We start from the raw sequence: 44,952 nt of genomic DNA, 5'->3' as shown, positions 1-44,952 counted from the left end.
GCGCAGGGCGCAATGCAAACGGCTCAGCAGGTGAAAGGCGCAGTGCAGGGCGGAGTAGCCGGACTGCCGAAACTGGCGAGCGCGGCGATGCCGAGTGCGTCGAGCATCCTCGGCGCCGCGAGCAAGGGCGGCCGATTGCCGACGCTTCCCGCACCAACGCTGCCAAAACCTTCCTTGAAAACCCCGGGCCTGTTGGCGGGTGAGATGCTGTCATGACCACTGAAATCGTAAAGCGTGAAGCTCAGGTTGCCATCGTTCCACTGAACGCCATCGACATCAAGGACGTTGCCAGGAGCGCGGCGACCTTCGATGCATGGCTGCAATCGGCCAGTGGTGGTGTGGTCACCCTCGACCGGATCAAGAACGTCGCCGGCGCCTTGCCGGTGGTCGGCAACATCATGGCGTTGGTCGATGCGCTGGGTGACATCGTTACCCTGTCCAACGCGCAGAAACGCGACCTACTGGCGTGGGCCAGTCTGGGCATCAACCTGATCGGTGTGTTGCCACTGCCACCGGCCATGGCGGCGGCACGCATGACTTTGCGTCCGACCTTGTTTCTGGTGCGACAAGAGATGAAGGCCACCAGCAAGATGCTGCTAAGTGCATCCGTGATCGAGGTTCTGGTTGGTCACCTGAACGCTTCTATCATCGGCACGCTGGACGACTTTGTTCAACAAGCCAAAGGCAAGCTGCCCGGCATTCTGGCGGACGCCGGCAAGCTGGGTGAGGACGCGATCAAAGAGATAGCCAAAGGCCTTGAAGCGGTCGCCAATGGCAAGCTTGATGCCAAGGGCAATCTGAGTGCGGCCAGCGCACAAACGAGTGCGGCGGTCGATCAATTCAAGAATGATCCGCTTGCGTCAATCGGCAATATTTTCTCGGCTGCCAACAACACCTTGAAGGCCGCCGGCAAAGGTTTGGCCAATAGCGCGGCCGACAATTTACTGCCCGATGACGTGAAAAAAAGGGTGTCCGCCGAGACTGCCAAGCTGCGCGCGATGGGCCCGGAACTGCGCACCCAGTTGAGTAAGCTTGACGATGAGTCAGTGCAGAACTCCATCGGTTGGTTGCTGCTGATCCTGTCGAGCGCCGTCACCCTCTGGCGCAAACGCAACGCCCATGGCCAAAGTGCTGGTGTCAAACCTAACAAGACCAGTCAGGCCAAGCACACGGCCTCTGAGGGTGGCCTGGGTGCAAACAGTCAACAGGCCCCGGCAACTCACGCCCCCCAGCCGAAGAAAAACTGCGCCTGCTCCAGCACCCGACACAGCATCAATTTTGCTCTGGGTTCAGAAAGCCTCAGCCATACCGATTTCAGCTTGCCCGGCCCATTCCCGGTCGAGTGGACGCGCACCTATAACTCGCGCCTCGACGCCTACGATCAGAGCGAACTCGGTGCCCGCTGGATCAGCGAGTTCACCACGCGTTTCGACTGCGTGGACGAGGGCCTGACGTTCTACGGCGCCGATGGCCGAGACCACGGCTATCCGCTGCCCAAACTCGGTCTGTTCCATTATGACGCCATCGAAAACATCACCCTTGTTCGCAGTGGCGAAGATCAACTGCTGCTGTGCCGTGGTTTCGAACGCAAGGAAACCTACGTCCGCCGTGGCCAGCGCTATGTGCTGAGCAATATCTCGCTGCGCAATGGCACGGGGATCATGCTGCATTACGAGCATCGTCACGGCGAACACTCGGTGCTCTCCGACCTGATCACCTACCAGGAAAACGACACCAGCAAGGTGCACTCGCACCTCGGCACGATGATCGACGATCACGGCCGGTTTATCGGCCTCTGGCAGATCGTCGACGGCGAGCCGCTGCGACAGCTTTGTGCGTACCAGTACGACGCCTATGGCGACCTGATTCAGGCGCAGGACGAGAACGGCGCCGTCTGGTCGTATCAGTTCCAGCATCACCTGATCACTCGCTACACCGACCGCACCGGGCGCGGCATGAATTTGCAGTGGGACGGTTCAAGTGCCAAGGCCAAAGCCATCCGCGAATGGGCGGACGACGGCAGCTTCGACACACGTCTGGAGTGGGACGAAAACATCCGTCTGACCTACGTCACCGATGCTCTCGGCAACGAGACCTGGCACTACTACGACATCCTTGGCTACACCTATCGCATTCGCTACGCCGATGAGCGTTCGGAATGGTTCTTCCGCGACGAGGCGAAGAACATCGTGCGCCGTGTGAATGCCGACGGCAGCACCGATCGCTACAGCTACGATGAACGCAGCAACCTGCTCGAACACATCCGCGCCGATCACACGGTGATGCATTACGCCTACGATGATCAGGATCTGCTGATCAAGATCAGCGATGCTGAGGGCGGTCAGTGGCAGCGCGCCTATGACGACCAAGGCAATCTGGTCGAAGCGCTCGATCCGCTGGGTAACAAAACCGAATACGCCTACAACAAATCCGGCCAGCCCACCGCGATCAAGGACGCCAACGGCAACGAAAAGACGTTGGACTACAACGACGCCGGGCAACTGGTCGAATACGTCGATTGCTCGGGCAAAACCAGCGCGTGGGAGTACAACGAACTGGGGCAAATGATCTGCTTCACCGACGCCGCCGGCAACGCCATCGAATACGAATACAAGGCTGGCCAACTGGTGCTGATCAAGCACCCGGACAAGACCGAGGAACGCTTTGAGCGCGACGCCGAAGGTCGATTGTTGGCGCATGTAGATGGTCTGGATCGCTGCACCACCTGGAGTTATACCGCTGCCGGCTTGATCGCCGAACGCATCGACGCTGCCGAGCAAACCCTGCGCTATCGCTGGGACCGTCTCGGGCGGTTAACGGCGCTGGAAAACGAAAACGAACAGCGTGCGCAGTTCCACTACGACCCGGTCGGTCGTTTGCTCGAAGAACGCGGTTTCGATGGACGCAGCACGCGCTATCAGTACGACCCACTCACCGGGCGCCTCGCGCAATCGATAAATGGCCAACGCGTCATCTCGTTGAGCTTCGACCCGATGGGCCGCTTGACCGAGCGTCGCGCCACCTTGGGCGACCAGTCGCAAAGCGAAACTTTCGCCTACGATGGCAACGGCAACCTGGTGCTGGCCGACAACGCCGACAGCCGCCTGCAATGGTTCCACGACCCGGCCGGCAATCTGCTGCGCGAGCACCAACATTACCTAGGACTGGAAAAGCCCACCGTCGCAATCTGGCAGCACGAGTACGACGTGCTGAATCAGCGTGTTGCTACCGTGCGCCCGGACGGCCACCGCGTCAGTTGGTTGACCTACGGCAGCGGCCACCTGCTCGGTCTGCGCCTGGACGACCACGAACTGATCGGTTACGAGCGCGACGACCTGCACCGCGAAGTCGCCCGCCATCAAGGCAACCACCTGCTGCAAACTCAAAGCTGGGACCCTGCCGGTCGCCTCCAAGAGCAACTGCTGGGCTGCAGCGACGACAAATCCACACTGCTCAAACGCGAATACACCTACGACGCTGCCGGCCAACTGACCGACATCAACGACAGTCGTCGTGGCCCGCTCGCCTATCGTTACGATCCCGTCGGCCGACTGCTCAGCGCTACCACACGTCAAGGCGTGGAAACCTTCGCCTTCGACCCGGCCGGCAACTTGCTGGACGACAAGGCAACGGAAATTCGCCGCCCACTGGACCTGACCCCACCGCGCAGCAAACTGGTCGACAACTTGCTGCGCGAATACGCCGGCACCCACTACGATTACGACGAGCGCGGTAATCAGATCCAGCGCTGGCACAACGGTCAACGCAGTGATCTGCAGTGGGATTTGTTTGATCGACTGGTGCATTTCGAAGACTCGCGCCTGAGCGTGGATTTCGCCTACGACGCGTTGGGACGCCGCCTGCACAAAAATTCCCGTGCCCACTACAAACAGCGCCCGGAAGCAGGTTCCCTCTGGAACAGAAACGAACACGCCCGCAAACAACGCGAACTCGGCTGCGGCTTCACCTTGTACGGCTGGGATGGCGACAACCTCGCTTGGGAAAGCAGCCCAGCGCAAAGCGATGGCGAACCGGGTCGCACGGTGCACTACGTCTTCGAACCGGGCACCTTCGTCCCGATCGCTCAGGCTGTACGGCATGCGCCAATCGATCTGATCGGACTGCCGGATTACAGTGGTGAATACAGTCTGGATGAGGACCCGTTGTGGAATCACAAGGCCACGGCATTAGTGTTTGACGCGTTGGCCTGGTATCAATGCGATCACCTCGGTACGCCGCAGGAACTGACGGACTCGCAAGGCAACATGGCGTGGACCGCGCAGTACAAGGCGTGGGGGCAGGTGACGGAGCAGCGTTCGGAGTGGGCGCGGCAGCATGGCGTTATGAACCCGATACGGTTCCAGGGGCAGTATCACGATCATGAGACGGGGCTGCATTACAACCGGTATCGGTACTATGATCCGGGGGTAGGGCGGTTTATTAGTAAGGACCCAATAAGTTATGAGGGTGGCATAAATATTTATCAGTATGCCCCGAATCCTATGGGGTGGGTCGATCCTTTAGGATTGGCAGCCCATAGAGGACGTATTCAAGCTCAAGGTGCCAAGCTTGAAGAGTCTGTCGCATGGAACCAAGATACGCCTCTGACCGCTAGCGATGCTAAGAAAAAGCTTGAGGAGTTGAAAGGAAAACTCAATAAAAAAGACCTAGCAGCCCGACAGGATGCTTTCAAGAAGGCGGACAAATATATCGATAATTCGGCTAAGTGCGGCGGAGCGGATGCGTATATCAGTAAGACGTTCAAGGTAAACGATACCAAAGGTGAGCGCGTTGATATCGAAGTAATTACTGGCAAAGCATTTGTGGAGTAGAAAAAATGTTTGATGACTACCTGAGCAACAAAGACAGCTATTTCCAGCTAGAGCAGGATCTTTATAAATTCTTTTATCTAGAGGTTCAGAAAAACGAAGTCGCTAGTGAAGTATTCAAGGCGCCTTTTTACAATACATTCTTTTCAAACGGCACGCCGTTCATGGACGGAAATCCAATTTTTTCTGCAAGAAATGAGGTAAATGGTCAAATTCTTAGAATAGTATTAGACGAGGAGGTCGATGAGGTTTCCTCGTACAACGACAAGGAAGCGGGATGTGAGCTTGTTATATTCGGAAAACTATCCTTGATGGATGAAATAAAGAAAATGATTTCCGCGTGGGTCAAGGCGCAATAACACTTCTAGAATCCTTCAGGGTGCACCGTTTTTTGATGTTTATAAAACGTGAACCCTGGGGTTCAAATTATGAAGAGTCTAAGATGCTTCACCCTTCATGGCACTGCAGTCGATTGTGATCAGAATATCAAGCTTGACGAAATATCAGTTCTCGCGGATCCAGGAACGATAAGAGTCTTAGGAGTTTTCTTGATGGGCCCGGCGCGTGTGCTGTTCGGCAAAGACCCGGCGCACACCTGGAGCGATGGCAGCTACATCGGTAAACCGGAATGGCCGTTGAACCCGCCGGGGCCTGAAGAGGTGCCGAGTCAGGTGCAGGCGATGGTCGCCAAAGTATTGCCGAGCAAGAGTTGGGACATGTTGGAGAAGGGCAAGGATATGGCGCAAACAGGTAACCGCGAAAATTCGACCTGAAGATTTGGGAACTGGGACAGATACCAACACCAGTTCACGGGGGTTTGCGCGTAACTTAGGCTGTAATACGGACGACGCTGGCCATGCCATCGGAAATCGACTGGGTGGAAGCGGTGGTAAGGGGAACATTTTTCCTCAAGCCCCTAGTGTTAACCGTGGTGAGTTCCGTGACTTTGAGGGAGATATTGCCGAAGCTGTTAAAGGCGGTAGTAACGTAATAGTACGTGTCACCCCTCAGTACGATGAAGGTGCCACTCGACCTCATTCTGTTTTGTACCAGGCGAGAGTTGACGGGAATACTGAAAGTCGGCTATTCCACAACCCTTGTTCGTGCGATTGTTGATAGGAGCGTTTTATGTCACCTAGTGAGCGATTACAAAATTTTCTTTCGCAGATGCATGAGTGGGAGGTGGGATTTCATGCCGAGAAGCGATGCGACGCATACAAGACTGATTCGGGGTATCGGACTAAGGCGAATGAAGCAGCAAAATCAAGGTTGGAAGCGATATTCTCTGAAAATCTGAGTGTGAAAGCTTCAATTGCTCTTGGATCAGCAAGGCTCGATACATTAGGTACTGGACAGCCTCCGGAGTATGAACAGACCATTTTAGCTGATACCGAAGAACAGCTAGATAAGGAAACGAATATTCAGGCAGTCAGAAAAAAAGGGCTGAAACAACGTTATCGATACACCATGATCGTAGAGCGTGATGAACCAAAAATTGATGGGGTTAGCGTTTGGCGCGCTAGCAGTGAGAAATGGGAGCGTCGTCATGCGATTTAGCCCTAAACCGGTCTCTGAAGAAAATCACCTGTGCACGAGTTGATGTAAGTTAGTGCTTGGTGAAAATATCTATCCAGATCAAGGCAATTACTGAACACGACGACCCGGTCGAGTTATTTGAATCAGAAGCTTTGGAACTTGCAGAAGTACATCGAAAATTTGCCGCTCTTCTCTCGGACTAACTAGTTGTCTGCAGCACCTGTGTTCCGTCGTCTTTGCAGTTGATCACGACGAGAGGGTTGAATGGAGTTGCCGTGCTCGATAAACGCGGACTGAGCCCGAATGAGTGTGAGCTAGCGACCAATAGTCAAAGGAGGGACGAAATGAAAGACGCAATTCGCTTGGGCGACTCCACCACCCACGGTGGAAAAGTCCTCGAAGCCTTCCACCAGACCGACCTCAACGGCAAGCCGATCGCCGGGGTCGGTCACAAGGTCAGTTGCCCGTTGTGCAAAGGGATATTCCCGATTGCCGAAGGCAGCAGCACCTACACCGTCGATGGCACCCCCATCGCGCTCGACGGTATGAAAACCGCCTGCGGGGCCGCGTTGATTGCCAGTGGCCCGAAAGGGGCTGTCGTCAGCTAATCCGGTTTTTTTTGATGCGTGCCTCTGAGAGGTGGCTTTTTGTCGCCCTCTCGTTGAAGCCTTGACCTTGTTTCCTCCAGACCCGGGCCTTGTTGGCGGGTGAGATGCTGTGAATGACCACTGTGTTGGCGCTGGTGCGACTTTGACCCAAGCTGCTGATTTTGACTGACCCATATTCAGCAGCTGAAATCCCGCGCAAGGCCATCGTTTACTGAGTATTCGGGTGGGTCAATGAATTCCGACAGTCTGGGTTAAAGTCGCACCAGCGCCAACAGTGAACCTACATCCCGGTCGGCTCCAACGAAAAAGGCCAACGCATTGCGTTGGCCTTTTTTATTACCCGCGATTCACTCGCCCGCCGTCGTCACACTCTCCAACCGATACCCATACCCGTAAATCGTCAGCAACTGCCACCCACGATCTGCCGTCAGCCCCAGCTTGTTACGCAGCCGGTAGATGTGCGTATCGAGCGGCCGTGACGAGGCGATTTCTTCGTGGGGCCAGAAGCGTTCGTACAGATAATCCCGCGACAACGGTCGCCCGAGGTTGCTGAACAGGCAGCGCGCCAGGCGGTACTCGCGTTCGGTCATGACAATGGATTTGCCCTCGCGGGTCACCGTCAGTTCGGCGTCATCGAAGGTCAGGTCATTGAAGCTCAGCACTTCGGCGGCGGCGCTACGTTGCTGGTGATGCCGACGTAATACCGCCGCTACCCGCGCCTTTAACTCATTGGGCCGGAACGGCTTGCTGACGTAGTCGTCGGCGCCGGCGTTGAGGGCCTGGACGATATCGCTTTCGCCGTCGCGGCTGGTGAGCATGATTGCTGCGGGTGGTGCCTCCATATGTTCGCGAGTCCAGCGCAGCAGCATCAGCCCCGTGAGGTCGGGCAGTTGCCAGTCAAGGATCAACAGGTCGAAGGTTTCACGGCGCAGCTGTCGCAGCAGATCCTCGCCGCGTTCGAAGCTGTGTAGCGACCAAGGCTGTTCGCCAGCATCGGCCATTTGCTGCAGGGTCTGCTCAACCCGGCGCAGTTCGGCGGGTTCATCGTCCAGTATCGCAACGCGCATACGCGATGGTTCCTTGTTGCTGGGCATTGGCCGTCAACTTTGGTCGCTCAGCCAACGCTATGAAAGTAAGCGGCCGCCGGTGGTCGACGTCCGCTATGATTCTTCGAGTCATGTCTCAGACCTGTGGCCTATGAAACCATTCACCCGCCCTGCCCTTTTTCCTCATGAATGACCGCCGACGGCATGAAAGCCGCGAGCCGAGCCAGGTCCAGCGACTGTTTCGCCAGTTGGTGCGCGAATGGTTGTGGATAAGTCTAGTGCTGTTACCGCTGACTGCGCTGCTTTCGTATCGAGCGCAGGTCAATCTGCACGACGTAACGCCGGGGTTGAGCGCGTTGGTGTCAGTGGTGTTTGTGGCATGCGTGCTGGGGCTGTTGCTGTGGCGGCCGCGACTGGCGTTATGGGTCACGCTGGTCGGCATCGCGTGCGTATTGGCGACCAGCGCCGGTCTGGCGGAATTCAAACGCTTTTGGTCGCCCACGCCCTCCGCGCTGGGCATGCTGTTCGGTTATCTGATCTGGAACTGGCGGCGCCTGAGTGTGGTGCTCACGTATTTCGGTTGGGAACTGGCGCGCCTCGACAGCGAACCGAAAGTCTTTCCCGAGCGCCGCCGTGCACAGTTCACCAGCGCTGATCGCTTGCAGGGCCAGATCATGGCGCTCGAGCAAGCCATGAGCCGTACTCGCGATACGCGGCGGTTCATCGCTGACGGGCTGGAGTACTTGCCCGTTGCCACATTGATCAGCGACCCCAAGGGGCAGATTCTGTTGGGCAATCGCAAGGCTCGCCATCTGTTCGATCATTCTTTGGTGGGAGATGACGTTCTCGATCAATTGGCGCAGCTTGGTTACCCGGAGTTGTCCACAGCGTCGCGTCCACTGTTGTCCGCCCTGCCGCTACTGGAGTTTCGCGATCACAAGGAACGCAGCTTGCGCCTGGAGCGTGCCGCGTTGCTGCCGGTGGACGGCGACACGCCAATCGGATGGCTGCTGAGCTTGACGGATCTGAGTGCCGAGCGTGAAGCCGAGGAGCAACGCGGCGTCTTGCTGCGATTCCTCTCCCACGATCTGCGGGCGCCTCATTCGGCGATCCTTGCTCTGCTCGATGTCCACCGTCATCAGGCTGGGGTTGATGCACCGTTGTTTGAGCAGATCGAGCGTCAGGTCCGCCGCGCTTTAGATCTGACTGACGGCTTCGTGTTGCTGGCTCGGGCCGAATCCGAGACCTATCAGTTCCAGCCGAGCCTGTTCGCCATGCTGGTACTCGATGTGCTCGATCAGGCGTTGCCGATCGCCCAGCAAAAACACATCGAACTGCTGCACGAGATGGATGAGCAATCCCAGGAACGGCTGGTGTCGGCCGACCAGGGGCTGCTGACACGCGCGCTGTTCAATCTGCTGGAAAACGCCATCAAGTACAGCCCGGCCGACACCACGATTCAGTTGCGTGTCAGTTGCAATAATGAATGGTTGCGCTGCGAGCTGACGGATCAAGGCAAAGGTATCGCCGCCGAAGAGTTGCCCGATCTGTTCATTCAATACCGGCGCTTTTCCTCAGCCCAAGGGATCGATGGCGTAGGCCTGGGTCTGTCGATGGTCAAAGCCGTGGTTGATCACCATGGTGGCCGAATCGAGTGCCGCAGCGTGGTTGATCGGGGCACCACGTTTTTGCTCGAATTGCCGCTGATCCCTGAGTGATCAGGCACAAAAAAACCGGCTATATCAGCCGGTTTTTTTACTTCCGAAAAAAACTTATGCACCTTTTACGGATTTTTATGAGCTTGAGAAATATGTAAGTAAATCAATTACTTAATTTCAATATTCAAGCCTTTTCAACAAAACCGTACACAGGTTATCCACAAAATCTCAGACAGCAATCTGATCGTTTGCAGCCGAGGTTTGCGGGCCCGGTGGCAGCGAACCCATTTCCCGCTGAGTCTTCTCGTTCCAGGCTTGTACCCGGTCGTTGAGCTCGGCGATGGCGCGAGGACCCGTGCCTTCGGCGTACATCGGTTCACCGATGACCACCGTGATCACACCGGACTTCTTGCCCCAGCCGATTTTCGGCCAGAACTTGCCGGCATTGTGTGCAATCGGCAGGACCGGAAGCGCCGCATTTACCGCCAATGCGCTGCCACTGCGGGAGAACTTGCCGACAGTGCCAAAAGGAACACGTGTGCCTTCCGGGAAGATCAGCACCCAGACGTTGTCCTTGAGCAGTTCATGACCTTTAGCCGCCACTTGTTTGAGCGCAGCTTTCGGGTTGTCGCGGTCAATGGCGATCGGCCGCAGCATGGCCATGGCCCAGCCGAAGAACGGCACGTAGAGCAATTCGCGCTTGAGCACCTGACTCAACGGCGAGAAATAAGCGGAGAGAAAAAACGTCTCCCAGGTGCTCTGGTGGTTCGACTGAATCACGCAGGGCCGGTCAGGCACATTTTCCGCGCCTTTGATTTCATAGCGGATACCGAGGAACACCTTGGTCAACCACAAGGCGCAACGGCACCAGTACACGTTGATAAAACGATAGCGCGCCTTGAATGGCAAAAAGGGCGCGATGAAAAAGCTCAGGCTGCACCACAGCAAGGACGTGGTGCCCAGCAGCAGGTAAAAAAGGAAGATTCTGAAGGCCCGCAGTATCGACATGGCGACGTTTACCGTTACGGGCAATGCCCGACTGTTCAAGCGCACTCCCGATCAATCCCTGGTCAGGAATTTCAGAAGTACTCTAGTTGTGGATAAGTTCTGCGGCAATCGCCGCCAGATCGTCAAAAATCAGAGTGCCAACCGGCAGGGTTTTGCCCTGAGTCTTTTCGCCTTTCCCGGTCTTTACCAAAACTGGCTGTGAATCGACGGCTTTGGCGGCCTCCAGGTCACCAAGGCTGTCGCCAACGAACCAGACATTGGTCAGCGCTACGTTGTAATGCTGCGCGATGGTCTTCAACATCCCCGGTTTCGGCTTGCGGCAATCGCAGCCTTCATCCGGCCCATGCGGGCAATACACGATCAGCCCGACGTCACCGCCCTGCTCGGCCACCAACTCGCGCAGGCGCGCGTGCATGGCGTCTAGGGTGGCGAGGTCGTAATAGCCGCGAGCAATGCCCGACTGGTTGGTGGCGACCGCCACCGTCCAGCCGGCCTTGCTCAACTGCGCAATCGCCTCGATCGAGCCGGGCAAAGGAATCCACTCCGCCACCGACTTGATGTAAGCGTCGGAGTCGTAATTGATCACCCCGTCCCGATCGAGAATCAGCAGTTTCAACAGCAATCCCTCAACCCAGCAGCGAGATGTCAGCAACACCCAGGAACAAGCCGCGCAGACGCGCCAGCAGCGCGTAACGGTTGGCTCGAACCTTGGCGTCTTCGGCATTGACCATCACCGCGTCGAAGAACGCGTCGACCGGTTCACGCAGTGCCGCCAGGCGTGCCAGCGATTCGTTGTACTGACGCGCCGCTGCCATTGGCTGCACAGCTTGGTCAGCCTGTTGGATCGCCGAGTACAGCGAGAACTCGTTGGCGTTGTCGAAGTACTTGGCTTCGACCACGGTCGGCACCGAGCCTTCAACCTTACTCAACAGGTTGGAAACACGCTTGTTCACCGCCGCCAGTGCTGCCGCTTCCGGCAGTTTGCGGAAGGCCTGCACCGCTTGCACACGCTGGTCGAAGTCCAGCGCCGAACCCGGCTTCAGGGCACGTACCGACAGGTAAGTGGCGACATCGACGCCTTCGTCTTCGTAACGCGCACGCAGACGGTCGAAGATGAATTCCAGCACCGACTCGTTCAGGCCGGCAGCCTTGACCTTGGCACCGAACCCGTTCACGGCGAAGGCCACGGCGTCGTTCAGGTCCAGATCCAGTTGTTTCTCGATCAGGATGCGCAGCACGCCCAGTGCCGCACGGCGCAGGGCATACGGGTCTTTGCTGCCGGTTGGCAGCATGCCGATACCGAAGATGCCGACCAGGGTGTCGAGCTTGTCGGCGATAGCGACGGCTGCACCGGTCAGGGTCGCCGGCAGCTCAGCACCGGCACCGCGAGGCATGTACTGCTCGTTCAGTGCCAGCGCGACATCTTCCGGCTCGCCGTCATTGAGCGCGTAGTAGTAACCGGCGACACCTTGCATCTCCGGGAACTCGCCGACCATTTCGGTGGCCAGGTCGCACTTCGACAGCAGGCCTGCGCGGGCAGCCCACGATGCGTTGCCGCCGATGCGTGCAGCGATGTACGCCGCCAGTTTCGATACGCGCTCGGCCTTGTCGTAGACGCTGCCGAGTTTTTCCTGGAACACCACGTTCTTCAGGCGATCGTTGAACACTTCGAGTTTCTGCTTCTTGTCTTGCTTGAAGAAGAACTCGGCGTCGGTCAGACGTGGGCGAACCACTTTCTCGTTACCGGCGATGATCTGCTGCGGGTCTTTGCTTTCGATGTTGGCCACAGTGATGAAACGTGGCAGCAGCTTGCCGTCGGCATCCAGCAGGCAGAAGTACTTCTGGTTGTCCTGCATGGTGGTGATCAGCGCTTCTTGCGGCACGTCGAGGAAGCGTTCCTCGAACGAGCACACCAGCGGCACTGGCCATTCAACCAGCGCGGTCACTTCGTCGAGCAGCGCCGGTGGAACGATTGCCGTGCCTTCCTGACGGGTGGCCAGTTCTTCGGTGCGCTTGCTGATGATCTCGCGACGCTCGTTGGCGTCAGCCAGAACGTAGGCAGCACGCAGGTCGGCCAGGTAGCTCGACGGCGAACCGATGCGCACACTTTCCGGGTGATGGAAGCGGTGACCACGGGAATCACGACCAGCCTTCTGCGCGAGGATCGTGCAGTCGATGACCTGGTCACCGAGCAGCATCACCAGCCATTGGGTCGGACGCACGAACTCTTCTTTGCGCGCACCCCAACGCATGCGTTTCGGGATCGGCAGGTCATTCAGCGAGTCTTCAACGATGGTCGGCAGCAGGCTCGCGGTCGGCTTGCCGGCGATGCTCTGGCTGTAGCGCAGTTTCGGACCGCTCTGGTCGATTTCGCTCAGCTCGACGCCGCACTTCTTGGCAAAACCCAAGGCAGCCTGAGTCGGATTGCCTTCAGCGTCGAACGCCGCCTGACGTGGCGGGCCGTCGAGGTTGATGCTGCGGTCCGGTTGCTGGGTGGCCAACGCTGTGATCAGCACAGCCAGACGACGCGGCGCGGCGTAGACGGTTTTGCTCTCGTAGCTCAGGCCGGCGGCTTGCAGGCCTTTGTCGATACCGGCGAGGAAAGCGTCAGCCAAAGTGTTCAGGGCTTTGGGTGGCAGTTCTTCGGTGCCCAGTTCAACCAGAAAATCTTGCGCACTCATTGTGCAGCCTCCAGCTTGGCCAGTACTTCGTCACGCAGGTCCGGGGTCGCCATCGGGAAGCCCAGCTTGGCGCGGGCCAGCAGGTAGGCTTGGGCGACGGAACGCGCCAGGGTGCGAACGCGCAGAATGTATTGTTGACGCGCGGTCACCGAGATCGCCCGGCGCGCATCCAGCAGGTTGAAGGTGTGCGAGGCCTTCAACACCATTTCGTAGCTCGGCAACGGCAGCGGCTGGTCGAGTTCGATCAGGCGCTTGGCTTCGCCTTCATAGAAGTCGAACAGTTCGAACAGCTTGTCGACGTTGGCGTGTTCGAAGTTGTAGGTGGACTGCTCCACTTCGTTCTGGTGGAACACGTCGCCGTAGGTCACTTTGCCCATCGGGCCGTCGGCCCAGACCAGGTCGTAGACCGAATCCACGCCTTGCAGGTACATGGCCAGACGCTCGAGACCGTAGGTGATCTCGCCGGTCACCGGGTAGCACTCGATGCCGCCCGCCTGCTGGAAGTAAGTGAACTGAGTGACTTCCATACCGTTGAGCCAGACTTCCCAGCCCAGACCCCAGGCGCCGAGGGTCGGCGATTCCCAGTTGTCTTCGACGAAGCGAATGTCGTGGACCAGCGGGTCCAGACCGACATGCTTGAGGGAGCCCAGGTACAGTTCCTGGAAGTTGTCCGGGTTCGGCTTCAGAACTACCTGGAATTGATAGTAGTGCTGCAGACGGTTCGGGTTTTCGCCGTAACGGCCGTCAGTCGGACGGCGGCTTGGCTGCACGTAAGCGGCGTTCCAGGTTTCCGGGCCGATGGCGCGCAGGAAGGTCGCGGTGTGGAAAGTGCCGGCGCCTACTTCCATATCGTAGGGCTGAAGTACCACACAACCTTGCTCGGCCCAGTATTGCTGGAGCGCGAGGATCAAGTCTTGGAAGGTACGCACGGCTGGCGTAGGCTGGCTCACGAAATTCACCTGTTTCTTGGGCTGCGATTTAAAGAGCGGGAGTATACCCGATTCGTTGCTGCGCACGCCCCCTGGAGCCTTATGCCACGCTGCTTTTGGTGTACCGAAGATCCGCTGTACATGGCTTATCACGATCAGGAGTGGGGCACGCCGCTACGCGATGCGCAGGGTTTGTTCGAGTTGCTTTCGCTCGAAGGGTTCCAGGCCGGGTTGTCGTGGATCACCGTGCTGCGCAAACGCGAGCGCTATCGCGAGGTGTTGTTCGGCTTCGACGTGCAGCGCGTGGCGCAGATGAGCGACGCTGAAATCGACGAATTGATGCTTGATCCCGGCATCATCCGCAACCGCCTCAAACTCAACGCCGCCCGGCGCAATGCCCAGGCCTGGCTGGCGCTGGAGGACCCGGTGGCGTTGCTCTGGTCGTTCGTCGGCGACCGACCGATCATCAATCATTTCAAGGATCGCAGCGAAGTCCCGGCGATCACCCCCGAAGCGCTGGCGATGAGCAAAGCCTTGAAAAAGGCCGGATTCACGTTCGTCGGCCCGACCATTTGCTACGCGTTGATGCAGGCCTCGGGCATGGTCATGGATCACACGCAGGATTGCGACCGCTACGCGCAGCTCGTCAACGGCGGTTAGAATGCCCGCCTCGCGCACAGCACAAAGATCAGGAGTGACCTGTGGAAAAGTTTAAAGGCGCCTTGCTGGTAGGCGCTCTGCGGCTGTTTGCCCTGCTGCCATGGCGAGCCGTACAGGCCGTGGGTTCGGCGATTGGCTGGATCATGTGGAAAACCCCCAACCGTTCCCGCGACGTGGTGCGGATCAACCTGGCCAAATGTTTTCCACAGATGGATCCGGCCGAACGTGAGCGTCTGGTCGGCCAGAGCCTGAAAGACATCGGCAAGTCCCTGACCGAAAGCGCCTGCGCGTGGATCTGGCCGGCGCAACGTTCCATCGACCTGGTGCGCGAAGTCGAAGGCCTCGACGTCCTCAAGGATGCATTGGCTTCGGGCAAAGGCGTAGTCGGCATCACCAGCCATCTGGGCAACTGGGAAGTGCTCAACCACTTCTATTGCAGCCAGTGCAAACCGATCATTTTCTACCGTCCGCCAAAGTTGAAGGCTGTGGATGAATTGCTGCGCAAGCAACGCGTGCAACTGGGCAACAAAGTCGCCGCGTCGACCAAGGAAGGCATCCTCAGCGTCATCAAGGAAGTGCGCAAAGGTGGTGCAGTGGGCATCCCCGCTGACCCGGAACCGGCCGAATCCGCGGGGATTTTCGTACCCTTCTTCGCCACGCAGGCGCTGACCAGCAAATTCGTGCCGAACATGTTGGCCGGTGGCAAAGCCGTTGGCGTGTTTCTGCATGCGCTGCGCCTGCCCGACGGTTCCGGCTACAAGGTGATCCTTGAAGCCGCGCCGGAAGCGATGTACAGCACCGATACGGCAGAATCCTGCGCCGCGATGAGCAAAGTCGTCGAGCGCTACGTCGCCGCTTATCCAAGCCAGTACATGTGGAGCATGAAGCGCTTCAAAAAACGTCCGCCGGGCGAAGCACGCTGGTACTGAGACGTTTAGAGATGTGATTGGCATGGTCTGTGGATAACCTCATCGTCGAGGTTATCCACAACCGTTCATACAAGGGCGCAGCAGATGTCCGAACACCGCAAGTCGTTTCGTATCAAGATTACCCACGACAGCTTCGGCGAATGCCTCGGGCAGACGCGCAATCTGACGCCCACCGGGGTGTTTGTGCAGCATCCGGGTCTGGCGTCATTGCCCAAGGGCGCTGTGGTTTATGGGCAGGTGCAGGGTTTACCCACAGGCGCGCCGCGCGTGCGGATGGAAGTGGTGACCGTGGATGCCGAAGGTATCGGCCTGCGCTACCTGTAGGTTATTGCGCCTGACGATCAAGCTTCTTCAGAAATACGGTCATTTCCTTCTCGGCCTGCTTGTCGCCGTGGGCGCGGGCTGCTTCCAGACCTTGTTCCCATGCCTGCCGCGCGGCGGCGTGATCGCCCAGCGCCAGTTGCGCCTTGCCTAACAGTTTCCAGGCCGCCGAGTACTTCGGATCGAAGCCGACACAGCGCTGGAAATGCTCGGCAGCCTTGGCGTTTTCACCCAAGTCCAGGTAACCCTTGCCCAGGCCGAAGCGCAGCAATGAGTTATCCACACCCTTGGCGAGCATTTTTTCCAGGGATTCGAGCATGGGTGGATTCCTTTCGTGGGAGTGTCAGGTGTTGACGGGGTTTAGTGAGGCCGTCTTCGCGAGCAAGCCCGTTCCCACAGGAGGAATGCATTCCAAATGTGGGAGCGGGCTTGCTCGCGAAGAGGCCATCTCAAACAACGCAGATTTAGGATCAGAAGAAGCTCAACCCCACATGAAACAGCTTCTCCACGTCGCGAATATGCTTTTTATCCACAAGGAACAGAATCACATGGTCGCCCGCTTCGATCACCGTGTCGTCGTGGGCGATGATCACTTGTTCATTGCGAATCACCGCGCCGATGGTGGTGCCCGGCGGCAGGCCGATTTTCTCGATCGGCTTGCCGATGACTTTGCTCGACTTCGCATCACCGTGGGCAATCGCCTCAATGGCTTCCGCCGCACCGCGACGCAGTGAGTGCACGCTGACGATATCGCCTCGGCGCACGTGGGCCAGCAAGGTGCCGATGGTTGCCAGTTGCGGGCTGATGGCGATGTCGATGTCGCCGCCCTGAATCAGGTCGACGTAAGCCGGATTGTTGATGATGGTCATCACCTTCTTCGCCCCCAGCCGTTTGGCCAGCAGCGACGACATGATATTGGCTTCGTCATCGTTGGTGAGCGCGAGGAAGATGTCGGCGTCGGCGATGTTCTCTTCCAGGAGCAAATCGCGATCCGAGGCACTGCCCTGCAACACCACGGTGCTGTCGAGGGTGTCGGAGAGATAGCGGCAGCGCGCCGGGTTCATCTCGATGATCTTCACCTGATAACGGCTTTCGATAGCCTCGGCCAGACGTTCGCCGATCTGCCCGCCGCCAGCGATGACGATGCGTTTGTAGGTTTCGTCGAGACGGCGCATTTCGCTCATCACCGCGCGAATGTCCTCACGGGCGGCGATGAAGAAGACTTCGTCATCGGCCTCGATCACGGTGTCGCCCTGGGGCAGGATCGGCCGGTCACGGCGGAAAATCGCTGCTACGCGAGTCTCGACATTCGGCATGTGTTCACGCAACTGACGAAGTTGCTGACCCACCAATGGCCCGCCGTAGTAAGCGCGTACCGCGACCAGTTGCGCCGCACCGTCAGCGAAGTCGATCACCTGCAAGGCGCCGGGATGCTGGATCAGGCGCTTGATGTAGTTGGTCACCACCTGCTCGGGACTGATCAGCACGTCGACCGGAATCGCTTCGTTCTGGAACAGCTGCTCTTCGCGGTTGAGGTAGGACGCTTCGCGTACCCGGGCGATTTTGGTCGGAGTGTGGAACAGCGTGTGGGCGACCTGGCAGGCGACCATGTTGGTCTCGTCGCTGTTGGTCACCGCCACCAGCATGTCAGCGTCGTCGGCGCCGGCCTGGCGCAGCACCGACGGCAGCGAACCACGGCCCTGAATGGTGCGGATGTCGAGGCGGTCGCCGAGGTCGCGCAGGCGCTCGCCGTCGGTGTCGACCACCGTGATGTCGTTGGCTTCGCTCGCCAGGTGTTCGGCCAGCGAACCGCCGACCTGCCCTGCACCGAGGATGATGATTTTCATCCAGTCACTCCGTTGAATCCGTTTAGCTGCGCGCAGCAGCGATCTTGATCAGCTTGGCGTAGTAGAACCCGTCGTGCCCGCCCTGCTGGGCCAGCAATTGGCGACCATGGGGCTGTTTGATCCCGGCAGTCGTGGCCAGGTCCAGCTCGCGGGCGCCGGTTGTGCGTTCAAGGAACGCGGCGATGACTTCGGTGTTCTCGGTCGGTAAAGTCGAGCAGGTGGCGTAAAGCAGGATGCCGCCGACTTCGAGGGTTTTCCACATCGCGTCGAGCAGCTCGCCTTGGAGCAAAGCGAGGGCGGCGATGTCGTCGGGTTGACGGGTCAGCTTGATGTCCGGATGGCGACGGATTACGCCCGTGGCCGAGCACGGCGCGTCGAGCAGGATGCGCTGGAACGGCTTGCCGTCCCACCATTTGTCGATGTCGCGACCATCGGCGGCGATCAGCTCGGCGTTCAAGCCGAGGCGTTCGAGGTTTTCCTTCACGCGCACCAGACGCTTGGCTTCCAGATCCACTGCCACCACGCCGGCCAGCGCCGGTTCGGCTTCGAGGATGTGACAGGTCTTGCCACCCGGTGCGCAGCAAGCGTCGAGCACCCGTTGGCCTGGCGCCAGATCGAGCAGATCGGCAGCCAGTTGCGCGGCTTCGTCCTGCACGCTGATCCAGCCTTCGGCGAAACCCGGCAGGCTGCGCACGTCGGCGGCGGCTTCAAGAATGATGCCGTCGCGGCTATAGACACACGGGGTTGCGGCGATGCCGGCGTCGGTCAGCAGACCGAGGTAGGCGTCGCGGCTGTGATGGCGGCGGTTGACTCGCAGGATCATCGGCGGATGCGCGTTGTTGGCCGCGCAGATCGCTTCCCATTGCTCAGGCCAGAACGCCTTCAGGGATTTTTGCAGCCAGCGCGGGTGGGCGGTGCGCACCACCGGATCGCGTTCCAGCTCGGCGAAAATCGTTTCGCTTTCGCGCTGTGCGTTGCGCAGCACTGCGTTGAGCAAGCCCTTGGCCCAAGGTTTTTTCAACTTGTCGGCGCAACCGACGGTTTCGCCGATGGCGGCGTGGGCCGGCACGCGGGTGTAGAGCAGTTGATAGAGGCCAACCAGCAGCAGCGCTTCGACGTCAGCATCGGCGGCTTTGAACGGCTTTTGCAGCAGCTTTTCCGCCAGCGCCGACAGGCGTGGCTGCCAGCGCGCGGTGCCAAAGGCCAGATCCTGGGTAAAACCGCGATCGCGATCCTCGACCTTGTCCAGTTGTGTCGGCAAAGAGCTGTTCAGCGAGGCTTTGCCGCTGAGCACGGCAGCGAGTGCCTTGGCGGCGGCCAGACGCGGGTTCATTGCGCGTCCACCGCTGCGCCGAGCACCGTGCCGACAGCGAACTTCTCACGACGGCTGTTGAACAGGTCGCTGAAATTCAGTGCTTTGCCGCCGGGCAATTGCAGGCGGGTCAGGCACAGCGCTTGTTCGCCGCACGCGACGACCAGGCCGTCCTTGCTGGCGCTGAGGATTTCACCCGGGGCGCCGTTGCCGTCGGCGAGTGTCGCCGCCAGCACTTTCAATGCTTCACCGTTGAGGGTGCTGTGGGTGATCGGCCATGGGTTGAAGGCGCGCACCAGTCGCTCCAGCTCAACTGCCGGACGGCTCCAGTCGATGCGTGCTTCATCTTTGTTCAATTTGTGCGCGTAGGTGGCGAGCTCATCGTTCTGCACTTCGCCTTCCAGCGTTCCGGTCGCCAGACCGGCAATCGCTTGCACCACGGCTGGCGGGCCCATTTCGGCGAGGCGATCGTGGAGAGTGCCTCCGGTGTCTTCGGCAGTGATCGGCGTAACGACTTTGAGCAGCATCGGCCCGGTATCGAGGCCCGCTTCCATGCGCATCACGGTCACGCCGCTTTCGGCGTCGCCCGCTTCCACGGCACGCTGGATCGGCGCCGCACCGCGCCAGCGAGGCAGCAACGACGCGTGGCTGTTAATGCAGCCCAGACGCGGAATATCCAGCACCACTTGCGGCAGGATCAAGCCGTAGGCGACCACCACCATCAAATCCGGCTTCAGTGCGGCGAGTTCAGCCTGAGCGTCAGCGTTGCGCAACGTCGGCGGCTGCAACACCTGGATATTATTTTCCAGCGCCAGTTGTTTAACCGGGCTCGGCATCAGTTTTTGTCCGCGACCGGCCGGACGATCCGGTTGGGTGTAGACCGCAACGATCTCGTAAGGGCTGCTCAGCAGGGCCTTGAGGTGTTCGGCGGCGAATTCCGGGGTGCCGGCAAAAACGATGCGCAGTGGCTCAGTCATGAAGGGGTCTCATAAAAAGAAAAAGGCTTGCCGCAGCAAGCCTTTGAAGGAGGGCATCAAGCGTTCTGGCGATGCAGCTTTTCCAGTTTCTTCTTGATCCGGTCGCGTTTGAGCGTGGACAGGTAGTCGACGAACAATTTGCCGTTGAGGTGGTCGCATTCGTGCTGGATGCAGACCGCGAGCAGGCCTTCGGCGATCAGCTCATAGGGCTTGCCGTCGCGGTCCAGCGCTTTGATCCTGACCTTCTGCGGGCGGTCGACGTTTTCGTAGAAGCCCGGCACCGAGAGGCAGCCTTCCTGGTACTGATCCATTTCGTCAGTCAGCGATTCGAACTCGGGATTGATGAACACCCGAGGTTCGGTACGGTCTTCGGAAAGATCCATCACGACGATACGTTTGTGCACGTTGACCTGGGTCGCGGCAAGGCCGATGCCCGGCGCTTCATACATTGTTTCAAACATGTCATCGACCAACTGACGCACTTCGTCGTCCACTACGGCCACAGGCTTGGCGATAGTACGCAGACGCGGGTCCGGGAATTCGAGGATGTTTAAAATGGCCATAGGCTGATTGCTGCACGTATTGAGTAAAGTCGGGTCGATGGCCTGGCAGGTCCGAAGATGCAGGCTACCGTTGTGAAGCGTAGCTTCTGCATTTGGCAGAAGCGAGCCACGGGGGCTCTGACGGTTCACGCGAGCGCACATGATAAAGGGATTCACTGCATGAGGAAAACACTACTCGCCCTGCTGCTGTTGGCTTCGGCTGGCGCGGCGCAAGGGCAAGTGCAACTCAGGGATGGTTTTCCACAGCAATACACGGTGGTTTCGGGGGATACGCTCTGGGACATTTCCGGCAAATACCTGCGCGAGCCCTGGCAATGGCCACAACTGTGGCGGGCCAACCCGCAAATCGAAAACCCTGATCTGATCTATCCCGGCGACACGCTGACGCTCAGCTACGTCAACGGCCAGCCGCGTCTGACCCTCAATCGCGGCGAGTCGCGCGGCACCATCAAGCTGTCACCGCGCATTCGCACCAGCCCGGTGGCCGAGGCGATTCCGAGCATTCCGCTGAAATCGATCAACAGCTTCCTGCTGAGCAACCGCATCGTCGACAAGGTCGAGGATTTCGACAAGGCGCCGTACATCGTCGCCGGTGACGCGGAGCGCGTGCTCAGCGGCACTGGCGACCGGATCTTTGCCCGTGGCCATTTCGATCCGAATCAACCGGTTTACGGGATCTTCCGTCAGGGCAAGGTCTATACCGATCCGCAAACCAAGGAATTCCTCGGGATCAACGCCGACGACATCGGTGGCGGTGAGATTGTGGCCACCGAAGGCGACGTCGCCACCCTCGCCCTGCAACGCACCACCCAGGAAGTGCGCCTGGGTGATCGCTTGTTCAGTGGCGAAGAGCGCTCGATCAATTCGACCTTCATGCCCAGTGCTCCGACCACCGACATCAATGGCGTGATCATCGACGTGCCGCGCGGCGTCACGCAGATCGGCGTGATGGACGTCGTCACACTGAACAAAGGCAAGCGCGATGGTCTGGCCGAAGGCAACGTATTGGTCGTGATGAAAACCGGCGAAACCGTTCGCGACCGCGTCACCGGTCAACCGCTGAAAATCCCCGACGAACGGGCCGGGTTACTGATGGTGTTCCGCACTTACGACAAGCTCAGCTACGGCCTGGTGCTGAATGCATCGCGCTCGCTGGCGGTGCTCGATAAAGTGCGAAATCCATAAGCTTGCTTAACAAGTTACCAACAGAGTTATCCACAGCTTGTTCCGAATGGTTCGGGACTTATAACGATCAAGGATGATCCATGCCCCTGCCTGTCTACACGCCAGTTTCCCCTGCGGAACTGGAAGCGCGCCTGCGCCTGCACCGCTTGCCGGAAATCGGCCCGAAGCGCTTTCTCAAATTGCTCGAAGCCTTTGGTTCGGCGTCCAAAGCCATCAGCGCGCCGGCCAGTGCCTGGCGCTCGCTGGGTTTGCCGACGGCGTGTGCCGAGGCGCGACGCTGTCCCGACGTGCGCGACGGCGCCAGCCATGCAATGCGCTGGCTAGAGCGGCCGGGTCAGCATTTGCTGATGTGGGACCAGCCGGACTATCCGGCCTTGCTGGCGCAAATCCCCGATCCGCCGCCCCTGTTGTTCGTGGCGGGTGACCCACTGATTCTGGAGAGGCCGCAACTGGCGATGGTCGGTAGCCGCCGTGCGTCGCGCCCGGGAATGGACACCGCCGCAGCGTTTTCCCGCAGCCTGGCCGGGGCCGGTTTTGTCATCACCAGTGGCTTGGCGCTGGGCATTGATGCCGCTGCGCATCAGGCAGCGCTGGATGTCGGTGGGCAAACGGTCGGGGTGTTGGGTACGGGGTTGGAAAATTTTTATCCACAGCGCAATCGGAGACTGGCTGACGCGATGATTGCCTCGGGCAGCGCGGTGCTTTCGGAGTTTCCGCTGGATGCTGGCCCCACCGCGAGCAACTTCCCGCGACGCAACCGGATCATCAGTGGTTTATCCCTTGGCGTGCTTGTGGTCGAGGCGAGTGTCGCCAGTGGTTCGCTGATCACCGCGCGGCTGGCGGCGGAACAGGGGCGCGAAGTCTATGCGATCCCGGGCTCGATCCATCACCCCGGTGCGCGCGGCTGTCACCAGTTGATCCGCGATGGCGCGGTGTTGGTGGAAACCATCGAACACATCCTCGAAGCTTTGCGGGGCTGGCAGCATTTGCCGTTATCCACAGACCCGGCCGATACGGATCACCCCTTGCTGAGCCTGCTACACGCCGCACCGCATACCAGCGAAGCGTTGGCGCAAAGCTGCGGCTGGGCGTTACCCAAAGTGCTGGCGGCGCTGACCGAACTGGAAATGGATGGCCGCGCCGTGTGTGAAAACGGTCGCTGGCTGGCGAGGACGAGCTAGGTTTTACAAGGAAGATCGGTAAACTGCGCGAAACCTGTTTGCGGAGATTTTTTCATGGTTAACAGTTGGCGTGTGCAACAAGCCGCACGAGAGATTCGCGCTGGGGCGGTCATTGCCTATCCAACCGAAGCCGTCTGGGGGCTGGGTTGCGACCCGTGGAACGAAGAAGCGGTGGATCGGCTGCTGGCGATCAAGAATCGCTCGGTCGACAAGGGCCTGATTTTGGTCGCCGACAACATTCGCCAGTTCGACTTCCTGTTCGAAGACTTCCCGCAAGACTGGATCGACCGCATGGCCAGCACTTGGCCGGGGCCGAACACCTGGCTGGTGCCACACCAGAATCTGCTGCCGGAATGGGTCACCGGGGTGCATGACACGGTGGCGCTACGCGTCAGCGATCATCCGCAGGTGCGGGACTTATGCTCGATGGTAGGGCCGTTGATTTCGACATCGGCCAACCCGCAAGGCCGGCCGGCGGCGCGCACGCGGTTGCGCGTCGAGCAGTACTTCCGGGGACAAATCGACCTGGTACTGGGCGGGCAACTGGGCGGGCGCAAGAACCCCAGCGTCATTCGAGATCTGGCTTCCGGTAAGGTCATTCGTCCCGACTGACGTATTTCCCGAAAACACTCTATCGAGTACTCCTCAGCCTTATTGGTGAGGAGTACTACTTCTGTCTGCGATTTATCCTCCATAGAACTCTAAACTTACAACGGTTTGTTTAAGTTTTGCCTGTTTCGTGTGTCAGATAAGTTACCCATTGATAAAGCTCTGTAACTTTTCCCACGTCATTATCAGAAGTAGCGCAGTGGCGGTATTTCTAAAAGCATCCATCCTTTCAATGCGTTCAGAAAACTTTGATAAGTTAACGTCTGCGGAGAAGGAATGGACACTACGGATTTACAACTCACGGATTATCTGCAGGTGCTTCAGGCGACAGTAAACAGTCATCATGACAATTGTCGTATTGTTATTCTTGAAGCGGGATCCGACACACGAGAACCTGATCGATTCATGGGGCGGCAATTTCGCCTTCGACTGCAACATTACATGCTGACGTCCAGAGCCCGGTTGCTGGAAACCAAACTGGCAATCCCCGCGCGCAGTACCCACTTTCTGCTCTATCAATGCGATCAACTGGTGGCGGTATTAAGGGTGACCCCATCGCCCTTTGAATGGGCATCGCTGGCGCAACGGCATTTGTCGCCTACCGTGGCGCTGTCGCGCCATGTCGAGTTCAGCCGGCTGATCACGCATTCGCAAAACCAGCAACCCGTTTGGGTCAACGGACTCCTGGCAGCTGCCACCGAGTGGGCGATCCAGCGCGGTTATCGAGGCGTCACTGCCCTCTGCAGATCGCCACAGCGGCGCCTGTTTCAGCGTTTTGGCCTGACACCGATCAGCGCCGACGCTCTTCATCTCGACCAACGTGCACGCGGCGACTACTGGTTGCTGTCGGCTGAATGGGGGCAAATCCTCGCCGCTGTTCAGCAACCCGTTCATGCCACCGCCAACCCACTGGAGAACCACGATGAATGCGCCCGTCAGTTTTGAACAACAATTGAGCCTGCTTGATCAACGCATCGAAAAGACCTGGTCCGATATTCTCGATAACTCGCGCTTGGTAAAAGCCATACGCGAAGGGACTGTTTCCAAAGCGCTGTATGCAATCTACATGATCGAAACCTTTCACTACACCGCGCACAATGCACGTAATCAGGGATTGGTGGGTGTGCGCCATGCCGATAATCCGGTCTATGCAAAATTCTGTTTTGAACATGCAGCGCAAGAAGTAGGGCATGAAAAAATGGCCTTGCACGATGTCATGAGTCTTGGCTTGAAAAATGAGCTGTTTGATATTCCTCCAGCGTTACCGGAAACCGAAGTACTGATCGCTTATTTGTACTGGATATCCTTTACTGGTAATCCGCTGCAACGGCTTGGATACAGTTACTGGGCAGAAAACGCCTACCAGTTCATCACGCCACTCATCAGTAAACTAAGCGAAATACTTGCACTAAGCCCCGCCCAGCTGACGTTCTTTATCGCTCACTCGGATATCGATATAGAACACTTCAATGAAATCAAGCTCATTCTGCGCCGCACATGTAAGTGTCAAGCCGACTGGGAGGCCATTAACACGGTGATGGAAACCAGCTTGCGCCTGACCGGCGACATGCTTGAGGCCGTTTACGAACAGTATGAGTCTTGGCAAAACGGCCTCGCGCCCCGCTACGACTTCCTTCACGCCGTGGATAAATCATGAAGCCATCACGTCGATTTTCAGGTTTGGTGGACGGAGGCAGGCATGGCTGACTATTTCGAGCGTTTGAATTACGCGCTGGGAGATGAAGACGCGGCGCTTGAATACGCGATCCTGCCCAAGCGTGCCGGGCATGTTGTGGGGGTCGCAGGGAGTGGTGGAAGGCTTTTGCCACTGCTGGCCCGTAAACCGGCAAGAATGACCTGCACCGATATCAGTGCACCGCAACTGGCGTTTACGCGGTTGCGCTTTGCCCTGCTGAGACAGACCGATCACGAGTCGTTCATGGACTTTATGGGGTATCGGACGGGGACGTTGACGACACGACGCCAAGCCATCTTTCAACACCTGGATCTGCCGCGGGAAGATCGCCGCTGGTTGGCAGACCTGTTTCAGGCGCGGCGCTGGCAAGCACCGATTTACATGGGGGCTTTTGAACAGACGTTGCAGCGGTTGGCGAAAATCAATGGACTGTTTACCGGCCAGGCCGGTCGAGCAATTTTTCAGTACAGCCACCTCGGCGAGCAAACGGATTATTACCGAACCCGCTTTCCCCGCAAACGCTGGAGGGTCGTGATTGCGTTGCTTGGCAATGCAGCTGTGCTCAATTCGCTGCTCTACAAAGGTGCTTTTCCAGCCAACAACCTCGGTATCAGTACCAGGGATGCGTATCTACAGATTTTCCATGCCTTGTTCACTACGCAAATCGTGCGCAAGAGTTTCTTCCTGCAAATGCTGTTTTTCGGTGAGTTGCGCTATCCCCAGGGCTTCCCGCTGGAGTGCGATCCGAAGATTTTCAAGCGTGCCTGTGAGGCACAACAACAGTGCGAGATGCGGGTAGTGCAGGCAGACATTCTCGACTGCGTGGCCATGCACAGAAACGTCGATTTCGTCTCGCTCTCGGACGTGCCTTCCTTTCTGCCCGACGTCGCGGGTGCTGCTGTCTTGCAGCGACTGCGTCCGTCCATGGCGGAGAACGCTTTGACGGTCATACGCGGACATTTGCACGTTATTCAGCCCGATTGTGCAGGCTTCTGCGATGTCAGTGGCGATCACCAGGCCGCTATCGCACGCGAAAAAACCCAGCTCTGGCGTGTACAGGTCTATCGCCGGACGACAACTTCGCAGGTATCTCGATGAACACTCAGCAACCGACTGTCAATTGGCTGAAAAATCGTGTCCGCCAGGCGCGCGACGATCAGCAGCAATTGTTCGATGCCGGACTCAATGGCCTGGAGCTGGCGCGGCGCGAGGGCAAGGACATCGAGTTGAGCAACGGCGAGCGACTGACCGAGTTTCTCTCATGCTCATATCTCGGGCTGGAGTGCGACCCGCGCCTGATTCAGGGGGCGGTGGATGCAGTGGAGTGCTTCGGTGTGCAATTCGCCGCAGCGCGTACCCGGGCACTTCTGCCGCCGATGCGTGCATTGGATGAGCAATTGAGCCAGATATTTCAGGGGCATACCGTCACCTTCAACTCGGTGGGCAGCGCGCATCTGGGATGTCTGCCGCTGTTGGGATCCGGTGAGCTGCCGTCCTACCCCTTGCGTCGTGGTCCCTGCTGGATCGTTGATCGGGCTGCCCATGCCTCGATGCAAGTGCTGCAAGGTATTCTGTGGCAATTCGGCACCGTACAAAGGTGCGATTGCAGCGATGTGCAACAAGTCGAGCAGTTGTGTTCGACAGCCGCAGCGGCTGGCAACACGCCGATCATCCTCACCGACAGCATCGGTTCAATGCGCGGTCTGTATCCGATCAACCGCTTGCTGCAACTGGCAGAGCGCTTCGAAGGATATTTGTATGCGGATGACGCCCATGGCACCTCGATCCATGGCGTGGCCGGGGGCGGTTACGCCCTTATGGCGGCCGATGAGCGACTGCGGCATCGCCTGATCCTCCTGTCATCGTTGTCCAAGGCGTTCGGGGCAACCGGAGGAGCGATCACCGTGCTTTCGGCCGCTGATGCAGAACTGATACGACGCCATGCGTCGACCTATACCTTCGGCGGGCCTCTGTCGATGGGCGGTGTTGGCGCGGCGGTCGCCTCGGGGGCTATCCACCTTTCGCCGGAGCTTGGGCAATTGCAGGCGGCCCTGTGGCGAAATTTGGCGCTGATCGACGGTCTGCTCGGACCGGTGCTAGGCAATCATGAAGTCGCCTCGCCTATTCGTTTCGTCCGCGTCGGGGGCGAACGAGATGCGATCCGTCTGGCGCTGCACCTGCGTCGAGAGACTTTCGCGGTGACCACCGCACTGTTTCCCGTGGTGGCTAAAGGTGAGGCGATTTTGCGTCTGGCCATCAGCGCGAATCATGGCCAGGACCAACTACAACGACTGGCCAGTGCCATCAGTGGCGGCTTCGATGAGTTGGGTATTCGTCAGGGAGGACATGGCGATGAACGATGAAATCCGCGCGGTTGCAGACTGGGATCCCCTGACAGTGAGTGAAGCCCTTGCCCGTCAACTGGCTTATGCGCGTTCTTTGCCCTGGTATCGCGCACTTTGCCCGCAAATCCTCCACGTACAGAGTCCACAAGATTTACATCGACTGCCGATGCAGGCGGTCGAGGACGATCTGGGCGGTGTGTTGTTTTGCGCAATGGCCCAGGCCTCCCACTGTGCGCCTGGCGGTGGGCTGACCCTGACGTCGGGAGGTAGCACCGGGCAGCGCAAACACATTACCCACTCCTGGGCGTTCAACGCCCGTATCGTGTCGCTCGGCGCGCGGGTGTTTGGCACCGCAGATGAGCGTCCTGCAGTTGTCATCAATTGCCTGACCGCCGGCGAAATGCAAGGGGCCTTTCAATACGCGGCTGCGCTCGTCGAGCGTATTGGCGCACGCCTGTTGCCCGCCGGTTCACTGATGGGGCTTGTGAGGATTGCCGAGCTGATTCATGCACAAACCGTCGATGCGCTGATCTGCACGCCGTCATTTGCCGCGGCGCTGTTTAACCATCAAGACATCGACGTCGAGCAGTTGGCCAGTCTGAGATGGCTCTACTACATCGGGGAACCCTGCAGTAAACAGCTGCGCGAGCAATTGGCCAGGGACTGGCCGGCCATCAAGATTCGGTCGCTGGGTTACAGCTCGACGGAGACCGGTCCCATTGGCTATCAGTGCCAACACCTTGAGCACGGTTTCTATCATCTGCATGCCGACGCAATGCTGCTTGAGGTGGTTGATCCGCTGACCCTGCAAGCCGTGGCCGAAGGTGAGGCTGGCGAGTTTCTGTTGACGCCCCTGCTACCCGATCATGTGCCGCTGTTACGTTATCGGATTGGTGATCGGGGGCAGATCCTGCGGCAAGGGTCGAATTGCGCTTGTGGCAGCCCGTTCCCCGTGCTCGAACTGGAAGGACGAGTCGAGACTTCGATCAAGCTGGGCGGCGCGATCATTACTCAGCGGCAGGTTCTCGGCGTACTCAGGCAAGCGTTGCCCGATCTGCACGCTGTCGATCTGCAGATGCAGATTGAGAGACAGGCTGGCGGTGCCCGCCTGCTTGTGGTCATCGCCCGGGACAAGTTGCCTGCCGGCGCAGAAAGCGCCATCGAGCGGGAACTACAAAGAGATAAGCAGGCCTGCGCATTGCTCGGGTTGCCCGGAGTCCTGGGATTGCAGGTGCAGCGCCTTGAACGGCATGAGTTTGAAACAACCCTGGCCGGCAAGACGCCGTTTTTTTTCGAGTTGGGCGCCCCCCTATGACGCGATGAAGATTCACCGGGGACGCTTGTTGTCAGGGCTGCAGGATGGTGGAGCCGGTAGTACGCCGAGCCGAAAGCTCGGTCTGTGCCTTCGCCGCATCGGCCAGCGGATAACGCTGGCTGATGTCGACCTTGAGCTTGCCGCTGATGATCATCTCGAACAGCTCATCGGCCATTCGCTGAAGGTTTTCGGCGTTATTGGCGTAGGTCGCCAGGGTCGGCCGGGTCACGTACAGCGAGCCCTTGGCGGCGAGAATACCCAGATTGACCCCGTCCACTGCACCGGACGCATTGCCGAAGCTGACCACCAGACCACGCGGCGACACGCTGTCCAGCGAAGTCAGCCAGGTGTCCTTGCCAACGCCGTCGTAGACCACCGGGACTTTCTTGCCGTCGGTCAGTTCGAGCACGCGTTCAGCAACATTTTCGTGGCTGTAATCGATGGTCGCCCAAGCGCCGTTGGCCTTGGCCAGTTCGGCCTTTTCTTTCGAACTGACGGTGCCGATCAGGTTCACACCCAATGCCTTGGCCCATTGGCAGGCCAGCGAACCGACGCCCCCGGCAGCGGCGTGGAACAGAATGGTTTCGCCACCCTTGAGCTCATAGGTCTGGCGCAGCAGGTACTGCACGGTCAGGCCCTTGAGCATCACCCCGGCAGCCGTCTCGAAGCTGATGGCGTCCGGCAGATGCACCAGATTGGCTTCAGGCAAAACGTGCAGTTGACTGTAGGCGCCCAGCGGGCCGCTGCCGTAAGCGACGCGATCACCCACCTTGAACCGGGTGACTTCGCTGCCCACCGCGTCGACGATGCCCGCGCCTTCCGCGCCCAGACCAGATGGCAAAGCAGGCGGTGCATAGAGGCCGCTGCGGTAGTAGGTGTCGATGAAATTCAGGCCGATCGCCTTGTTGGCGACCCGTACCTGATTGGGGCCGGGTGCCGCCGGTGAGTAGTCAACATATTCGAGCACTTCGGGACCGCCGTGGGCGCGGAACTGGATACGCTTTGCCATCTGCCTGCTCTCCTTGGGTCTTTTGTGAGCCCCCTATCCAACTCCCATGCTTGATCTTCGTCAACTGCGGCGCGCGGGTCTGCGGTGGTATGCTACGCGCCCATTTGCGCCGTCCCCCGCCTGCGGGGCGCCGCGTAGTTATGCCCCGATTCAAGGTGAAGCCATGACGACCCGCACCGACGCCGTAAAGGCCTATCTGCTCGACCTGCAAGACCGTATCTGCGCCGCACTCGAAAACGAGGACGGCGGCACGCGCTTCGTCGAAGACGCCTGGGCCCGGCCTGCTGGGGGTGGCGGTCGCACGCGTGTGATCGAAAACGGCACGCTGATCGAAAAGGGCGGCGTCAACTTTTCCCACGTCTTCGGCAGCGGTCTGCCGCCGTCGGCCAGCGCCCACCGCCCGGAACTGGCAGGTCGCGGCTTTGAAGCGCTCGGCGTGTCGCTGGTGATTCACCCGCACAACCCGCATGTGCCGACCTCCCACGCCAACGTGCGCTTTTTCATTGCCGAAAAAGAAGGTGAAGAGCCAGTCTGGTGGTTCGGCGGCGGCTTCGACCTGACGCCTTATTACGGCAACGAAGAAGACTGCATCCATTGGCACCGCGTCGCCGAACAGGCCTGCGCGCCGTTCGGCCCGGACGTCTATTCGCGCTACAAGGCATGGTGCGACAGCTACTTCCACATCAAGCATCGTCACGAACCGCGCGGCATCGGCGGTCTGTTCTTCGATGACCTGAACGAGTGGGATTTCGACACCAGTTTCGCCTTCATGCGCGCCATCGGTGATGCCTACATCGATGCTTACCTGCCCATCGTGCAGCGACGCAAGAACGACGCGTTCACTGCGCAGCAACGTGAGTTCCAGGAATTCCGCCGTGGCCGCTACGTCGAGTTCAACCTGGTTTACGACCGTGGCACGCTGTTTGGTCTGCAATCGGGTGGGCGTACCGAGTCGATCCTCATGTCGCTGCCGCCGCAAGTGCGCTGGGGCTATGACTGGAAGGCCGAGCCCGGCAGCGAAGAAGCGCGTCTGACCGAATACTTCCTGCAAGACCGCGACTGGCTGGCCCAGGCCTGAGGACTTCTGATGGATCGTTACGTCGTTTTCGGTAACCCGATCGGCCACAGCAAGTCGCCGATGATTCACAAGCTGTTCGCCGAACAGACCGGGCAGAGCCTCGACTACAGCACGTTGCTGGCGCCCCTCGAGGACTTTTTCGGCTGCGCCACGGCGTTTTTCCAGGAAGGTCGCGGCGCCAATGTCACCGTACCGTTCAAAGAAGACGCCTATCGTCTGGCCAACAGCCTGACAGCCCGGGCACAACGCGCTGGCGCGGTGAATACCTTGAGCAAACTGGCTGACGGCTCGCTGCTCGGCGACAACACCGATGGCGCCGGTCTGGTGCGCGATCTGACCGTGAATGCCGGATTCAGCCTGACCGGTAAACGCATTCTGCTGCTTGGTGCCGGTGGCGCGGTGCGCGGGGCACTGGAGCCGTTGCTGGCGGAAAAACCGGCGTCGGTGATCATCGCCAATCGCACGGTGGACAAGGCCGAATTGCTGGCCGAGTTGTTCTGCGATCTGGGGCCGGTGTCGGCCAGTGGTTTCGACTGGTTACAGGAGCCGGTGGACGTAATCATCAATGCCACCTCCGCCAGCCTCACCGGCGATGTGCCGCCGATTGCGCCGAGCCTGATCGAGCCGGGCAGAACCCTGTGCTACGACATGATGTACGGCAAGGAGCCGACGGCGTTCTGTCGCTGGGCCAGCGAGCATGGCGCGGCGGTGTCGATGGACGGTTTGGGGATGTTGGCAGAGCAGGCGGCTGAAGCGTTCTTTTTGTGGCGTGGGGTACGCCCGGACACCGCGCCTGTGCTCGCCGAACTACGCCGCCAGTTGGCCCAATAAATAGCCATGTGGGAGCGAGCCTGCTCGCGAAAGCGGTCTGTCTGACACATCAATGCTGGATGTGCCGCAGTCTTCGCGAGCAGGCTCGCTCCCACAAGGATTACCTTGATCGCCAATCAGTCCTCAAACCGGATCGGACACTTCTCCGGCCCTTCCAGCTTTCTCAATTCCTCGACCACCTGCGGGCGCGCCCCACGCAAAGTCAGGCTGCGATCCTGGCGCAACAAGCGCCGCGCTTCCTGATGCAGCATCTCGACTCCCGAATAGTCGATGAAGTTGATCTGTTGCGCCTCGATCACTACCCGTGCGCCGTGCATCCGTTGCAGGCGCACTTGCAGGTAATGGCTGGCGCCGAAAAAGATCGAGCCACCGACCCGCAGCACATCGTCTTCGCCATCGCGCCAATGCTGCACACGCGGTTGCGATGTGCGCTTGAGGTAGAAGAACAGCGACGCCAGTACGCCAGCGTAGATCGCGGTCTGCAACTCCAGTAATAGCGTGGCCAGGCAGGTCAGCGCCATGACCACGAACTCGGCGCGGCTGACCCGCAGCAACGCGCGAATGCCGCGATGATCCACCAACCCCCAGGCAATCAACAGAATGCTGCCAGCCATCGCCGGAATCGGAATGTGCGCGATCAGCCCGGCACCAAAAATCGCGAAGAGCGCGACCCAGATCGCCGAAAACACCCCGGCCAGCGGTGAACACGCGCCTGCCTCGTAACTCAGGCCCGAACGAGTAAACGAACCGGCCGACAAGGATCCGGAAAAAAATGCCCCGAGCATATTCGACAAGCCCTGCGCGCGGACTTCCTGATTGGCATCGAGCAACTGCTGCGAGCGCGCGGCAATCGAGCGGGCAATCGACAGGCTGGTGACCAGCCCGAGCATGCCCACCGCCACTGCGCTGGGCAGCAGGCGCAGGATCAAGTCCAGATCCAGCGGCAAACCGCTGAACGGCGGCAAGCGCCCGACAAACGCGCTGACCAGATGCACATGGCCGAACATCGCCGGCCACATCCACACGATCAGACTGGCCAGCACGAGCGTTATCAACAGGGTCGGCCAGCGTGGCAGCAACTGTTTCAGCACCACACCAACCACCACCGTGGCGATGCCGAGCAGCACGGAGGGTTTATCCACAGCCCTAAGGTGCTGCAACAGATCCATAAGACTGTCCAACGCTGTGGCTTTGGCCGGCAAATCCAGGCCCAACAAATTGGGCAACTGGCCGATGGCAATCACCACCGCCGCACCCAAAGTGAAACCGAGCACCACCGAATGCGAGACGAAATTCACCAGCGCACCGAAGCGCAGCAAACCCAACAACCACTGGAAAATCCCGGCAAGGAAGGTCAGCAGCAGGATCAGGGTGATGTAGTCCTGTGATGCCGGGACGGCCAGCGGACTCACGCTGGCGTAGAGGACGATCGAGATGGCGGCGGTAGGGCCGCAGATCAGATGCCACGACGAGCCCCACAGGCAGGCGATCAATACCGGGATGATAGCGGCATAGAGACCGTATTCAGGTGGGAGACCGGCGATCAGCGCGTAGGCAATCGACTGCGGTAACGCGAGAATCGCCCCGCTGAGGCCGACGATCAGATCCCGTCCGACGCTGGCGCGGGTTTGCCGAGGGAGCCAGGTGAGGAAGGGAAGCAGTGAGCGGCGACTGGGGAAGGCCATGGGTCCTCGCAGTTGAAATTTTAAACAAGGGTATCAGCCCTTACGCCGATCGTTCCCACGCTCTGCGTGGGAATGCAGCTCGGGACGCTCCGCGTCCCATTCAAAGCCGAACGCGGAGCGTCCGTTGAGGCATTCCCAGGCGGACGGTTCGACGCCTCGTCGTGGGAACGATCTGTGCGCGCTAAATTAAAGCTTCGCCTTCACCGCAGCCAACGCATCCTTGCCATCCACGGTTTTGACGCCCTCCAGCCACTTGTCCAACACCGCCGGATTCGCCTTGATCCAGGCCTTCGCCGCCTCGGCATTCGTGACCTTCTTGTTCACCACTTCGGCCATGATGCTGTTCTCCATCTCCTGAGTGAACGAAAGATTGGTCAGCAATTTACCCACGTTCGGACACGCCTCGGCGTAACCCTTGCGCGTCAGAGTGAACACGCTGCCGGTATCGCCAAAGTACTTCTCGCCACCCTTGAGGTAATGCATTTTCAACTGCACGTTCATCGGGTGCGGGGTCCAGCCAAGGAAGGTGACGAATTTCTGCTTCTTCACTGCCCGCGAGACTTCGGCAAGCATCGCCTGTTCGCTGGACTCGATCAGCTTCCACTGGCCGAGGTCGAAGTCGTTCTTCTTGATGATCTCTTGCAGCGAGATGTTGGCCGGCGCACCCGAGCCGATGCCGTAGATTTTCTTGTCGAATTTATCGGCGTATTTGTTCAGGTCGGCAAAGTTATGCACACCCGCATCCCACACGTAGTCGGGCACAGCCAGGGTGAACTCGGTGCCGTCGAGGTTCTTCGCCAGTTGCGTGACGTCACCGGTGGCGACGAACTTGTCGTAGAAGCCCTGCTGCGCCGGCATCCAGTTGCCGAGGAACACGTCCACCTGGCCATCCTTCAGCCCGCCAAAGGTGATCGGCACCGCGAGGGTGTCGATTTTGGCCTTGTAGCCCATGCCGTCCAGCAGAAACCCGGTAATGGCGTTGGTCGCGGCGATGTCGCTCCAGCCGGGGTCGGCCATCTTCACCGTTTCGCAGCTTTGTTCGGCAAATGCCGAGGCGCTGCCCAGAGCCAGCAGGCTGACCGTCACTACTGTGGATAACTTGCGCATGGACTTCCCCTTCACATTATTGGTTTTGGCAGGGTTGTGGATAACGGGCCTTGCGCTCCAGATCGTCGAGATCGATGTGGTTGCGCATGTACTGCTGACTGGCGTCCACCAGCGGCTGGTGATCCCAGCTCTTCAGCTTGCCGATGGTCAGCGCATCGGCGACAAAACGACGGCGGCGCTGGCTGGCGAGCACTTCCCGGTGGATCGCTGGAATGTCCCACTTGGCCCGTGCTTCGGCGAGAAAATCGTCGAACAGCTGGCGATGTTGCGGTGATTGGCTGAGTTCTTCCTGTTCGCGCGGGTCGTTGGTTACGTCAAAGAGTAGGCAAGGGTCGCTTTCACTGTAGATAAATTTGTACGCGCCACGACGGATCATCATCAGCGGACTGATCGTGCCTTCGGCCATGTACTCGCCGAACACTTCGTCGTGCCCGCCCTGCCTTTGCAGATGCGACACCAGTGACCGACCGTCCAGCGGCAGCCCCGGCTCCAGCGTGCCGCCGGCCAGTTCAACGAAGGTCGGCAACAGGTCGGCGGTCGATACGGCGGCGCTCACGCGGCCTGCATTGAACTGGCCAGGAGCACTTATCAACAGGGGCACGCGAGCCGCCATCTCGTACCAGTGCATTTTGTACCAGAGGCCTTTCTCGCCGAGCATGTCGCCATGGTCGCCGGAGAACACAATGATGGTGTCGTCGATCAGCCCGGTTTCTTCGAGGGTTTGCAGAAGTTTGCCGACGTTGGCATCGATATAGCTGCAAGCACCAAAGTAGGCGCGACGCGCATCGCGAATCTTATCCACAGGCAGTGGCTTGTCCCATAGATCGTAAACCTTCAGCAGGCGCTGCGAGTGCGGATCGAGTTCGTGTTGATTCGGCGTTGTCGGCAACGGGATTTCGCCATCGTCGTACAAATCCCAGAACGCCTTGGGAATCGTGTACGGGTCGTGCGGGTGAGTCATCGACACGGTCAGGCAGAACGGCTGGTCGCCGTCCTCGCGGATGTGGTCGAACAAGTATTGTTGCGCCTTGAACACCACCTCTTCGTCGAAGTCGAGTTGGTTGGTGCGCACGCATGGCCCGGCTTGCAGCACCGAGGACATGTTGTGATACCAGGTCGGTCGCACATCCGGCTCATCCCAGTTCACCGCCCAGCCATAGTCGGCCGGATAAATGTCACTGGTCAGGCGCTCTTCGTAGCCGTGCAACTGGTCCGGGCCGCAGAAATGCATCTTGCCCGACAGCGCCGTGCGATAGCCGAGGCGGCGCAGATAGTGGGCGTAGGTCGGAACATCGGCAGGGAAATCGGCGGCGTTGTCGTAGGCGCCGATCTTGCTCGGCAACTGGCCGCTGACCAGGGTGAAGCGCGACGGTGCGCATAACGGGCTGTTGCAGTAAGCGGCATCGAACACCACGCCTTGGGCGGCGAGGCGTGAAAGATTCGGCAGTTTGATCGGCGAGGGGCCGTAGATCGGCAACATTGGCGCGGCCATCTGATCGGCCATGATGAAAAGAATATTCTTGCGCTTCATGTGATCGCGGCATTCCATAGTGAATATTTATGCGACATTGCTGCGATTGAGCATGGAGTCCATGCTCTACCGGGTAAAGCCCGCGCCGGGCAATGACTAGGATAAGCACAGCTTATGTATGAAGCCCTTGGTGATCTGTCGCTCGACCTGCTGCGTGCATTTGAGGCGGCGGCCCGGCATCGCAGGTTCACTGCCGCAGCGGTAGAGCTTGGCACCACGCAACCGGCGATCAGCCAGCAGATCAAACGGCTGGAAGATCAGCTCGGCACGCGGTTGTTTGACCGTATCTATCGCGGTATCGAACTGACCGAGGTCGGTACGATCCTTTTCGAGCAGGTTCAGCTCGGTTTGCAAAATATCGACGCAGGATTGAGCGCAATCAGCGCACAACAGCAGCACGAGGTGCTGCAAGTCGCGACCGATTTTGCCTTCGCCGCCTATTGGTTGATGCCGCGTCTGCATCGATTCCACGAAGCCAATCCGCAGGTCGACGTCAGCCTGGTCACCAGCGAACGCAACCACAACATGCTGCGCACCGACATTGATGTGGCGATCCTGTTTGGCGATGGGCGTTTCAAGCAGGGTGAAAGTCACTGGTTGTTCAGCGAGGAAGTGTTCCCGGTATGCAGCCCGCAACTGTTGCAGCACCGTCCCCTGCCCCTGCCCCTGCCCCTGCCCCTGCCCTTGCCGGCTCAGGCCTTGCTGGAGTTTCCCCTGTTGCACCTGCGCGGTGAGAACAGCAGTAACTGGTTTGACTGGAGCGGTCTGTTCCGTGAGCTGGGCATCAGCACCCCGCCGGCGCCGGGGCAGCTTCGCTTCGACAATTACACGCTGTTGATCCAGGCGGCGATTGGCGGCCAAGGTGTGGCCATCGGCTGGCGTCACCTTGTGGATAACTTGCTGACCCAGGGTTTGTTGTGCCGGCCGATTGCCGAAACCACCCTGTCGCGGCTGGGTTATTACGTGGTGCTGCCGCAGCGCAAACGGCGCGGTGCGTTGATTCAACGGTTCGTCGAATGGTTGATGGCGGAGCAGGCCAGTAGTGCTGAGTCGCTGACCGGGTTGGAGCTGCCGTCGATTGCGCTTTGAAGATCAAAAGATCGCAGCCAGCGGCAGCTCCTACAGTTGAAATGCGGTCCCCTGTAGGAACTGCCGAAGGCTGTGATCTTTTACGAGCCTGTGGCCGCGACAAAATTCACATGCTGGCCCACATGCAGATTCAGCCGCAGCTCATCGGCAATCCCCACCGCCACACGATTCAGGCGCTCCAGCGGTTCGGCCAGACCCGGCTCGAGATTGCCGCCGACCTGGCTGAAATGCTCGATCGTCAATCCGGCTACACCATGGGGTGCATTGATCAGCGTCCAGTGCAGCGGGCTGCTTTGCAGGGCTTCGCGGATCTCTTCGGCGGCGTGGCGTTGCAGGCGATCTTCCTGTTCCGGCTCGTCGAGCACGGCAAAATCACCCACCAGAAACAGCCGCGAAACATTGGCCAGTTGCAGGCCATCGACCAGTGCGTCTACGGCCAGGACCTGTTCGACCGGTCCCAGTACCACTGACTTTTCCACGTGATCACTGCTGAACGGCAAACCCGGCGCATCCAACAGGCAGATCACCGCCGAACTCCCCGCTACGCTTTGATTGACCCGTTCGATATCAAACAGATCACCGCTTTTGGTGCGCAAGCCCGGACGTGGCGCGAGCGCCGTGAGGTCGTCGAGAATGGCGATGACTTCGTGCTGTCGGCGCAGCAACTCAGCCATCAACGCGCCGCCCAGGCTACTCATGGCACCATAGAGCACCACTTTTACCACCGGGGTTTCGGCATTTTTCATGGCTGATCCCTTTTGTTTTCCCTTGTAAGGCGTGTGACATACGCGCAACGCCGAGGGTTCGAACCGATTTTTGAGGCTTTCAGATGCAAGCGATCAAGGGCTACCACGCCCACGTCTATTTCGACGCCAGCACGATTGATCAGGCGCGGGACTTGTGCGAGCGTGCCGCACAGTTGTTCCCCGTGAAAATGGGCCGCGTCCACGAACGCCCGGTCGGCCCACACCCGGACTGGAGCTGCCAGTTGGCCTTCGGCCCGGAGCTGATTGGCGACGTGCTGCCGTGGCTGGCGCTCAATCGCCAGGGTCTGGTGGTGTTTCTGCATCCGGACACCGGCGATGATTTGCTCGACCACACCGACCATGCGATCTGGATGGGCGCCATGCGGCCGCTGAATCTGGCTGTTTTTTGATCAGCAGCGCTTGTTCGTGACAATGGGCGGTGCCGCGCCGAACTGAAAGCGTATGTGTCTGCGATCACAGCGTCTTCGCCTGATTTTTCGTTCCGCTCCCCGTTTTCATTGACTCCAGCCGCTTCCGACGGCCGGTTGACCGTTCATTCAAAGCTTTCATCAGCGAAAGCTGGCTGAAAGGTTGCCCCATTAGGATCGCCTCACTTCCGGCAACAGACCGGTTGGCCAATGCGCGTGATAGCTCGCCCGCGCGGCCCAATTAACAACAACAATGGTGATTCTGATGTCCTCTGTAGCCCGCCTCCGCGCTGTCACTCCACCCGTACGTCTCGTGCTTCCCGTTCTGCGCTGATCCCCACGATCTGCTCATTCCACTAGCCGCGCTACGCCTGGAGTATTCCCATGCTGACTTTCCTTGGCTTCGCCATGGTCATCACGTTCATGTTCCTGATCATGACCAAGCGCCTGTCCGCGCTGATCGCTCTGATCATCATCCCGATCCTGTTCGCCCTGTTCGGTGGTTTTGCGCCGAAGATCGGCCCGATGATGCTCGAAGGCATCACCAAGCTTGCGCCAACCGGCGTGATGCTGATGTTCGCCATTTTGTATTTCGCACTGATGATCGACTCCGGCCTGTTCGACCCGGCCGTGCGCAAGATCCTCAAACTGGTCAAGGGCGACCCGCTGAAAGTTTCGGTCGGTACCGCCGTACTGGCGCTCGTCGTTTCCCTCGATGGTGACGGCGCGACCACTTACATGATCTGCGTGGCCGCCATGCTGCCGCTGTACAGCCGTATCGGCATGAGCCCGCGCATCATGGCCGGTCTGATCATCCTCGCCGGTGGCGTGATGAACATGACCCCGTGGGGCGGCCCGACCGCCCGTGCCGCCAGTGCGCTGCACGTCGACCCTTCGGACATCTTTGTACCGATGATTCCGGCCATGGCCGCCGGTGTGGTGGCGATCCTGATCATTGCCTACTTCTACGGCAAGCGTGAACGTGCGCGTCTGGGTGAGTTGCACCTGGTGGGCGACGATATCGATCACAGCGAAATCAGCGTGTCGCAGTTCCCGGATGCCCGTCGTCCGAAATTGATCTGGTTCAACGGCGCGCTGACCTTCGGTCTCATGTGCACCTTGATCGCCGGCCTGCTGCCGCTGCCGGTGTTGTTCATGGTGGCGTTCAGTATTGCAATGATCGTCAACTATCCTTGCCTGCAAATGCAGAAGGATCGCGTCGCGGCTCACGCCGGTAGTGTGCTGGCAGTGGTCGGGCTGATCTTTGCGGCGGGTATCTTCACCGGTATCCTGTCGGGCACCGGCATGGTCGATGCGATGTCGAAGAGCCTGTTGGCGGTGATCCCTGATTTCCTTGGCCCGTACCTGGCCGTGATCACGGCGCTGGTGAGCATGCCGTTCACCTTCTTCATGTCCAATGATGCGTTCTACTATGGCGTGTTGCCGGTGTTGGCCGAGGCTGCCAGCCACTACGGGATCACCGCGGTGGAAATGGCTCGTGCCTCGATCGTCGGGCAACCCGTCCACTTGCTGAGCCCGTTGGTGCCATCGACCTATCTGTTGGTGGCTCTGGCCGGTATTGATTTTGGTGACCACCAGCGTTTCACCCTGAAATGGGCGATCCTGGTTTGTATCTGCATTCTGATTGCTGCGCTGCTGTTGGGGACTTTCCCGGTGTTCAGTACTCTATAAGCCCAAGACTCACCGTTGCGGGTCCTGGCTTCGCTGTTTGAAGCCCGGACCTTTTTCGGTTTAACAATCGCTCAAAGGAATACACATGGAATGGCTGACCAACCCTGAGATCTGGGTTGCCTTCTTTACCCTGACCGCCCTGGAAATCGTTCTGGGCATCGATAACATCATCATGATTTCGATCCTGGTCAGCCGCATGCCTAAACACATGCAGCAGCGCACCCGGATCTTCGGTCTGGCGCTGGCCATGGTCACGCGGATCCTGTTGCTGCTGTCGATCACCTGGGTCATGCGCCTCACCGCGGACCTGTTCGTGGTCTTCGGCCAAGGCATCTCCGGCCGCGACCTGATCCTGTTCTTCGGTGGTCTGTTCCTGCTGTGGAAGAGCTCGCAAGAGATGTACCACGCGCTGGAAGGCGAAGACGAAAGCGAAGAAACGCCTGGCGGCAAGGGCGGCAACTTCCTCTACACCATCATCCAGATCGCGATCATCGACATCGTGTTCTCGCTGGACTCGGTGATCACCGCTGTCGGCATGGTCTCGCACGTACCGGTCATGGTTGCAGCGATCATCGTTGCGGTGCTGGTGATGATGCTCGCGGCGGGCACGATCAGCGAATTCATCGACAAGCACCCGTCGCTGAAAATGCTGGCGCTGTCGTTCCTGCTGGTGGTGGGTACCGTACTGATCGCCGAGTCGTTCGACGTGCATGTGCCAAAAGGCTACGTCTACTTCGCGATGGCGTTCTCGCTGGCGGTTGAAGCGATCAACATCAAGCTGCGCGGCGCGATGGCCAAGAAGAAAAAGCAGGATCCGGTGAAACTGCGCAAGGATATTCCGGGCCAATAACCCGGTAGTCCAGGCGCACGCAATACCCCCTGTGGGAGCGAGCCTGCTCGCGAAAACGGAGTGTCAGTCGACAACAATGTTGGCTGATCCACCGCTTTCGCGAGCAGGCTCGCTCCCACATTTGTTTTGGGCAACATTCGGGAAACATGTTGGATTCAAGTGGACGCATGAACCCATTTTCATGACACTTTTGTTTCAATCAGCACTTTAGCTGTGCAATGCTGGCGCCCAGACCGTTAGCCAACTACAGCTTAAGTATCACAACGTAGAAACCGCGCGGCACCGTCAACTTGCTCCTCTGGGGCGCTGCTAATACAGGGGGTCTGCATGCTCACCCTGCTCAATCTGCTTTCTGCCGTCGCCCTGCTGATCTGGGGTACGCACATCGTCCGAACCGGCATCCTGCGGGTGTACGGCACCAATCTGCGCCATGTGATTGGCCAGAACATGTCCAAACGCTGGCTCGCGTTTGTCGCCGGCATCGTCGTCACGGCGATGGTGCAAAGCAGCAACGCCACCGCCATGCTCGTTACCTCCTTCGTCGGCCAAGGCCTGATGGCGCTGACGCCGGCATTGGCGACCATGCTGGGCGCTGACGTCGGTACGGCGCTGATGGCGCGGGTGCTGACGTTTGATCTCTCGTGGTTGTCGCCGCTGCTGATTTTCCTCGGGGTGATTTTCTTTCTGTCGCGCAAACAGACGCGGCTCGGGCAGATGGGCCGGGTCAGCATCGGTCTGGGGCTGATCATTCTTGCGCTGCAACTGATCGTCGAGGCCGCTGCGCCGATCACCCACGCCCAAGGCGTGAAGGTGATTTTTGCTTCGCTCACCGGCGACATCCTCCTCGATGCCCTGGTCGGCGCGCTGTTCGCAATGATTTCCTACTCCAGCCTCGCTGCCGTGCTGCTCACCGCGACGCTGGCCGGTGCTGCGGTGATCAGTCTGCCGGTGGCGATCGGTCTGGTGATCGGTGCCAATATCGGCAGCGGCATTCTCGCGTTCATGAGCACCAGCATGCAGAACGCGGCGGGCCGGCAGGTGGCACTGGGCAGCCTGCTGTACAAACTGATCGGTCTTTTATTGATCATTCCGGTGCTCGATCCGCTGGTGCACTGGATCGACAGTCTCGATTTCAGCCCGCAGGAGATGGTCATCGGCTTCCATCTGCTCTACAACACCGCGCGCTGCCTGATCCTGCTGCCGAGTGTCGGGCCGATGGCGCGGCTGTGTGCCTGGCTGCTGCCTGAACGGCCGGAGGTCAACGGCACCGCCAAACCGCGTCATCTCGACGCGACCGCACTGGTCACGCCAAGCCTTGCGCTGGCCAACGCCGCGCGGGAAACCCTGCGCATGGGCGATCTGCTCGACAACATGCTCGACGCCACTCTAGACGTGCTGCGCGGCAAGCAAACCGCCGTCACCCAGGAAATCCGTCGGCTGACCGATGACATCGAGTCGCTGTGCAGCGCGATCAAGCTGTATCTGGCACAGATGCCCCGCGAGGACCTCGGCGAGCACGACAGCCGGCGCTGGGCGGAGATCATTGAACTGGTGATCAATCTGAAACTGGCCAGTGATCTGGTCGAACGCATGCTGCGCAAGATTCAGCAGCAGAAGACTTCCCAGCGTCGCTCGTTTTCCGAAGAGGGGCTGGAGGATTTGGCCGTCCTGCATCAGCAACTTATCGCCAACCTGCGGTTGGGCCTTTCGGTATTTCTCAGCAGCGACCGCGAAAGCGCTCGGCAGTTGCTGCGCGAGAAACGGCGCTTTCGCGCGCAGGAACGGCGTTTGGCCCATGCGCATGTCAGCCGTTTGCAACGCAAGATCGTGCAGAGTATTGAAACCAGTTCGCTGCACCTGGAGTTGATTGCCGACATGAGACGGCTCAATTCGCTGTTTTGCGGCAGCGCGTATGTGGTGCTGGAAACGGCAGATACCGGAGCGCTGGCGGCGGATGATATGAGCGACATTACGCATTCGCCTTGAACGTCTGGGGCTTAGGTCAGTCAGTAACTTTGATTCAGCCTCAAGATTCGCGAGCAGGCTCGCTCCCACAGGGAAATGCGTCAAATGTGGGAGCGAGCCTGCTCGCGAAGGGCGGCCTGAATAGCGACACGGATCTCCAAATCAGCCGTATGGAAGCCTGTTATGCGTTGCCTGTTGTTCGCCTGTCTGTTGCTCGGTTCATTCCCCTCCTTCGCCCTGGATCGTTTTCAGGTCGAAGGCTATGCGCTGCCCAACGGTTTGCAGTTGCTGCTCAAGCCCGGCACCGAACGCGGGCATGTGGCGATCCGGCTGGTGGTGGGCGTCGGTCTCGACGATTTTGACTGCGACGAAAAAGAGCTGCCGCACCTGCTCGAACACCTGCTCTTCAGTGGCATCGACGCCACGGGCGAAGGCGGCCTCGAAGAACGCATGCAAGCGCTCGGTGGCGAGTGGAACGCCTTCACCAGCAACGCCGACACCACGTTCGTCATCGAAGCCCCGGCGAAAAACCAGCGCAAGGTGCTCGACCTGCTGCTCGCGCTGTTGACTCAGACGCGCATCGACGACAACGCGATCAACGCCGCCAAACGCGTGGTCGAGCGTGAGGACGGTGGCCATTACACCAAGCTGCAGCGCTTTCTCGACCGTCAGGATCTGGGCCACACCGCGAGCAACCAACTGGCAGTGGAGCTGGGCCTGAAATGCCCGCAACGCGCAGAGGTCGATCACTTGACCCAGGAGCAACTGGAGAAGGTGCGCAAGGCCTGGTATGCGCCGAACAACATGAGCCTGATCGTCGTTGGCGAACTCGACAAACTGCTGCCGGCTTATCTGGAACGCACCTGGGGCACGCTCGAAGCGGTCGAACCCAGCGAACATCGGCCACTGCCGGACATCCGCACCAGCGCCGCTCACGAACGCACCCTCACCCGTGGCTTTATCGGCGACAGCGCCAAGCTGCACTGGCTGGTGCCGGAGCCGGTGCTGGACGATCAGTACGACCAGACCTTCGACATCCTCAAGGACTACCTCGACTGGGCGCTGTACCGGCAGATTCGCCTGAACCACGGTCTGTCCTATGGCCCGTGGGCCGAGCGCGAAGTGTTTGGTGGCGTCGGTTTCATGAGCCTGAACGCCGATCTGGACCGCGATGATGTCGCCGAAGCGCAGCAGGTGCTGGAAACCCTCAAGGCCGACCTGCTGAAAAACGGCCTCGACCCGGACACCTTCGCCCGCATCAAACAAGCCGCCATCGCCCATCAGGCGTGGGCAGTGCAAGGCAACAGCGCGTTGGCCGATTACTACTGGAGCGCGCTGGGCGACTACGAGGACGGCCGCTTCGCCAACCCCGCCCGCGAGCTGCACGGCGTGACGCTGGACGCCGCGAACAAGGCCATGCGTGAGTTGTTGCTGCAACCGGGGTATCTGCGGATCGAGAAGCCGTTGATCAGTGATGATCAGGTGTTGTGGCTGAGTGCGGGTGGGTTGGGTCTGGTGTTGTTGATCCTGATCGGCTGGCGTGTGCACCACCGCCGCCGGCCAGCCGAACACTGAACCTGTGGGAGATTCTATGGTTGAGGGGAAGCCCTCAACTGACTTTTGTCTGATATTCGCTTTGCCCTTTCAGCAAGGCGAATACCACCCGAGCAAGTTTGCGAGCCAGCATCACCAACGCCTGCGTGGTG

42 protein-coding genes and 1 pseudogene are annotated in these 44,952 nt (G+C 59.3%); 27 read left to right on the top strand and 16 right to left on the bottom strand.

Annotation, left to right across the window (positions count from 1 at the left end):
* The 7 genes from CKW18_RS24345 to CKW18_RS24315 all read left to right on the top strand — a co-directional run.
* Positions 1–216, top strand: a 216-nt coding sequence (locus CKW18_RS24345; protein ID WP_141233149.1) for a hypothetical protein, incomplete at its 5' end; no start/stop codon positions are given.
* Positions 213–4,832 (top strand): RHS repeat-associated core domain-containing protein, encoded by a 4,620-nt coding sequence (locus CKW18_RS24340; protein ID WP_256587087.1) that lies wholly within the window; start codon positions 213–215, stop codon positions 4,830–4,832. The genes CKW18_RS24345 and CKW18_RS24340, both read left to right, overlap by 4 nt.
* Positions 4,833–4,837: 5 nt before the next feature.
* Positions 4,838–5,188, top strand: coding sequence for a hypothetical protein (locus CKW18_RS24335; protein WP_095191122.1), 351 nt, complete (start codon positions 4,838–4,840; stop codon positions 5,186–5,188).
* A gap of 192 nt (positions 5,189–5,380) precedes the next feature.
* Positions 5,381–5,602, top strand: a complete 222-nt coding sequence (locus CKW18_RS31170; protein ID WP_256587086.1) for a hypothetical protein — start codon at positions 5,381–5,383, stop codon at positions 5,600–5,602.
* Between the two features lie 4 nt (positions 5,603–5,606).
* Positions 5,607–5,945, top strand: coding sequence for a DNA/RNA non-specific endonuclease (locus CKW18_RS24325; protein WP_238156158.1), 339 nt, complete (start codon positions 5,607–5,609; stop codon positions 5,943–5,945).
* A gap of 12 nt (positions 5,946–5,957) precedes the next feature.
* Entirely contained in the window at positions 5,958–6,386 is a 429-nt protein-coding gene (locus tag CKW18_RS24320) for an NTF2 fold immunity protein (protein ID WP_095191120.1), read from the top strand.
* Positions 6,387–6,709: 323 nt separating this feature from the next.
* Positions 6,710–6,973, top strand: coding sequence for a PAAR domain-containing protein (locus CKW18_RS24315; RefSeq protein ID WP_095191119.1), 264 nt, complete (start codon positions 6,710–6,712; stop codon positions 6,971–6,973).
* Between the two features lie 347 nt (positions 6,974–7,320).
* Here the strand turns inward: CKW18_RS24315 and CKW18_RS24310 are convergent, their stop codons facing one another.
* The gene (locus CKW18_RS24310; RefSeq protein ID WP_095191118.1) at positions 7,321–8,040 is read right to left on the bottom strand and encodes a response regulator transcription factor; all 720 of its coding nucleotides are present in this window, start codon (positions 8,038–8,040) and stop codon (positions 7,321–7,323) included.
* Positions 8,041–8,204: 164 nt separating this feature from the next.
* Here CKW18_RS24310 and CKW18_RS24305 point away from each other — a divergent pair, with 164 nt between their 5' ends.
* On the top strand, positions 8,205–9,737 hold the full coding sequence (locus CKW18_RS24305; protein ID WP_095191117.1) for a HAMP domain-containing sensor histidine kinase: 1,533 nt from the start codon (positions 8,205–8,207) through the stop codon (positions 9,735–9,737).
* Positions 9,738–9,905: 168 nt separating this feature from the next.
* Here CKW18_RS24305 and CKW18_RS24300 read toward each other — a convergent pair whose 3' ends face one another.
* From CKW18_RS24300 to glyQ, 4 genes are all read right to left on the bottom strand, one after another.
* Positions 9,906–10,685 carry a 1-acyl-sn-glycerol-3-phosphate acyltransferase gene (locus CKW18_RS24300; RefSeq protein WP_095191116.1) on the bottom strand — a complete coding sequence of 260 codons (780 nt, stop codon included), beginning with the start codon at positions 10,683–10,685 and terminating at the stop codon, positions 9,906–9,908.
* 82 nt (positions 10,686–10,767) lie between these two features.
* Positions 10,768–11,307, bottom strand: a complete 540-nt coding sequence (gmhB, locus tag CKW18_RS24295; protein WP_167394877.1) for a D-glycero-beta-D-manno-heptose 1,7-bisphosphate 7-phosphatase — start codon at positions 11,305–11,307, stop codon at positions 10,768–10,770.
* A 4-nt stretch (positions 11,308–11,311) separates the two neighbouring features.
* Positions 11,312–13,366, bottom strand: coding sequence for a glycine--tRNA ligase subunit beta (gene glyS, locus CKW18_RS24290; protein WP_095191114.1), 2,055 nt, complete (start codon positions 13,364–13,366; stop codon positions 11,312–11,314).
* Positions 13,363–14,316, bottom strand: coding sequence for a glycine--tRNA ligase subunit alpha (glyQ, locus tag CKW18_RS24285; RefSeq protein ID WP_034152298.1), 954 nt, complete (start codon positions 14,314–14,316; stop codon positions 13,363–13,365). The genes glyS and glyQ overlap by 4 nt, the downstream gene beginning before the upstream one ends.
* An 81-nt stretch (positions 14,317–14,397) precedes the next feature.
* On the opposite strand from glyQ, the gene CKW18_RS24280 reads away from it, so the two are divergent.
* From CKW18_RS24280 to CKW18_RS24270, 3 genes are all read left to right on the top strand, one after another.
* On the top strand, positions 14,398–14,955 hold the full coding sequence (locus CKW18_RS24280; RefSeq protein WP_095191113.1) for a DNA-3-methyladenine glycosylase I: 558 nt from the start codon (positions 14,398–14,400) through the stop codon (positions 14,953–14,955).
* Positions 14,956–14,996: 41 nt separating this feature from the next.
* Positions 14,997–15,884, top strand: a complete 888-nt coding sequence (locus CKW18_RS24275) for a lysophospholipid acyltransferase (protein WP_095191112.1) — start codon at positions 14,997–14,999, stop codon at positions 15,882–15,884.
* 84 nt (positions 15,885–15,968) lie between these two features.
* Entirely contained in the window at positions 15,969–16,208 is a 240-nt protein-coding gene (locus CKW18_RS24270; RefSeq protein ID WP_095191111.1) for a pilus assembly protein PilZ, read from the top strand.
* A 1-nt stretch (position 16,209) separates the two neighbouring features.
* Here CKW18_RS24270 and CKW18_RS24265 read toward each other — a convergent pair whose 3' ends face one another.
* The 5 genes from CKW18_RS24265 to def all read right to left on the bottom strand — a co-directional run bounded on the left by CKW18_RS24265 (position 16,210) and on the right by def (position 20,904).
* Positions 16,210–16,524, bottom strand: coding sequence for a tetratricopeptide repeat protein (locus CKW18_RS24265; RefSeq protein ID WP_027610275.1), 315 nt, complete (start codon positions 16,522–16,524; stop codon positions 16,210–16,212).
* Between the two features lie 151 nt (positions 16,525–16,675).
* The gene (gene trkA / locus CKW18_RS24260) at positions 16,676–18,052 is read right to left on the bottom strand and encodes a Trk system potassium transporter TrkA (protein WP_095191110.1); all 1,377 of its coding nucleotides are present in this window, start codon (positions 18,050–18,052) and stop codon (positions 16,676–16,678) included.
* A gap of 22 nt (positions 18,053–18,074) precedes the next feature.
* The gene (rsmB, locus tag CKW18_RS24255) at positions 18,075–19,385 is read right to left on the bottom strand and encodes a 16S rRNA (cytosine(967)-C(5))-methyltransferase RsmB (protein WP_095191109.1); all 1,311 of its coding nucleotides are present in this window, start codon (positions 19,383–19,385) and stop codon (positions 18,075–18,077) included.
* On the bottom strand, positions 19,382–20,341 hold the full coding sequence (gene fmt / locus CKW18_RS24250) for a methionyl-tRNA formyltransferase (protein WP_095191108.1): 960 nt from the start codon (positions 20,339–20,341) through the stop codon (positions 19,382–19,384). The genes rsmB and fmt overlap by 4 nt, the downstream gene beginning before the upstream one ends.
* Positions 20,342–20,397: 56 nt before the next feature.
* Entirely contained in the window at positions 20,398–20,904 is a 507-nt protein-coding gene (gene def, locus CKW18_RS24245) for a peptide deformylase (RefSeq protein WP_095191107.1), read from the bottom strand.
* 159 nt (positions 20,905–21,063) lie between these two features.
* On the opposite strand from def, the gene CKW18_RS24240 reads away from it, so the two are divergent.
* The 8 genes from CKW18_RS24240 to CKW18_RS24205 all read left to right on the top strand — a co-directional run bounded on the left by CKW18_RS24240 (position 21,064) and on the right by CKW18_RS24205 (position 29,235).
* On the top strand, positions 21,064–22,089 hold the full coding sequence (locus CKW18_RS24240; RefSeq protein WP_095191106.1) for a LysM peptidoglycan-binding domain-containing protein: 1,026 nt from the start codon (positions 21,064–21,066) through the stop codon (positions 22,087–22,089).
* Positions 22,090–22,169: 80 nt separating this feature from the next.
* Positions 22,170–23,270: a DNA-processing protein DprA gene (gene dprA, locus CKW18_RS24235; protein WP_095191105.1), complete on the top strand. Its 1,101-nt coding sequence runs from the start codon at positions 22,170–22,172 to the stop codon at positions 23,268–23,270.
* A gap of 54 nt (positions 23,271–23,324) precedes the next feature.
* Positions 23,325–23,882, top strand: a complete 558-nt coding sequence (locus tag CKW18_RS24230) for an L-threonylcarbamoyladenylate synthase (protein WP_095191104.1) — start codon at positions 23,325–23,327, stop codon at positions 23,880–23,882.
* A 273-nt stretch (positions 23,883–24,155) separates the two neighbouring features.
* Positions 24,156–24,824, top strand: a complete 669-nt coding sequence (locus CKW18_RS24225; RefSeq protein WP_095191103.1) for a hypothetical protein — start codon at positions 24,156–24,158, stop codon at positions 24,822–24,824.
* Positions 24,802–25,536, top strand: a complete 735-nt coding sequence (locus CKW18_RS24220; protein ID WP_095191102.1) for an iron-containing redox enzyme family protein — start codon at positions 24,802–24,804, stop codon at positions 25,534–25,536. Before CKW18_RS24225 ends, CKW18_RS24220 begins: the two co-directional genes overlap by 23 nt.
* Before the next feature lie 42 nt (positions 25,537–25,578).
* Positions 25,579–26,673, top strand: a complete 1,095-nt coding sequence (locus CKW18_RS24215; protein WP_095191101.1) for a DUF3419 family protein — start codon at positions 25,579–25,581, stop codon at positions 26,671–26,673.
* The gene (locus tag CKW18_RS24210) at positions 26,670–27,938 is read left to right on the top strand and encodes an aminotransferase class I/II-fold pyridoxal phosphate-dependent enzyme (RefSeq protein ID WP_095191100.1); all 1,269 of its coding nucleotides are present in this window, start codon (positions 26,670–26,672) and stop codon (positions 27,936–27,938) included. The genes CKW18_RS24215 and CKW18_RS24210 overlap by 4 nt, the downstream gene beginning before the upstream one ends.
* Positions 27,928–29,235 carry a phenylacetate--CoA ligase family protein gene (locus tag CKW18_RS24205; RefSeq protein ID WP_095191099.1) on the top strand — a complete coding sequence of 436 codons (1,308 nt, stop codon included), beginning with the start codon at positions 27,928–27,930 and terminating at the stop codon, positions 29,233–29,235. Before CKW18_RS24210 ends, CKW18_RS24205 begins: the two co-directional genes overlap by 11 nt.
* 31 nt (positions 29,236–29,266) lie before the next feature.
* Here the strand turns inward: CKW18_RS24205 and CKW18_RS24200 are convergent, their stop codons facing one another.
* The gene (locus CKW18_RS24200) at positions 29,267–30,244 is read right to left on the bottom strand and encodes an NADPH:quinone reductase (RefSeq protein ID WP_095191098.1); all 978 of its coding nucleotides are present in this window, start codon (positions 30,242–30,244) and stop codon (positions 29,267–29,269) included.
* Between the two features lie 163 nt (positions 30,245–30,407).
* Here CKW18_RS24200 and hemF point away from each other — a divergent pair, with 163 nt between their 5' ends.
* Together hemF and aroE are read left to right on the top strand one after the other, a co-directional pair.
* The gene (hemF, locus tag CKW18_RS24195) at positions 30,408–31,322 is read left to right on the top strand and encodes an oxygen-dependent coproporphyrinogen oxidase (RefSeq protein ID WP_095191097.1); all 915 of its coding nucleotides are present in this window, start codon (positions 30,408–30,410) and stop codon (positions 31,320–31,322) included.
* A 9-nt stretch (positions 31,323–31,331) separates the two neighbouring features.
* Positions 31,332–32,153 (top strand): shikimate dehydrogenase, encoded by an 822-nt coding sequence (gene aroE / locus CKW18_RS24190; protein WP_095191096.1) that lies wholly within the window; start codon positions 31,332–31,334, stop codon positions 32,151–32,153.
* Between the two features lie 116 nt (positions 32,154–32,269).
* On the opposite strand, the gene CKW18_RS24185 is transcribed toward aroE, so the two are convergent.
* The 3 genes from CKW18_RS24185 to betC form a co-directional block, all read right to left on the bottom strand.
* The gene (locus CKW18_RS24185; protein ID WP_095191095.1) at positions 32,270–33,838 is read right to left on the bottom strand and encodes a SulP family inorganic anion transporter; all 1,569 of its coding nucleotides are present in this window, start codon (positions 33,836–33,838) and stop codon (positions 32,270–32,272) included.
* 186 nt (positions 33,839–34,024) lie between these two features.
* On the bottom strand, positions 34,025–34,945 hold the full coding sequence (gene choX, locus CKW18_RS24180) for a choline ABC transporter substrate-binding protein (RefSeq protein ID WP_095191094.1): 921 nt from the start codon (positions 34,943–34,945) through the stop codon (positions 34,025–34,027).
* 16 nt (positions 34,946–34,961) lie between these two features.
* The gene (gene betC / locus CKW18_RS24175; protein ID WP_095191093.1) at positions 34,962–36,476 is read right to left on the bottom strand and encodes a choline-sulfatase; all 1,515 of its coding nucleotides are present in this window, start codon (positions 36,474–36,476) and stop codon (positions 34,962–34,964) included.
* 114 nt (positions 36,477–36,590) lie between these two features.
* On the opposite strand from betC, the gene CKW18_RS24170 reads away from it, so the two are divergent.
* The gene (locus tag CKW18_RS24170; protein WP_095191092.1) at positions 36,591–37,565 is read left to right on the top strand and encodes a LysR family transcriptional regulator; all 975 of its coding nucleotides are present in this window, start codon (positions 36,591–36,593) and stop codon (positions 37,563–37,565) included.
* An 80-nt stretch (positions 37,566–37,645) separates the two neighbouring features.
* On the opposite strand, the gene CKW18_RS24165 is transcribed toward CKW18_RS24170, so the two are convergent.
* Positions 37,646–38,311: an NAD(P)-dependent oxidoreductase gene (locus CKW18_RS24165; protein WP_095191091.1), complete on the bottom strand. Its 666-nt coding sequence runs from the start codon at positions 38,309–38,311 to the stop codon at positions 37,646–37,648.
* Between the two features lie 83 nt (positions 38,312–38,394).
* Between CKW18_RS24165 and CKW18_RS24160 the strand changes: the two genes are divergently transcribed.
* The 5 genes from CKW18_RS24160 to CKW18_RS24140 all read left to right on the top strand — a co-directional run bounded on the left by CKW18_RS24160 (position 38,395) and on the right by CKW18_RS24140 (position 44,821).
* Positions 38,395–38,721 carry a DOPA 4,5-dioxygenase family protein gene (locus CKW18_RS24160; protein WP_095191090.1) on the top strand — a complete coding sequence of 109 codons (327 nt, stop codon included), beginning with the start codon at positions 38,395–38,397 and terminating at the stop codon, positions 38,719–38,721.
* Positions 38,722–39,123: 402 nt separating this feature from the next.
* Complete coding sequence (locus CKW18_RS24155) at positions 39,124–40,431, top strand: CitMHS family transporter (RefSeq protein ID WP_095191089.1); 1,308 nt, start codon at positions 39,124–39,126, stop codon at positions 40,429–40,431.
* Positions 40,432–40,516: 85 nt separating this feature from the next.
* A complete protein-coding gene (locus CKW18_RS24150) occupies positions 40,517–41,281 on the top strand; it encodes a TerC family protein (protein ID WP_095191088.1) in 765 nt (254 codons plus the stop codon).
* 327 nt (positions 41,282–41,608) lie between these two features.
* Positions 41,609–43,267: a Na/Pi cotransporter family protein gene (locus CKW18_RS24145; protein ID WP_095191087.1), complete on the top strand. Its 1,659-nt coding sequence runs from the start codon at positions 41,609–41,611 to the stop codon at positions 43,265–43,267.
* Between the two features lie 162 nt (positions 43,268–43,429).
* Positions 43,430–44,821, top strand: a complete 1,392-nt coding sequence (locus tag CKW18_RS24140; protein WP_095191086.1) for a pitrilysin family protein — start codon at positions 43,430–43,432, stop codon at positions 44,819–44,821.
* A 34-nt stretch (positions 44,822–44,855) separates the two neighbouring features.
* On the opposite strand, the pseudogene CKW18_RS24135 reads toward CKW18_RS24140, so the two are convergent.
* Positions 44,856–44,952, bottom strand: a pseudogene (locus CKW18_RS24135) (IS110 family transposase); the annotation flags it as partial.

Source organism: Pseudomonas sp. Irchel 3E19, from assembly GCF_900187585.1.
Taxonomy (GTDB): Bacteria; Pseudomonadota; Gammaproteobacteria; order Pseudomonadales; family Pseudomonadaceae; genus Aquipseudomonas; species Aquipseudomonas baetica.
This window is presented reverse-complemented; position numbering and strand designations above follow the sequence as displayed.

Coding starts and splice junctions, on each gene's coding strand:
- fmt (WP_095191108.1), bottom strand. CDS start 20,341: ATGACTGAGCCACTGCGCATCGTTTTTGCCGGCACCCCGGAATTCGCC.
- CKW18_RS24305 (WP_095191117.1), top strand. CDS start 8,205: ATGAATGACCGCCGACGGCATGAAAGCCGCGAGCCGAGCCAGGTCCAG.
- CKW18_RS24310 (WP_095191118.1), bottom strand. CDS start 8,040: ATGCGCGTTGCGATACTGGACGATGAACCCGCCGAACTGCGCCGGGTT.
- CKW18_RS24215 (WP_095191101.1), top strand. CDS start 25,579: ATGGCTGACTATTTCGAGCGTTTGAATTACGCGCTGGGAGATGAAGAC.
- CKW18_RS24315 (WP_095191119.1), top strand. CDS start 6,710: ATGAAAGACGCAATTCGCTTGGGCGACTCCACCACCCACGGTGGAAAA.
- betC (WP_095191093.1), bottom strand. CDS start 36,476: ATGAAGCGCAAGAATATTCTTTTCATCATGGCCGATCAGATGGCCGCG.
- CKW18_RS24240 (WP_095191106.1), top strand. CDS start 21,064: ATGAGGAAAACACTACTCGCCCTGCTGCTGTTGGCTTCGGCTGGCGCG.
- CKW18_RS24200 (WP_095191098.1), bottom strand. CDS start 30,244: ATGGCAAAGCGTATCCAGTTCCGCGCCCACGGCGGTCCCGAAGTGCTC.
- CKW18_RS24270 (WP_095191111.1), top strand. CDS start 15,969: ATGTCCGAACACCGCAAGTCGTTTCGTATCAAGATTACCCACGACAGC.
- CKW18_RS24145 (WP_095191087.1), top strand. CDS start 41,609: ATGCTCACCCTGCTCAATCTGCTTTCTGCCGTCGCCCTGCTGATCTGG.
- CKW18_RS24165 (WP_095191091.1), bottom strand. CDS start 38,311: ATGAAAAATGCCGAAACCCCGGTGGTAAAAGTGGTGCTCTATGGTGCC.
- CKW18_RS24335 (WP_095191122.1), top strand. CDS start 4,838: ATGTTTGATGACTACCTGAGCAACAAAGACAGCTATTTCCAGCTAGAG.
- CKW18_RS24170 (WP_095191092.1), top strand. CDS start 36,591: ATGTATGAAGCCCTTGGTGATCTGTCGCTCGACCTGCTGCGTGCATTT.
- glyS (WP_095191114.1), bottom strand. CDS start 13,366: ATGAGTGCGCAAGATTTTCTGGTTGAACTGGGCACCGAAGAACTGCCA.
- CKW18_RS24220 (WP_095191102.1), top strand. CDS start 24,802: ATGAATGCGCCCGTCAGTTTTGAACAACAATTGAGCCTGCTTGATCAA.
- CKW18_RS24340 (WP_256587087.1), top strand. CDS start 213: ATGACCACTGAAATCGTAAAGCGTGAAGCTCAGGTTGCCATCGTTCCA.
- CKW18_RS24185 (WP_095191095.1), bottom strand. CDS start 33,838: ATGGCCTTCCCCAGTCGCCGCTCACTGCTTCCCTTCCTCACCTGGCTC.
- CKW18_RS24320 (WP_095191120.1), top strand. CDS start 5,958: ATGTCACCTAGTGAGCGATTACAAAATTTTCTTTCGCAGATGCATGAG.
- CKW18_RS24155 (WP_095191089.1), top strand. CDS start 39,124: ATGCTGACTTTCCTTGGCTTCGCCATGGTCATCACGTTCATGTTCCTG.
- rsmB (WP_095191109.1), bottom strand. CDS start 19,385: ATGAACCCGCGTCTGGCCGCCGCCAAGGCACTCGCTGCCGTGCTCAGC.
- choX (WP_095191094.1), bottom strand. CDS start 34,945: ATGCGCAAGTTATCCACAGTAGTGACGGTCAGCCTGCTGGCTCTGGGC.
- CKW18_RS24150 (WP_095191088.1), top strand. CDS start 40,517: ATGGAATGGCTGACCAACCCTGAGATCTGGGTTGCCTTCTTTACCCTG.
- CKW18_RS24210 (WP_095191100.1), top strand. CDS start 26,670: ATGAACACTCAGCAACCGACTGTCAATTGGCTGAAAAATCGTGTCCGC.
- CKW18_RS24230 (WP_095191104.1), top strand. CDS start 23,325: ATGGTTAACAGTTGGCGTGTGCAACAAGCCGCACGAGAGATTCGCGCT.
- aroE (WP_095191096.1), top strand. CDS start 31,332: ATGGATCGTTACGTCGTTTTCGGTAACCCGATCGGCCACAGCAAGTCG.
- CKW18_RS24205 (WP_095191099.1), top strand. CDS start 27,928: ATGAACGATGAAATCCGCGCGGTTGCAGACTGGGATCCCCTGACAGTG.
- hemF (WP_095191097.1), top strand. CDS start 30,408: ATGACGACCCGCACCGACGCCGTAAAGGCCTATCTGCTCGACCTGCAA.
- CKW18_RS31170 (WP_256587086.1), top strand. CDS start 5,381: ATGGGCCCGGCGCGTGTGCTGTTCGGCAAAGACCCGGCGCACACCTGG.
- def (WP_095191107.1), bottom strand. CDS start 20,904: ATGGCCATTTTAAACATCCTCGAATTCCCGGACCCGCGTCTGCGTACT.
- dprA (WP_095191105.1), top strand. CDS start 22,170: ATGCCCCTGCCTGTCTACACGCCAGTTTCCCCTGCGGAACTGGAAGCG.
- CKW18_RS24225 (WP_095191103.1), top strand. CDS start 24,156: ATGGACACTACGGATTTACAACTCACGGATTATCTGCAGGTGCTTCAG.
- trkA (WP_095191110.1), bottom strand. CDS start 18,052: ATGAAAATCATCATCCTCGGTGCAGGGCAGGTCGGCGGTTCGCTGGCC.
- CKW18_RS24160 (WP_095191090.1), top strand. CDS start 38,395: ATGCAAGCGATCAAGGGCTACCACGCCCACGTCTATTTCGACGCCAGC.
- CKW18_RS24140 (WP_095191086.1), top strand. CDS start 43,430: ATGCGTTGCCTGTTGTTCGCCTGTCTGTTGCTCGGTTCATTCCCCTCC.
- CKW18_RS24300 (WP_095191116.1), bottom strand. CDS start 10,685: ATGTCGATACTGCGGGCCTTCAGAATCTTCCTTTTTTACCTGCTGCTG.
- CKW18_RS24265 (WP_027610275.1), bottom strand. CDS start 16,524: ATGCTCGAATCCCTGGAAAAAATGCTCGCCAAGGGTGTGGATAACTCA.
- CKW18_RS24280 (WP_095191113.1), top strand. CDS start 14,398: ATGCCACGCTGCTTTTGGTGTACCGAAGATCCGCTGTACATGGCTTAT.